The sequence below is a fragment of the Ruegeria sp. I1 genome, from assembly GCF_056532675.1.
In genome coordinates, this window is sequence record NZ_JBQFNM010000005.1 from 1 (window position 1) to 54,624 (window position 54,624).

Below are 54,624 nucleotides of genomic sequence, written 5' to 3' on the forward strand. Positions count from 1 at the left end.
CCGCGCCGACGCGTTGATGGGGCTGAAGGTCAACCCGATGAACATGATCGCCGACCTGCATGGCAGCAAAGACTACCGCGCACATCTGGTCGCCGTCATGACAAAACGCGCCGTCCAAGCTTGTTTGTAGAAAACCAATAGACACAGCAAAGCCCCGGTGAAAACCGGGGCTTTTTCATGTGCGGCGTAGTCTGGGCAATTTTTTCGGCTGCCAATAAGCGCCTGAGTCTTCACGGGCTTTCTCATAGGCCTCGACTCGATGAAGGGCATCTTGACCACCCGCTGCAAACAAATGGCTCAGCAGGCATTCCAGCACCGCCATGGCCCCAGAAAAGCTAGAGAAATGGTGCATTGAGCGTGTGCTGATCTGCAAGCTGATATCGGGGCGCACTCCCGGTGCGATCACATCACTATCTGAAATCAGGATGATCCGGATGCCCTTGCCAGCGGCAAAGCGCATGGTGCGGATGGTTTCGGCTGAATAGGGCCTGACCGTAATGGCCAGCAGGCAATCGCCGCTGCCCGCATCCAGCAGATCATCTGCAGCAGAGCCCATATGCCGGGGAACCAGCTGCAATCCGGGATGGGCCATGCGACCTGCATAATGAAAGTAATAGGCCAGAGCATAGCTGGCCCGTGTTGCTGTGACAAAGCACCGTTGCGTGTTCAGAATGAGATCTGTTGCGGCCTTGACCCGTTCAGGTTCTACAAGGCGTAGGGATCGGGCGACCACGTTCAACTCATTGCGGGCAAAATCGGCTTGGGCCGCGCTGAACGGCCCATCGGACGATTGAAGCGATAACCAATCCTGGTGCAGGCGATCCTCTCCATCCGTGACCAGGGCTTGCCGAAACGGGTGGCGGAATGCGTCGTAGCCGTCATAGCCCATCCGTTGAGCAAGGCGGACAAGAACGTTAGAACTGACGCCGATCTTCCGGGCCGTTGTGCGGATCGGATCAAGGCCGAAATCGCCGGGATGATCGATCACATATTTCGCAGCCGCCTGCAGTTGTGGCGGCATGTGATCAATGTCGTGCCGGAGTGTTCTGATCAAATGGCTATACGTATCGGTCATTGGACAAAGAAAACATATGTTTTCGATATTGCCAATTGAAAACAAGCTGGATCAGAGTAGGTCGAGCTGAGGCAATTGCGGAGGGTCCGGTGGCCACAACCCCTTATATTCTAGTCGCGCCGAATGGTGCCCGGCGTGGACCTGAGGATCACGCCAAGCTGCCGGTTACGTTGGAGCAAACCATAGCGACCGCACGGGCATGTCATATGACGGGGGCGGATGGTCTGCACCTTCACATTCGGGACGCGGATGGGCGTCATTCGCTGGATGCAGCGCGATATCTTGAGGCGGTCGCAGAGCTGAACAGGCAGCTCCCTAAGATGGATGTTCAGATCACGACTGAGGCGGCTGGTCTCTATGATGTTGAGGCGCAGTTTGAGTGTTTGCGCCGTGTGCAACCGAAATGGGCCTCCATCTCGGTACGAGAAATCGCCCGGCAGCCGGATCTGGCCGAACGCGTCTATGGGCTGTGTCATGATCAGGGCACACGGGTGCAACATATTCTGTATGACGCCGACGACGCGGCGCTGCTGAAGACATGGCAGAAGACTGGCGTTGTGCGAGACGGGCAGGTGGATCGCCTGCTGGTGCTGGGGCGGTACACAGTCAATCAAATCTCCTCAACCGAAGATATCGCATCCTTCCCTCAGGATACTTCGCCGTGGATGGTGTGCGCATTTGGGCCGCTGGAGCATGCGTGCCTGGCTGAGGCGGCACGACAGGGCGGTGATCTACGGGTTGGATTTGAAAACAGCCTGACAAATTCGGAAGGCCAGCCCTGGCCTGATAATGCAGCCTCGGTCACAGCACTCATCGCTTTGCTTAAAGGAACTTCCCAATGAGCCACGTGTTTCCACGCCATACAAAATCCACCTTGCCCGTCGCGGTTGCTGGAGACGGGTGTTACCTGATCGACGCAGACGGCAAGCGCTATCTGGATTGTGGGGATGCGGCCGTGTCCTGCTTAGGCCATTCCAACCCGGCGGTTATTAAGGCCGTGCAGCAGCAAGTGGAACAGATCGCCTTTGCGCATAGCGGGTTTATGACTTCGGAACCGGCTGAAAAGCTGGCGGATTTGCTGATCAAACACGCCCCGGGTGATTTGGAGCGGGTTTACTTTGTATCGGGTGGGTCCGAGGCCACCGAAGCTGCGATCAAACTGGCACGGCAGTACTATCTAGAGATCGGGCAGCCCGAACGCCGCCATGTGATTGCCCGCAAGCAGAGCTACCACGGCAACACGTTGGGCGCCTTGTCGGCGGGGGGCAATGAATGGCGCCGGGCGCAGTTTGCACCCATGTTGATCGGTATGTCCCATATCGCGGCCTGTTACGAATATGCTGAAAGACCCGACAATGAGAGTAGCTTTGATTATGGTCAGCGCGTCGCCAATGAGCTTGAGGCCGAAATTTTGCGCCTTGGCCCGGATACGGTGATGGCGTTCATGGCAGAGCCGGTGGTGGGTGCGACCTTGGGGGCGGTTCCAGCCGTTGAGGGGTATTTCCAGCGGATTCGGGAGATTTGCGATCAATATGGCGTGCTTTTGATTTTGGATGAGGTCATGTGCGGAATGGGGCGAACCGGCCATCTGTTCGCCTGCGATCATGATCAGGTTAGCCCGGATATATTGTGCATTGCCAAAGGGTTGGGGGCCGGATATCAACCGATCGGTGCGATGTTGTGTACCGGTAAAATCTATGATGCCATTCGGGACGGTTCAGGCTTTTTTCAGCATGGCCACACTTATATCGGCCATCCCGTCGCCACCGCAGCCGCCTTGGCTGTGGTTCAGGAATTGACCTCCAAAGACCTACCTACACGTGCCGGTGCGATGGGCGAGAAGCTGGAATCCGCGCTGAACGCGGCCATTGGTCAGCATCCTCATGTGGGGGATATACGCGGGAGAGGCCTGTTCTGGGGGCTGGAACTGGTGGCTGATCGCGCGACCAAAACCCCGTTTGACCCATCTTTGGGGCTAGCTGGGAAGGTTAAGAAAGCGGCGCTGGCCCAGGGTCTGATTTGTTATCCGATGTCGGGTACCCGCGATGGTAAAACCGGTGATCACATCCTGCTGGCACCACCTTTCATCATCGAAGAGGCCCAGATTGAAGAGTTGGTCACCAAGCTTTCGGCGGCGTTGGACGCGTCCTTCTGACAATTCTGTGAGGGGCCTTTCAGCCAGTGAAGACGCGTTTAAGGTCGACCTGAACTAAAGACGGTAAGGCTCTTGAAAATGCTCAGAGATATCTGGATCAGCTTCCAAAACCTTCCGGCCTGGGTTCAGATTTGGATGTCGGTGGTTCTTGTTCCGGCCAATCTGGTGCCGCTGGCGTTTCTGGATCAGCCCTATGGGATGTTGATTGCGGGGCTGGCCATTCTGGGGATGGCATTGAACCTGCCGATCATGATGGCAGAGCGTGGTATGTCGCGCGCCATGGCGCTTCCGCATCTGCTGTTCTGGACGCCGATGGTTTTGATCATCGTCTACGTTCTGAACACGCATACCGATCTTCTGCCGATCTACGCGCAGTTTTTGCTGGTGCTGCTGGTGATCGATCTTGTTTCGCTGGGCTTTGACCTGCGAGACGCGATTTTGTGGAACAAAGACCGCAAAAGCCAGTAATACGCGCGCAAAAAAGCCCCCTTGGCATCAAGGGGGCTTCTGCAACCGGTTTTATTTCTGTGGAAGCGGACCGATCATCATGATCATCTGACGGCCTTCCATCTTCGGCATGTTTTCGATCTTGCCGATTTCCTTAACGTCTTCTGCCACCCGTTCCAGAAGCTCACGGCCCAGGTTCTGGTGTGCCATCTCACGACCGCGGAAACGCAGTGTGACTTTGACCTTGTCGCCGTTTTCCAGAAACTTGAAAACATTGCGCATCTTGACGTCATAGTCATGGGTGTCGGTGTTGGGCCGGAATTTGACCTCTTTCACCTCGATGACTTTTTGCTTCTTACGGGCTTCGGCTTCGCGCTTTTGCGTTTCATATTTGAACTTGCCGAAGTCCATGATCTTGCAAACCGGCGGATTCGCATTTGGCGAAATCTCGACCAGGTCGAGACCAGCTTCGTCAGCAAGTTGCATGGCTTTGGCGGGATGAACCACCCCGACATTTTCGCCTTCAGCGCCAATCAGGCGAATTTCGGGGGCACGGATCTTGTCATTGACGCGCGGTCCAGTATCTCTCTGCGGCGGCGCGTTGTGGGGTCTGCGAGCTATGGGTTCATTCCTTTGATGATTGCAGAATTTCGAGCCCGGAATTTAGACCGGGAGGGGCCGCACTTCAAGCAGCATAAACGCCTGTTAGTCGGAAATTCCCGTGAATTATCGCGGGAATCGGCTGGTCGGGTCAGGAAAGGTCCGGCCAGCCGTGTCGATCAGCCGACAAATGCCTTTTCGATCACGAATTCCTTGGGTTCAGAGTTTGCGCCCTCGCGCAGGCCAAACCCTTCCAGGATTTCCTTGATATCCAGGTTAAAAGCCAATGAACCGCAGACCATCGCACGGTCGGTTTCCGGCTTGATGCCACCCTCGATTCCCAGATCGGCAAACACGGTGCCATCTTTCAGCAATTCGGTAATGCGGCCCATCTTAGGACTCTGTTCCCGCGTGGTGGTTGGGTAGTAGCGGATCTTGTCGGCAAAGCCTTCGCCGATCAGCTCGGCCAGCAATTCGTCTTGACGGATGCTTTCGATCAGCTGACGACCATATTCCAACTCGGCCACTTCGCGGCAGGTATGGGTGATGATGATCTCATCGTAGTCCTCATAGGTCTGCGGCTCGCGCAGCAGTGAGGCGAAGGGGGCAAAGCCGGTGCCGGTGGCAAAGAACCACAGGCGCTTGCCAGGCAGCAGGGCGTCATGGACCAATGTGCCAACAGGCTTGGGCCGCAGGATGATCTGGTCACCCGGTTTGATGTGCTGCAGCTTCGATGTCAGCGGGCCGTTCTGTACCTTGATCGAATAGAATTCCAGTTCTTCATCCCACGAAGGCGAAGCGATCGAATAGGCGCGCAACAAAGGCTTCTGACGACCGGTCTTGGGGTCCGGGTCGCCCATCAGGCCGATCATCACGAACTCGCCCGAGCGGAACCGCAGCGTTGCCGGGCGCGACACTTTGAACGAGAACAGGCTGTCGGTCCAATGCTTCACATCGGTCACGGTCTGCGCGTCGGGCAGAACGGGGGCCTTTACGGCGGTTGCTTCACTCACGGGTTTCATCTCTGTCATCGTTTCACTGCCGGTTTGTTAAACCGACATCTCCGTTTAATCTTTGATCCAGGTCAGGAAAAGGGGACAGATTGCCCCCGGTTCTGGTTGGCCGGTGATGGCGGGTTTAGCCGCGCAGGCGGGCCTGATAGTTGTTGTCTTGCCAATCGGCACGCGCCAGCCATTGATCTTCAGGTTGTCGGGCAGCCAGTGCGTTGTCGATTTCAACCTCGTCAAAGCCGCTGCGACGCGCCATGGCGTACTGGTCTGCAAGGACATGACCCTTTGCGCGCAAACGACCAGTAAAGCCTTTCAGGCGCAGAACACGAGCAATAGTGAAGCCGCGCCCATCCGCCGAGGATGGAAAGTCCACGCGTACCATCTTGGCGCCGCCCAGGCGATCAATCAGCTCATCCGGGTCGGTGTCCGAGGCCACATCCAGCGCCACAACGTCATTTGCGGCGTCTTCCAGTGTGACGAACCCGTCGGTCCAGTCATCGGGGGCAAAGCCCTCATCGTTTACGATTACGTTCATGTTGTCTCTCCGGCGCGCACCATCTTGCCATCGACAAAATGAATGCCGCATTCTTCCTTGCTCTGGTCGCGCCAGCGTCCGGCGCGGGGGTCTTCGCCTTCTTTGACCGGCGAGGTGCAGGGCGCACAGCCGATCGAAGGGTATCCTTTGGCCACCAGCGGATGCCGGGGCAGGTTGTTTTCTTCCATATAAGCCCGCACGTCTTCGGGCGCCCAATGGGCCAGGGGGTTCACCTTGATCCGGCCGGTTCCGTCTTCGACCTCGAAGAAATCGAGCGCGGCGCGGGTGCCGGACTGGAATCTCTTGCGCCCGGTAATCCAGCCGCAATACCCGGTCAATGCCTGTTGCAGCGGGAAGGTCTTGCGCAGGTTGCAGCACGCATCCGTATCCCGTAGGCGCAGCGCGCCATAGGGGTCTTCCCGCTGAATGTCCTGATCATCCGCGCGGACGATATGAACGTTTTTCAGGCCCAGACGCTCGCTGACCTCCTGCTGGTATTCCAGCGTTTCGGTGAACAGCATCTGCGTGTCCACAAACAGCACCGGGGTCATCTTGTCGACCACCGCCGCCATATGCAGCAACACCACCGATTCCGCCCCAAAGCTTGAGACCAGAGCAAGCTCGTCGATCTCTTCGATTGCGCCATGCATGACATCATGGGCGCTGTGGTGGCGGAACCGGTTGTTCAGCGCGTCAACCTTGTCGGTCAGTTCGCGCCTGTCTGCACCCAGTTCCGTCTGGATAAGGTCAAGCGGCATTCGCCTGAACCTCGGGGTAGAGGGCCGCCTTGAACGGAGCCATACCGACGCGGCGATATGTTTCCAGGAAGGTTTCTTCGGCGCTCTCACGCTGGTTCAGATAGGTGTCCACGATGCGTTCGACGGCTGGCACGATCTCGTCATAGGCAAAGCCTGGACCAGTGCGGTCGCCAACGGCGGCTGTTTCGGTCGCGTCACCGCCCAGAGTAATCTGGTAGTTTTCGACGCCTGCGCGATCCAGACCCAGAATGCCGATATGGCCCACATGGTGGTGACCACATGCGTTGATGCAGCCCGAGATCTTGATCTTCAGGTGACCGATATCATGCTCCAGCTTCAGCTCGTCAAACCGGGTCGCGATTTCCTGCGCAACCGGGATCGAGCGGGCCGTCGCCAGCGCGCAGTAATCCATGCCGGGGCAGGCGATGATGTCGCTGATCAGGCCGATATTGGCTGTGGCCAGGTCGTATTCCTTCAGCTTCGCATGGATCGCGGGCAGGTCCGATTTGTGGACATGCGGCAGGATCACGTTCTGCTCATGGCTAATGCGCAGTTCGTCATAGGCGAACTCCTCGGCCAGATCGGCCATCACGCGCATCTGCTCGGCAGTTGCATCGCCGGGCGTCTGGCCGTGCTTCTTAATCGAGATCGTCACGATCGCATGGTTCGCATCCTTGTGCGGCGCGATGTTGGTGTCGACCCACGAGCGGAAGACCGGATCGTTGGTATAGGCGCTTTCAAACGACGCAACCGAGCCCTGACGGAAATCAGGCGCTGCAAAGTGACCCTTGATCTCTTCCAGCAGGTTCATGTCGGCTCCCTTGAACTGCGGGCGAACCTGCAGGAAACGCTCGTTCACTTTGGCGCGGATGGCGTCGATGCCATGCTCATGCACGGTGATTTTGATGCGCGCTTTGTACTTGTTGTCGCGGCGGCCGATCTGGTTCCAGACGGAAACGGTGGCCTCAAGATAAGCCAGCAGGTCGTCAAAGGCGACAAATTCGGACAGTTCCTTGCCGATCATCGGCGTACGGCCCAGGCCGCCACCCACGATGACACGGGCACCCAAAACGCCATCGCGCTCGACCAGTTGCAGGCCGATGTCATGCGCTTTGATCACGGCGCGATCATTTTCGCTGCCGGTGATGGCGATCTTGAACTTGCGCGGCATGAACTGGAACTCGGGGTGGTCGGTGGACCACTGGCGCAGCAGTTCTGCATAGGGGCGCGGGTCGGCGATTTCATCCGCGGCGGCACCGGCGAAATGGTCGGCGGTCACGTTGCGGATCGTGTTGCCCGAGGTCTGGATGGCGTGCATGCCAACCTCGGCCAGCGCGTCCAGCATATCGGGCACGTCGTTCAGTTTCGGCCAGTTATACTGGATGTTCTGACGGGTGGTGAAATGGCCATAGCCCTTGTCCCACTTCTCGGCCAGCAGAGCCAGTTGGCGCATCTGCGCGCTGTTCAGCGTGCCATAGGGAATGGCGACGCGCAGCATGTAGGCGTGCAGCTGCAGATACAGGCCGTTCATCAGGCGCAGGGGTTTGAATTCATCTTCGGTCAGCGAGCCGTCAATACGACGCTCAACCTGCGCGCGGAACTGTTTGTTGCGCTCTGCCAGGAATGCTGTGTCGAACTCGGAGTAGCGATACATATCTAGCTGTCCTTAGTTGCAGCCCCGAAACCCGGGGCCTTGAAGGGGGGAGAGAAGGGCCGGAAATCAGGCCCGGGGCTGCGTTTCAGTTTCCTGCTTGCCATGGGCATAGTTCGAAGGTCCGGTACGGCGGAACTCCTCACGGAAATGGGTGGGTTCGGGGCCGTTGTCCCCTGCGACCGCATCGGCCAGGTAGGCGCCAACAATCTTGTTGGCCTGACGCGCCGCATCCAGCAGACGCACCTGCGCGTGGGCCTCATCGGTGATCAGCTCGGCCTCTGACAGCTCACGCGACCAGCGGTCATCCTCGGTCTGATAGATCACATCGCCTTCCAACAGGTCATTGGCGGTGACAACTTTGGGGGTAAAAGCGCGGGCCATCAGGCAAGCTCCTTATTGAATTCGGTCAGGGCCTCAGCTGCTTGACGCGGGGCAAGGCCATAGAATGTCAGCACCGGGCCATCCAGTTCGGCGGCGCTCAGGTCGGTGGGCAATTGATCCAGGTTAGTGGTCAGAACGCGCTGATCCGGGCGCGAGGCGTTTTCGACCAATGTGATCGGGGTCGCGCGATCCGCGCCATGCATGATCAGACGGCCCTGAATGAAACGCGCGGATTTTTTGCCCATATAGATCGCGGCAACCGAGCCATTGCGGGCAAGCGCAGACCAATCGTGATCGGCAAAGCCTTTCATGTCATGCCCGGTCAGAAAGCGAACCGAAGAATTACGACCGCGGCGGGTAAGACTTTGGCCAATTCCTGCAACAGCGGCAGACGCGGCTGTGATGCCCGGAACGATGCTCCAACGGATGCCAGCAGCATTGACGGCGTCGATTTCTTCATCCAGCCGCCCGAACACTGTGGGGTCACCGGATTTGAGGCGCACGACGCGGTTGCCTTTCAGCGCATAGTCGACCAGAAGCGCGTCGATATCTTCCTGTTTCCAGGAGGGTCCAAACCCGGCTTTTCCAACATCGACGAGAGTTGCCGTCTGACCGGCAAGCGCCAGAATCTCTGCGCTGATCAGTCGGTCATGCAGGACAACATCAGCGCGCATAAAGGCTTTGAGGGCCTTTTGCGTCAGCAGGTCCGGATCGCCGGGCCCGGCGCCGACAAATTCAACATATCCTGTTGTGCGTTCGAACTGCATCAGATCGTCCAGAGCGTGGTTTGACTTGCCCCTCAATATAGGAAATATTCCCATCAAAGCGCCATATTGGTGATCAAATAAGGACAAATGTTCTAATGATTGAAAATGGCGGGACGTAGGTTCTAGATTCGAAGGAAAACCGGAATGACGGTGCGGATAGACAGCACAGATCGGAAAATTTTGGCAGAGTTGCAGCGCGATGCCAGTCAGTCGCTGGATGAAATAGCGGCCAATGTAGGCAGTTCCAAGACGCCTGTTTGGAATCGAATCCGTAAACTAAAAAGTGCTGGCATTATTGGCCAGCAAACGGTTTTGCTGGATGCTGAGGCGTTGGGTTTTGAGGCAACATTCTTTGTTCTGATCCGGACCTCGGAGCATGAGGCAGACTGGCAGCGCAAGTTCCTGAAAGCGCTACGGGATCAGCCCGAAGTGCAAGAGGCGCACCGCCTAGCTGGGGATATCGATTACATCCTGAAGGTTCGGGTTAAAAATGCCCGTGCCTATGATCAGTTCTATCAATCCCTGATCGCTGAAGTGCGTGTGCACAACGTCACTGCGCTGTTGTCGATGGAAGAGATAAAATCAACAACAATGCTTCCCTTGAACGCATTGGCGGTCGATTAAGCTGCTAGGGGGCTCTGCCCCCGCCGCCCCTAACGGGGCGACTCCCCCGGGATACTTTGGGCCAGATGAAGTCTGGATCCCCTGTTCATCTGGCCAAAAAATATCCCCGCCGGAGGCATCGCGCGGCACGCGCGATTCAGTATTGAACCATCAGTTTTTCCAAGCCGTGGAAATGGTAGCTGTTTGAAAATTGCGGAGGTTCGGTCAATTGCAAATCGGGGCATTTGTCGAACAAGATTGGCAAGGCGATGCGCATTTCAAGCCGGGCGAGCGGCGCGCCGACGCAGAAGTGAAGACCGCCCCCAAAGCTGGAATTGGTTTGGACGGGCCGAGTTGGATCGAAGAGGGTTGGATCAGGCCAAACCGCGGGGTCTCGATTGGCCGCCCCGAGCAGCAATGCCAGCTGATCGCCGCGTTTGAATGGGTGACCGAAGACCTCGATGTCTTCATAGGCGTAGCGTGTGAACATATGTAGGGGCGGGTCGTAGCGCAGGATTTCTTCGACCGTGGAGTCTATGGCATCAGATGCGAGCGCAGTCGGGGCGGTTTGAGTTTGTAGTAGAGTTTTTACCCCATTGCCGAGCGAATGCACCGTTGCCTCATGCCCGGCGTTCAAAAGCAGGATACAGGTCGAGACCAGTTCATCCGTCGAGAGTTTCTCTCCTTCCTCCTCAGCTGCAATCAGGCGGGTGATCAGATCATCGCGCGGGTCCGAGCGTCGTTGATCGATGTAGCCCAGAAGGAAATTGGCAAACTCGCGCGAGGATTGCGCCGCCCGATGTTCTGTTTCGATCGTTCGGCTGGCCTGGTACATGGCGACCATGTCATGGGACCAGCGCAGAAGATCTGGGGCCATTGCCTCGGGTACACCGAGAAGGCGGCAGATTGTGATGACCGGAACTTGGGTGCAGTAAGCCTGCAGCAGGTCGAACGGCGTATCAGGAAAGTGATCGATCAGTTCATGGCAGAGCGTTTCGATGGAAGGCGCAAGGCTGGTAATAGCCCGAGAGGTAAAGGCGCGGGTAACCAAAGCGCGCAGGCGCGTGTGGCGGGGCGGTTCAGTTTCGAGCAGCGAATGCGCTTCGACCGCAAGCCACGGGGCCAGATGATCTGGCGCGGGTTGGGCGTGTTCGAGTGGAACTTCACGGCCAAATCGTCTGTCACGAAACAGCGCCTGCACAGCTTTGTGTGAGACTGCCGCGACAATCCGGTAGTCCTCCCAATAGAATAGATCGCCACAGGCGCGGGCCGTGTCGTAGAACGGGTACGGGTTTTGGACAAAAGCGACGTCGGTCGGGGATTGTGACAGGGTCTTCATGTCGCGCAGACTTGCCATCGGGCGTGGTGAATGCAAGACCCTATGTCATGCAGAGGCTTTGGGTAATTGCTGGATTCCTGTTGGCGGTTGGTTTGCTATCGACGGCTGTGTGGTCTTATGGGTATCGGCAGGCCCTGTCGCAGCTGAGTCAAAAGGCTGAGGCCGATCTTGAATTGGCGGCTGACCGGTTGAGTACGCAGATGCAGGTCTATCAAGAGCTTGCTGTCCTGATGGCGAACCATCCGACGCTGCAAGAGCTCAGTACCCCTGAGCAAGAACTGGCGGCACGTCTGATGCTGCTGGATGTGGCGGACAAGACGGCTGCAATCAACATGATTTATCTGGAACGGTCTGGCCTGGTTCTGGCATCCGCAAAGCCCGTGGGGCCGCGTAATATGGCCGAGCATCCAGCCTTCAAGCGTGCCCTGCAGGGGGCCATGGGCAGCGCGCATGGGGTTGAGCCGGACAGCGGAAACAGGATCTATTCCTATGCTGCGCCCAGTTTTGGCCCCGCCGGGCAGGTTGTCGGCGCCCTGATGGTTGTCGCGGATGTGCAGGATGTGGAACAGACCTGGCGCGGCAGTACCGAGGCGGTATTTTTTGTGGACAATGACGGAGTCGTCTTTATCTCAAACCGGTCCGATCTTTTGTTCTGGTCACGTGTCGAGGGGCAACGGGGGCTCACACCGCCCGATGGGACCCCGATTGATTTTGCCACGTCTTGGGTGGATGGGCATGAGTTGTGGTCGTTGAACTGGGGTCGTTACCTGCCTCGGCGGGCTTTGCATCTGACACTTGATCTGCCGGTGATCGACATGACGGCCGAGGTGCTGGTGGATGTGGCCCCGGCGCGGCGTTTGGCTGGGCTGCAGGCGGCGGCGGTTGCAGCCATCTGTCTGGCCTTTGGAGCCTTGCTGTTTCTTGCAACCGAGCGGCGGCGCACGCTGGCCGAGGCAAATGCGGTGCTGGAAGGCCGCGTGGCGAAACGAACGCGTGACCTGACCACGGCCAATACCGCTTTGCGGCGCGAAGTGGCAGAGCGGCAGGAGGCCGAAGCGGCACTGAAAAAGGCTCAGGCAGATTTGGTTCAGGCCGGCAAGCTCAGCGCTTTGGGTCAGATGTCGGCAGGCATCAGTCATGAGTTGAACCAACCGTTGATGGCAATCCAGCAATTTGCGGACAATGGCGCGGCTTATATGGAGCGCGGGCAGGGCGAAAAAGCCGGGAAAAACCTCGGGCGTATCTCAGAAATGGCGGCACGCATGGCGCGGATCATCAAGAACCTCAGGGCTTTTGCTCGTAATGAGAGCGAGCCTATGGGGAAGGTCGATCTGGTGCAGGTCATCCAGTCGGCAATCGAACTGACCGAGCCTCGCCTGCGAGAGGAGCAGGTGACACTAGACTGGTCGCCTCCCTCACATCCCGCGAACGCCTGGGGTGGAGAGGTCCGTCTGGCGCAGGTTTTTGTGAATCTGATCAACAACGCTATCGATGCCATGGACGGTCAGGTGGACAAACGGATCAGTATTCAGATCGATAACGGGGATCGTCTGGTTGTGTTCATCCGCGATACAGGCCCGGGGATCGAAGATCCGGACAAGCTGTTTGAACCCTTTTACACTACAAAATCTGTAGGCTCGTCCGAAGGTTTGGGGCTTGGGCTGTCGATCTCTTACGGATTGGTGCAAAGCTTTGGCGGCAATATCCGGGGTGCGAACGCGGAAGGTGGTGCTGTATTCAGCGTGGAACTGGAGCATTTTGCAGAGGGTAAGGTGGCATGACGCGCAAAGTGCTTTTGGTGGACGATGACGCGGCGGTGCGCGAGGCGTTGTCACAGACGCTGGAGCTGGCAGAATGTGAGCCTCTGTCCGTGGGATCGTTTGTGGCAGCCAAGGATCATATACGCGCCGATTTTCCGGGTGTGATCCTGTCAGATATTAGAATGCCGGGGCGGGATGGGTTTCATCTGTTGGCCTATGCGCATGAGATTGACCCAGACCTGCCGGTTGTCCTGCTGACAGGTGAAGGCGATATTCCGATGGCAGTAAAAGCCATGGGGCAGGGTGCTTTCGATTTTCTGGAGAAGCCCTGCGCCGCTGCTGATTTGCTGACCGTGCTCGAACGCGCATTTTCGGCACGCTGTGAAGTTCTGCGTGAGCGTGCGCTAAAAACCGAGTTGGAGCGTGGCGACCCAGCGGCACGGCTGCTGTTTGGTTTGTCCGCGCAGGCAGCGGCTTTGCGTGACCGGGTTCGCAATGTTGCAATGACCGGCGCCGAGGTTTTGGTGACCGGTCCACCGGGTAGCGGCATATCCAAGGTCGCGGAGGTGGTGCATCTGATGTCGCCCGTTGCCCAGGGATCGTTTGTGAAACGCCCAGCCTCGGGGCTGAGCGCTGATGATCTGGCGCAAAGTGCTGCTTCTGCTGTCGGCGGGTCGTTGTTTCTGGACGAGATATCGGCGCTGCCGGTGGCAACCCAATACGCCGCGCTTGAGCTGATGGAACAGGGCACTGAGACGCGGATTATCGCGGGAACAACGGCTGATCTGTCAGCGCTTTCAGACCAGGGTCAATTCAACGCCGATCTCTTCTATCGGTTGGATGTGATGCGGGTGCGTATTCCGTCACTGGCAGAACGGCCCGAGGACATTCCTGTCATCTTCCGCCACTATGTCGCGCAAGCGGCTGAACAGGCAGGCATTCCCGAGCCAGAGATCACCTCGGAACACCTTGCCTCGCTGATGGCGCGTGATTGGCCGGGCAATGCGCGGTCTCTGATGTCGGCAGCGATGCGTTTTGTTCTGGGGATGCCGGACGATGTGGCGCAAGCGGCTGAGCTTGGGCTCAGCGATCAGATGGCGCGGGTCGAACGATCGTTGCTGATCGCTGCGTTAGGGCGGCACAATGGCAAAGCCTCGGACGCGGCAAAGGCACTAAAACTGCCACGCAAGACGTTTTATGACAAACTCGCGCGGTACCAGATCAAACCGGAAGACTACCGAAGATAAGCAGATACTCCCGCCAGCTTAACCCGCATATCATGCGGGCAAGTTGTTGGGTCGGGCAGCCCGCTGGAGCGGGCTGCGGTCGGTGCGTTTGGGGATCAAACGCGATTCGTACCATTTGATTCGAATACCGTGCGAAAATCCGCACATACAAGAATTTTGATGTGCGGATTTTCGCACAAGCGAGTTGCCGTGTCTAAAGAAGTGGTTTGGAGTGAAGTGTAAAGCATTGTTATCCATAGTAAAAATAGAGGGCCGGCTATAATCGATCAAATCGTTGTGCCGTTAGAGTTGATTCGTTTGACTGCCGGGCATGCGGTGCCCGTGTGGCACCTATTGAACTGTTTTGAAGTCAGGGAGGAAGACAGATGAAATTTCTAGCAACCGCCGCAACGGCGATGGCGCTTACGGTAACCGCTACAGCAGGCATGGCGGCCTGTGATGACGGCGAGATTGTCGTCAAATTCGCGCATGTGACCAACACCGACAAACACCCCAAGGGCATCGCTGCCTCGCTGCTGGAGCAGCGCGTCAATGACGAGATGCAGGGCGTGATGTGCATGGAGGTCTATCCGAACTCCACCCTCTACAACGATGACAAAGTGCTTGAGGCGATGCTGCAGGGCGATGTGCAATTGGCCGCGCCATCGCTGTCGAAGTTCGAGAAATTCACCAAGCAGTTCCGCCTGTTTGACCTGCCGTTCATGTTCAAGAACATCGATGCTGTGGATGCGTTCCAGGCATCAGCAGATGGTCAGGCGATGAAAGACAGCATGCAGCGCCGTGGCCTGCAGGGGCTGGCCTTCTGGCACAATGGCATGAAGCAGATGTCGGCCAACAAGCCTTTGGTTGATCCGTCCGATGCAGATGGCCTGAAGTTCCGCGTACAATCTTCGGACGTTCTGGTTGCTCAGATGGAAGCCATTGGTGGCAGCCCACAGAAAATGGCCTTCTCGGAAGTCTATGGCGCGCTGCAGCAGGGCGTTGTGGACGGGCAGGAGAACACCTGGTCCAACATCTACGGCAAGAAGTTCTTTGAGGTGCAGGACGGCATCACCGAGACCAATCACGGCATCATCGACTATCTGGTCGTGACCTCGGTGGACTGGCTGGACAGCCTGGACCCGGAAGTGCGTGACCAATTCACGACAATTTTGGCTGAAGTGACCGAGCAGCGGAACAAAGAAGCCTTCGCAGTGAACGAAGCGGCCAAAGCCTCGATCACCGACGCAGGCGGCATCATCCGCGATCTGACACCTGAACAGCGTCAAGCCTGGGTCGATGCGATGAAGCCTGTTTGGGATCAATTCGCTGGTGACGTCGGTCAGGACAAGATCGACGCTGCTCAGGCGATCAACGCCGGGTTCTGATCCGGATCGGGCCACGCGTCGGGGGACTGGGGAGTATTCGACGCGCAGGCCGGGCGGGCTGTGAAAGCCCGCCCGCTATTACTCTCATCACAAAAAATTGCGGGGACAGAAAGATGTCTGGTGCGAAATCCGGCCCGACCGGGCTGGTCGACCATATCGAAGAAACCCTGATTGCATTGCTGCTGGGCCTGATGACGGCCGTGACGTTTGCCAATGTGATCGCTCGGTTCTTCTTTAATTCCAACATTCTATGGGCGCTGGAGCTGACAGTGTTCATGTTCGGCTGGCTGGTTCTGCTGGGCGCCTCTTATGCGGTAAAAAAGCACGCGCATCTGGGCGTTGATGCGATCCTGAACATGCTGGCCCCTGGACCGCGTCGCATATTGGCGCTGATTGCCGTCGCCTGTTGTCTGGTTTTCTCGCTTTTGCTGCTCAAAGGGGCCTATGACTACTGGGCAGTGTTCGCGGATTTGCCGCCCACATCAGGCCGCTGGTTTCCCACGGGTCTGAATTTTGATGCGCGCAGTCAAAGCTTTTACGAAGTTGACGATATCCCGATGATCGCTCCGCTGCGGTTTCTGGAGGGCCTGATCAACTACGGCGAATACTACGAAAAACTACCCAAGGTCGTTCCTTACTTCATCCTACCCCTTTCGATGCTGCTGCTGGTGATCCGCTTTGCGCAAGTCGCCGTTCAGATCTGGCGTGGTGAGACCGACCGCCTGGTCGCCAGTCACGAGGTCGAGGACGAGATCGAAGAGGTCCGGGCTCAGCAAGGAGAGCACAACTAATGGACGTCGTACTTCTCTTTTCAATGGTCATTGGCCTCCTGCTGATCGGTGTTCCGATTGCCGTGGCTTTGGGCCTCAGCTCGACCCTGTTCCTGCTGATCTATTCCGACAGTTCATTGGCTTCGGTCGCAGGAACACTGTTTGAGGCGTTCGAGGGGCACTTTACCCTTCTTGCGATCCCCTTCTTCATTCTGGCCTCGTCCTTCATGACGACGGGTGGCGTGGCGCGACGGATCATCCGGTTCTCGATTGCGTGCGTGGGGCATTTGCCGGGCGGTCTGGCAATCGCGGGTGTTTTCGCCTGTATGCTGTTTGCAGCACTGTCCGGGTCGTCCCCGGCGACCGTTGTGGCCATCGGCTCCATCGTGATCGCCGGGATGCGTCAGGTGGGTTATTCCAAGGAATTCGCCGCCGGTGTGATCTGTAACGCGGGCACTCTGGGCATTCTGATCCCGCCGTCGATTGTGATGGTGGTCTACGCCGCGGCCGTCGAGGTTTCGGTCGGGCGGATGTTCCTGGCGGGTGTTATTCCGGGCCTGATGGCCGGTCTGATGCTGATGATCACCATCTATGTCATGGCCAAGGTTAAGAACCTGCCGAAGGGCGATTGGAAGGGCTGGGGCGAAATCTTCGTCTCGGCGCGCGAGGCTGGTTGGGGCCTGTTCCTGATCGTAATCATCCTGGGCGGTATCTATGGTGGTATCTTCACACCAACCGAGGCCGCAGCCGTGGCCGCTGTCTACGCCTTCCTGATTGCCAGCTTTGTCTACAAGGATATGGGGCCGCTCAGCACGGAAGAAGGGACTGCGAATATCTCGCTGTTCAAGAAACCCCACGCGCTGATCACAGCGTTCTTCCATCCTGACACCAAGCACACGCTGTTCGAGGCTGGTAAGCTGACCGTCACGCTGCTGTTCGTCATCGCCAATGCGCTGATCCTGAAGCATGTTTTGACCGACGAACAGGTGCCACAGCACATTGCCGAGGCGATGTTGTCTGCTGGGCTGGGTCCTGTAACCTTCCTGATCGTGGTGAATGTGATTCTGCTGATCGGTGGTCAGTTCATGGAACCTTCAGGTCTGTTGGTGATCGTTGCACCTCTGGTGTTCCCGATTGCAATCGAACTGGGCATCGACCCGATCCATTTGGGCATCATCATGGTGGTGAACATGGAGATTGGGATGATCACACCGCCGGTTGGGCTGAACCTGTTCGTGACGTCCGGCGTTGCCGGCATGCCGATGATGGGTGTCGTGAAGGCTGCGCTGCCCTTCCTGGCGGTGCTGTTCGTCTTCCTAATCATGGTGACGTATATCCCGTGGATTTCGACCTTCCTGCCGAACTCGGTCATGGGGCCTGAAATCATAACGAACTAGCGTGTGGCTGGCCGGGCAGCAGATGTTGCCCGGCCAGACTTGAACGTCGGGACAGGGATACATATCTCTGTTTCAGAGGACGACCTCCCCACCACGGGCAGATCATGCGGGACGACTCGCTTTGATATGGGGTCACCTCATGGCATGGGTCATGCTTGTTTTTGCCGGAATACTAGAAATTGTTTGGGCGGGTGCGATGAAGCAATCCGCTGGTTTTACACGGCTGTGGCCGACCGTGATCATGGGCGTCTCTATGATCGGCTCGTTTGGACTACTGTCGCTGGCGATGCGAGACCTGCCGCTAGGCACCGCTTACACGATCTGGGTCGGTATTGGTGCGATTGGCGCGTTTGTGGTTGGCGTCACCGTGTTGGGTGAAGCGCTGACTCCTATGCGCTTGTTGGCCGCGGCCCTCATCATTGCGGGGATCGTAACTATGAAGCTGGCGTGATGGCGGCGTTGACGCCTGCATCTGTATTCGTCACGCTGCTTACAAAACACCGATCCGAGGAGGTTTGCTCGACATGATGACAGACACCGACATGCGCCTACTGCGCATTGCCTATGATGAGGCGAAAGCGGGGTTTGACGAAGGTGGCTGCCCCATCGGGTCGGTGTTAGCCCGGGGTGGAGAGGTTGTGTCCAGAGGGCGCAACCAACGGGTGCAGCGTGGTGACCCGATCGCCCATGGCGAAATGGATGCCTTGCGCAAAGCGGGGCGACAGAAGACCTATCGCGATACGGTCCTCTATACCTCTTTGTCACCCTGCATGATGTGTGCGGGCACCATCGTGCAATTCGGAATCCCACGCGTAGTGATCGGGGACACTCAGAACTTTGGCGGTAATGAAGCGTTTCTGCGTGAACGCGGCGTTGAGGTTGTCTTAGCCGAAGACCCAGAATGTATCGCCTTGATGAAGCGGTTTATCGCGGAGAAGCCCGAGCTTTGGGCGGAAGATATCGCTGAGTAACATCCGTCTCACGTCGCACACAATGCGTCGATAATACCCGAGAAATCATCTGCTTTCAGACTGGCGCCGCCCACCAGCGCACCATCCACATTCGAAACGCCAAATATCTCAGCTGCGTTCGACGGCTTGACTGAGCCACCGTAAAGCACGCGCACTGAACGGCCGACACCCTCGCCAAATCGGCGTTCAAGACGGGCACGAATGAAATCGTGTACGGCCCCAATCTCGTCCAGCGTTGGAACTTTGCCGGTGCCAATGGCCCAGATCGGTTCATAGGCGATGATCAGGTTCTCGCCAGTGGATTGATCGGGGATCGAGCCTGACATCTGACCGCCAATGATGTCCAGCGTGTTGGCCGCTTCGCGCTGTTCCAAGCTTTCACCGACGCAGATGACGGCTTGCAGCCCTGCGTCCATGACAGCACGGGCCTTTGCGCGGATATCTTCATTTTGCTCGCCATGGTCCACACGGCGTTCCGAATGGCCCAGGATCACCGCTGAGGCGCCCGCATCCCGCAGCATCTCGGCGCTGATGTCGCCGGTGTGTGCCCCCGTGCTTTCCGCGTGGCAATCCTGGCCACCAACGGCCACACCAGAACTTTCGACGGTTGTCGCAGCACGCTCTAGCAACGTGGCTGGCGGGCAGATCAAGATATCGACTTCGGGCGTTGGATAGCGCGCTGCCAATGCTTCAAGCTCGGCAAGGGCCGCGCCGGTTCCGTTCATTTTCCAGTTTCCCGCCGCCAGCTTGCGCCGCATATCCGTTTCTCCTGCTAGATCCGCGATTTGCCTTTCGGATAGCACCGTTGATCGGAGCTTACAATTCAGGTTGCAGTTCCGGCTGCACCTCGGCACGGTCCGCCGTGATTCGGTGAGGGCGCCATGATTGATAATCTTGATCTCGAAAAACTGGATAGCCGCGATAAGGACGAACTTGCCCGGCTTCAGCAAGCCATCGGGCAGGTGGGTTTTTTAACCATCGGGAATACCGGGCTGAGCGCTGAACGGGTGCAGCAGGTGATTTCGACTTACTTCGACTTCTTCCGGCTGCCTGAGCAGGATAAGAAACTGGTCGATATGGCTGCGACCGGGTCAAACCGGGGGTGGGGCGCGCCGAAATCCGAACAGGTGGATCCGAACGCCAACCCGGATTTCAAAGAGGTCTTTGATTGCGGCTATGAACTGCCTGAACTGAGCCCGTATCGCGCGCGCAAACTAAGCGTCTATGCGCCGAACCAGTGGCCCGAGGCACCGGAAAGCTTCGAGCAGACCATCCGTGCCTACTATGCGGATGCGTGTGGTGTAGCAATGCGGGTACTACGCGCCATCGCCGTGGCCCTGGGTCGAGATGCTGACAGTTTCGACACGGCCTTTGACACACCAATGGCTCTGCTGCGCGGGAATTATTATCCGCAGCGGCCTATCTGGGCGGGCGAGAAGGATTTCGGTATTGGGGCCCATACCGATTATGGCTGCCTGACCCTGCTGGCGACCGACGGAACCGCAGGCCTGGAAGTTCGTATGCCTGACGGGACCTGGGAAAAGGTGGAGGCCGCGCCGGGCACGTTCGTCATCAACTTTGGTGAAATGCTTGAGTTCTGGACCGCAGGCCGCGTCAAGGCGACCGAACACCGGGTGGTTGGCGGGGCTCATGAACGGATTTCGGTCCCGTTGTTTTTTAACCCGTCCTACGACACGAATGTTGCGCCGCCTGAGTCAGATCAGGTGATTTCGGCAGGTGAGCACTTAACGAAACGCTTCAACGAAACCTATGTGCATCTAAAGTCGGCCTAAGCCTCTGAAGAAAGGCTTTCGTCAAATTTGATTGACTCACCGCATCCGCAGGCGTCGACCACGTTCGGGTTTCTGAACTTGAAACCGGATTCTAGCAGCGAGACCTCATAGTCAATCTCGGTGCCGAACAGGAACATCTGCGCCATAGGGGCGATCATCACGCGTGCGCCGTCTTGCTCGACGACCTCATCATGGGGGTCGGCCTCATCCACATAGTCCATGGTGTATTCCATGCCAGCGCAGCCGCCCTTTTTGACGCCGATGCGCAAACCGGCATGCCCACCTGTTGTCATCAGGCGGGTGATCTGCTCTGCAGCTTTGGGCGTCATGGTCACGGCTTGTTTGCCGGGAGTGCCGAACATCTGTGTCTCCGTCGTCACGCGTTTGTTCTAATCTAGGCCCGACACGGGCCGGGCTCAAGAGAGCGCGCATTCAATTTCTGTTTCTGCTGCGGGTTGTCATCGGTGGCTGCGTCGCTTTAGCCTGCGAGCAGATAGTTTTGAAAGAGGTCAGATGCGATGACGGTGCAACACATAGCTAGAAAAAGCATATTGATGGGTTTGCTCTGCTTCGCTGTTGCGCAACCGTCGATGGCTGCCGATGACACAAAGCGGCATCCAGTTAACTGCGCGACTGCGCCCGGTGATTTACGCGCGATTGCAGCTGAGAAGCGACATGCTGAAGATCAGCAGGTCGAAAGTGTTGTTTCGATTCTGCCCGCTGGCGCTCTGCTGGGTCTGGTGACGGGAACTGAGAACAAACATCTTAAGATGTTAGCAGGCGACTATATCAAACAGCTTGATGCACGCGCGGCCGAGATCAGATCGACTTGTGGCATACCATAAGTATTTGTTAGACAATGAAAAAGACCGCTCTCGGGCAAGAGCGGTCCAAATTCGGGGCCGGGCGACGGGGGGCGGCGCATTGGTCACGGCCCAAGTGCATCACTGCGTTCAACCTGTGCGATTGTAGATGCGCCGTATATGTCCCGCAGCAATGTGACAACCGACACACAGCAAGGTAACGCAAAACCTAATGTTTTGTGACAATCCGCGTTCCGCAGACGGTTCAGGCTGAATTACATAAAGCCGAGTTCAAGCCGCGCTTCGTCGGACATCATGTCCATGCCCCAAGGGGGTTCCCATGTCAGTTCGACATCAACCTCTTTCACGCCAGCCACGGGTTCGATGGCTTCGACAATCCAGCCTGGCATTTCCCCGGCAACCGGGCATCCCGGGGCGGTCAGGGTCATGATGACTTTGACGGCATTATCTTCCTTGATGTCGATTGTGTAGATCAGGCCCAGGTCATAGATATTGACTGGAATTTCAGGGTCATAAACCGTTCGGCACGCATCCACCACTTGATCGTATAGAGGATGTTCGATTGTCGAGGGCGCAATCAAGGGTGCACCTTCAAACTGTTCGCTGGGATGGGTCATCATTGCCTCGGGTCAGTTGCCTGACTTTTTATATAGGGAATGGCCTGCCCAGCGTCCAGTCATGCCGTCCGGGCAATGCCAGAATGGTGTCAGTCATTGATATCGTGCTGGAATGTTTTCACTTGGCCATGCGGCAGTGCGAACATGCGGCGCAAAATCAGCCAAGCAATCAGCGACAGAACCGCAAAAATCAGCAACAGGATGGGCAGCGAAGGCGCGACTCCGGGGATGACCAGAATCAAACCTGTGATCGCGGCTCCGATCGCAAAGCCCAAAAAGATGAACCCGGGCAGAACCAGTTCCAATATGCCGAGCGCCAGGGCGCCCGCCAACCAGATCCACCATGTCAACCAAAAGGGATCAGCCATTACTTTGCTCCTTTCAGCATCTTAAACGCATCTCCAAATGCTTCCAAGGCGTTGGCCGGAACAACGATAGTCTGTTTGCCCGAACCATTGCCCAATGCGTTGAGCGATTCCACCTGTTTCAGGGCAACTTGGTACTGGGCGGCCTCAATCCCGTTGTCCTGAATGGCCTTGGCTACAACACCGGTAGCATAGGCTTCGGCATCGGCCTGAATGCGGCGCGCTTTGGCCGATTGCTCGGCGGCATAAAGTTCAGCATCTGCCTGTAGCTCTACTGCTCGTTTCTGACCTTCTGCCTCGGTCACCTGCGCACGGCGCGCACGTTCGGCGTTCAACTGCTGCAACATCGCGTCCCGCGTTGCTTGGTCAAGGTTCACGTCCAGAATTTCTGCACGCGTCACCTCAATCCCCCAGTCATCCACGGCAGTTTCAACGCTTTCCTGAATGCGGTTTATCAGTTGGGCTCGGTTCGATTGAACCTCATCCAGATCCATTTTACCGATCTCGGCGCGAACGATACCGGCAACCGTGGTGGCAATCGCGCCGTCCACATCGCGGATACGGTAGACAGTCTTTTCAGGCTCCAGAATCCGGTAGAAAACCGAGGTGTCGATCTGCACCAACACGTTGTCCTTGGTAATCGCGTCCTGCGTTGCATTTGGCAGCTGACGTTCCAGGATCGAGATCTTGTGGCGTGCAACATCCAGAAACGGAACAATAAAGTTGATGCCGGGCCCCAGCACCGAGTGCAAACGCCCGAACCGTTCGACTACGTATTTCTCAGATTGCGGCACGATTTTAATGCCCTTGAGAATAACGATGACGACCAGAACGGCGCCAAGCAGGTAGATAATGTTCGATGAAAGCAATCCGATGATCTGCTCTTCTGTCATATCTGTCCTCATTTATTGTGTACTATAGTATACATTTGGGGATTGAGTCGCCCGATTTCAACTCAGGTATGGCGTGAATGCGGTTGGATGCAAATAGTGTCGCGACTGGGCGAAGACGACAGTGATCGCTTTGCATCTGCATGTGACTGCGGTATCGGGGCGGAATGAAACTGATAATTGATACAGACCCCGGCATCGATGACGCGATGGCCATCGCTTACGCTGCTGCGGCACCCGAGATTGACCTGATCGGTTTGACAACGGTTTTTGGCAATACACATGTCCACCAATCCAGCCGGAACGCCCGGTTTCTGGTCGACAAATTGGGTTTGCATATCCCCGTTGCCCAAGGCGCGAGTGCGGCTCATGGCAAAGACGATCACAGCCCATCCGAGCATGTGCACGGGCCAGAAGGCTTTGGTGATCTGACCGATATCCCCGAGATCGGGCAGAACCACGACCTGACAGCGGCTGAGTTTCTGGTCGAAATGGCGCACGAACATGCTGGTGAACTGGTGATCTGTGCCATCGGTCCGCTCACCAATATCGCCGATGCGATGGCACTGGACCCGGCGTTTTCAAAGAATCTTGGGCGGTTGGTGATCATGGGCGGCGCGGTCTATTGCCCCGGAAACATCACTCCGCATGCCGAAGCCAATATCTATCACGATGCGCAGGCCGCCGATGCGGTTTTTGCCGCGCCGCCCGAAACGGTTCTGGTGGGTTTGGATGTAACGCTGAAAACGCTGTATCAAAACGCCGATTTTGAGGCGCTGTCGCAGAAATCATCCGATATAGGGGTGTTCCTGCGCGACATCTCCAAGTTCTATTTGCAGTTCTACAAGGAGATCGGCGGCCTGGATGGCTGTGGCCTGCATGACTCGACCGCTGTGATCGCCTGTACCCATGACCATATGTTCGATTTGGTTCAAACAGGGGTGCAGGTGACTACCGAAGGAGATGCGTTGGGCGCGACAATACCGCAGGATGGCCGCCCGCCCGTGACCGTATGTCGAGATGTGGATGGGGCAGGGGTGGTTGACCTCTTCACGGCCCGCGTCGCTTCGCTGCCCTGACGGGTTGCAATGCATCAGCGGATCGGGCAAAGCCTGCCCGGTTCCGCGATCTGAGATGATGATATGACCCAGCCGTTTTCATTTGACCTCAAAGCCACCGATGGCAAGGCCCGCACAGGTGTTATCAACACGCCCCGTGGTGAGGTGCGCACGCCAGCGTTTATGCCGGTCGGAACGGCGGCGACGGTCAAGGCGATGATGCCGGAAAGCGTGCGCGCAACCGGGGCGGATATCCTGCTGGGAAACACCTATCACCTGATGCTGCGTCCCACAGCTGAGCGGATCGATAGGCTAGGTGGTCTGCACAAGTTCATGAACTGGGACCGGCCCATTCTGACGGATTCGGGCGGGTTTCAGGTTATGTCTCTGGCCGGGTTGCGCAAACTGACCGAGAAGGGCGTGACCTTCAAATCCCATGTGGATGGGTCGAAACACGAACTAACGCCGGAACGGTCGATGGAGATCCAACGCCTGCTGGGCTCGGATATTGTGATGTGTTTCGACGAATGCCCTTCGCTGCCCGCTGATCGGGATCGGATCGCCGAGTCGATGCGGCTGTCGATGCGGTGGGCCGAGCGGTCTCGGGAAGCGTTTGGCGACCGCCCGGGCCATGCGCTGTTCGGCATCATGCAGGGCGGGTTGGAACAGGACCTGCGCGAAGAAAGCGCCGAGGCGCTGAAGGCGATTGGTTTTGAAGGCTACGCCATTGGTGGTTTGGCTGTCGGTGAGGGGCAGGAAGCGATGTTCGACTGCCTCAACTACGCGCCCGACTTCCTGCCCACGGACAAGCCGCGCTATCTGATGGGCGTGGGCAAGCCCGACGATATCGTGGGTGCCGTTGCGCGCGGCGTCGACATGATGGATTGCGTATTGCCATCACGCTCAGGGCGCACAGGGCAGGCGTTTACGAGACGTGGTGTCGTCAACATCAAAAACGCCCGCCACGCTGATGATCCGCGCCCGCTGGACGAGGAATGCTCGTGCCCGGCCTGTTCGAACTATTCGCGCGCTTATTTGCATCATGTGTTCCGGTCGAATGAGATGATTTCGGGCATGCTGCTGACTTGGCACAATTTGCATTACTTCCAGGACATCATGCAGGGCATGCGGGATGCGATCGCTGCCGGAACTTTCGACGCGTGGCAGGCTGAGTTTCATGCTACGCGCGCGCAAGGTGATATCGAGCCGCTATAGCCGTCCCGTTCGGGTGACAATAGCGTGGTTTTCAGGTGGTCTAAGACCACTTCAAGCAACGCTATTTTTAGTTCGTGACCCGGAGAGTTTTTATGTTTCGCCTTTTTCTCGGTGCAGCCGTTTTCTGCGCGACACCTGCTATTTCAGATGTCTGGACCTTTGAAACCCCATCCGAAAATATTCAATGTTCGGTGGGCGAAGGCGCTGAGTCTTCTGATATCCAGTGCACGATAATCGAAAAGTCCGGCCAGCCCGCATTGCCGCGGCCTTCGGACTGCCAATCCGACTGGGGCCATGATTTCTTGATGTTCAATACCGGCCCTGTGGAAATGCTGTGCCAGCCGCTGAATCGAAACCGCGACGGGTTTGAACGTGCGGAATATGGGGTCACGGGCCAGTTTGGTGGATTTACCTGCAGTTCCTCTCGGAAAGGTCTGGAATGCCGCAATCAGGACGGCCACGGATTTTTCCTGTCCCGCGCCGTGCAGCGTGTGTTCTGAATTTTGGCTGCGTATTTTGCATGCGTAGGGCTCTAATTTCGGTGGATATCTCGGTCGGGCGCCTTGCAGTCCGGAAAGCCTCGGGTCATGCTGAGAACTGAGACATGATGGTGAGGTTGAAATAGGGCCCATACAGCCCCACCTTTAACCATCCAAGACAGGAGACGGCCAGCGGTTGCCTCAAGCAGGGACCAGAGCCGTCTTGCCAACGATAAGGATAGAGCATGCAAGAGCCTCTGAATTCCTCATACCCCGTCCTGCCGCTGCGCGATATTGTGGTGTTCCCGCATATGATCGTGCCGCTGTTCGTGGGCCGAGACAAATCGGTCCGCGCGCTGGAAGAGGTGATGCAGGATGATAAGCAAATTCTGTTGTCCAGCCAGATCGACCCCGGTGTCGATGATCCGGAAGTGGACGGCATCTATCAGGCCGGTGTTTTGGCCAATGTGCTGCAGCTGCTGAAACTGCCCGATGGCACCGTGAAGGTGCTGGTCGAAGGGCAGGCGCGCGTGCAGATTACGGAATTCCTTGAAAACGATCAGTTTTTCGAGGCCCGTGCCGAGTATCTGACCGAGATTCCTGGCGATGTGACCACCACGCAGGCGCTGCTGCGCACTGTGGCGGATGAATTTGAGCGCTATGCAAAAGTGCGCAAGAATATCCCTGAAGAGGCCCTGACCGCAGTCGGTGAAACCACCGAGCCTGCCAAGCTTGCCGACCTTGTGTCGGGTCATCTGGGCATTGAGGTTGAACAAAAGCAAGAACTGCTGGAGACGCTCTCGGTCAGTGAGCGGCTTGAGAAGGTCTATGGTCTGATGCAGGGCGAAATGTCGGTGCTTCAGGTCGAGAAAAAGATCAAGACCCGCGTCAAATCCCAGATGGAGAAGACGCAGCGCGAGTATTATCTGAATGAGCAGATGAAGGCCATTCAGAAGGAGCTTGGCGATGGCGAGGACGGCTCGAACGAAGTTGCCGAGCTGGAAGAGAAAATCGCCGAGACCAAGCTGTCGAAAGAAGCGCGCGAAAAGGCCGAAGGCGAGCTGAAGAAGCTGCGCAACATGAGCCCGATGTCGGCTGAGGCCACCGTCGTGCGCAACTACCTGGACTGGATCCTGTCGCTGCCGTGGGGCACCAAATCCCGCGTCAAAAAGGATCTGGGCCGCGCGCAGGACATTCTGGATGCTGATCACTACGGGCTTGAGAAGGTCAAGGAACGGATCGTTGAGTATCTGGCGGTTCAGCAGCGTTCGAAAAAGCTGAAAGGCCCGATCCTGTGCCTTGTTGGCCCTCCGGGAGTGGGTAAAACCTCGCTGGGTAAATCGGTCGCCAAAGCCACGGGGCGCGAGTTCATTCGTATCTCGCTGGGCGGCGTGCGCGACGAATCCGAGATTCGGGGTCACCGTCGGACATATATTGGCTCGATGCCCGGCAAGATCATCCAAGCGCTGAAAAAGGCCAAAACCACGAACCCGCTGATCTTGCTCGATGAAATCGACAAGATGGGGCAGGACTTCCGTGGCGACCCGGCCTCGGCAATGCTTGAGGTTTTGGACCCGGAACAGAACAACACGTTCATGGATCACTACCTTGAGGTGGAATATGACCTGTCCAACGTGATGTTCCTGACCACGTCGAACAGCTACAACATGCCTGGGCCTCTGCTGGACCGGATGGAGATCATCCCACTGGCCGGTTACACCGAAGAGGAAAAATCCGAGATCGCCAAGCAGCACCTGATTGGCAAGCAGGTCAAAAACCATGGTCTCAAGGCCAAAGAGTTTGAACTGACCGATGAGGCGCTGCAATCGATCATCCGCACCTACACCCGCGAGGCGGGTGTGCGGAACCTTGAACGCGAGATCGCCAAAGTGGCGCGAAAGTCGCTGACCAAGATCATCAAGAAAGAAGCAGATACCGTGACGGTGACGCCAGACAATCTGGATGATTTCCTAGGTGTGCCGAAGTTCCGCTATGGTCTGGCCGAACAGGACGATCAGATTGGTGTCGTGACCGGTCTGGCTTGGACCTCGGTAGGGGGCGACCTGCTGCATATCGAGGCGTTGAAACTGCCCGGCAAGGGGCGGATGAAAACCACCGGTAAGCTGGGCGATGTGATGAAGGAATCCATCGACGCGGCGTCGTCTTACGTGCGGTCGATCTCGCCGAAGATCGGGGTGAGGCCACCGCAATTCGATAAGCTGGACATCCACGTCCACGTACCGGATGGGGCAACGCCCAAGGATGGCCCATCGGCGGGTCTGGCGATGGTCACGTCGATTGTCTCGGTCCTGACCGGTATTCCGGTGCGCAAGGACATCGCAATGACGGGCGAGGTCTCGCTGCGCGGGAACGCGATGCCGATCGGTGGTTTGAAGGAAAAACTGCTGGCAGCGCTGCGTGGTGGCATCAAAACGGTTCTGATCCCGGAAGAGAATGAAAAGGATCTGGCCGACATCCCAGACAATGTGAAGGACGGGCTGGAGATCATCCCGGTCAAACATGTCTCGGAGGTGCTGAAACAGGCGCTGGTGCGTGATCCTGAACCCATTGATTGGGACGAGGCCGCTGAGGAAGCAGCCGCTGCCGCTGCCAAAGCTGCGGAAAGTGCGGGTCCTTCAGCGACTGCGCACTGAGCTTTCAAGCAGAATTCAAAGAGGCGGGCCATTAGGTCCGCCTTTTTCGTTTTTTTGGAAGCGGTTTAGCGAGCAAATCCGCTGCGGGGTTTAAACAAGTCTTCAAAGGTAAGATGGTGGGTGATAAGAGATTTGAACTCCTGACATCTTCGATGTGAACGAAGCGCTCTACCACTGAGCTAATCACCCATAGCGCGTGCTGTTATCGTGTCCTGATGGCCCGCGCAAGCCCGCGCGGCCCGGAAAACGCTGTGTGACACACGAAAATGGGGCCTTTGATTTTGGCGGCCTGGAAAAATCAGGCTTCTGTCAAAAAACTTCAAAACGCCGCTTGACGATGTCGGGGCAGGGCCATAATACACCCCAACGTTCCATCGGGAACGGGCAGTGGGCGGTTGTAGCTCAGTTGGTTAGAGTACCGGCCTGTCACGCCGGGGGTCGCGGGTTCGAGCCCCGTCAACCGCGCCATCACTGCCAGCCTTTGATCCGGGCAAACGGATCGGACATAGACCCAAAATGCGCGGTTGTAGCTCAGTTGGTTAGAGTACCGGCCTGTCACGCCGGGGGTCGCGGGTTCGAGCCCCGTCAACCGCGCCATTTTCCTTCGATCATGTCATGTCATCAAAACGCAGGCCGCGCCCTGCGCGTTTGCATTGCATCCTGTCAGGATGTGTCGGCAATAATCCAAAAGTTCCACCTTTGTTCTAACTTTTCTGTTGGAGACTCAGCGCCGCTCGCCTATTTCTAGGACACTTATGTGGTTGGGGGCCTGAATGGCTGAGCTGAAGAACATCGAAGTGCGCGGTGCGCGCGAACATAACCTCAAGGGGATCGACGTCGATATCCCTCGGGATCAGCTGGTGGTGATCACCGGCCTGTCCGGTTCGGGCAAGTCCTCACTGGCCTTTGATACGATCTATGCCGAGGGTCAGCGCCGGTATGTCGAAAGCCTGTCCGCCTATGCGCGTCAGTTCCTGGATATGATGGAAAAGCCGGATGTGGACCACATCAGTGGTCTTTCGCCAGCAATCTCGATTGAGCAGAAGACCACGTCGAAAAACCCACGTTCGACCGTGGGGACCGTGACCGAGATTTACGACTATCTACGTCTGCTGTTCGCACGGGCAGGGACGCCCTATAGCCCTGCAACCGGCCTGCCAATCGAGGCTCAGCAGGTGCAGGATATGGTCGACCGGATCATGACGATGGAGGAGGGGACGCGGGGGTACCTGCTGGCCCCCATCGTGCGGGATCGGAAAGGCGAATATAAGAAAGAGTTTCTTGAACTGCGCAAGCAGGGGTTCCAGCGTGTGAAGGTCGACGGTGACTTTTACGAGCTGGACGAACCACCCACGTTGGACAAGAAATTCCGTCACGATATCGACGTGGTGGTCGACCGTCTGGTGGTCCGCAAAGGGATGGAGACCCGGCTGGCTGACAGTCTGCGCACTGCTTTGGACCTGGCGGATGGCATTGCCGTTCTGGAAACGGCACCGCGTGAAGGTGACCCAGAGCGTATCACGTTCAGCGAGAATTTTGCCTGCCCGGTTAGTGGCTTCACTATCCCCGAGATCGAACCCCGGTTGTTTTCCTTCAACGCGCCGTTTGGCGCTTGCCCGGATTGTGACGGCTTGGGGGTGGAGCTGTTTTTTGACGAACGGCTGGTTGTGCCGGACCAGACATTGAAACTGTATGATGGGGCCTTGGCCCCGTGGCGCAAGGGTAAGTCTCCGTACTTTCTGCAAACTATCGAGGCCATCGCACGGCATTATGAGTTCGACAAGAACACCCCCTGGAAAGATTTACCTAAGAAGGTGCAACAGGTGTTCCTGCGAGGATCGGGGGATGAGGAGATTCAGTTCCGCTATGATGAAGGCGGGCGGGTTTATCAGGTCACCCGTAGTTTTGAGGGCGTGATCCCGAATATGAAGCGCCGCTATCGCGAGACCGACAGTGCATGGATTCGCGAAGAGTTCGAGCGGTATCAGAACAATCGTCCCTGTGGCACCTGTGAAGGCTATCGCCTGCGCCCCGAAGCGCTGGCCGTGAAGATCGCCGGTCTGCACGTGGGGCAGGTTGTTGAGATGTCAATCCGAGAGGCGCTGGCCTGGGTTGAGGATTCACCAAACCATCTTTCCGCCCAAAAGAATGAGATCGCGCGGGCTATTTTGAAGGAAATCCGCGAACGGCTGGGGTTCTTGAATAACGTCGGTTTGGAATACCTTACGCTGTCACGTTCAAGTGGCACTTTGTCCGGTGGTGAAAGCCAGCGTATCCGGTTGGCCAGCCAGATCGGCTCGGGCCTGACCGGCGTTTTGTATGTGCTGGATGAACCCTCTATCGGGTTGCACCAGCGCGATAATGATCGGTTGCTGGGGACGCTCAAGAACCTGCGGGATCAGGGCAATACCGTGATTGTGGTCGAGCATGACGAAGAAGCCATCCGCGAGGCGGATTACGTCTTCGACATCGGCCCCGGTGCCGGTGTGCACGGCGGGCAGGTTGTCAGCAAAGGTACTCCGGGCGAAATTGCGGCAGATGCGGCCTCGGTCACCGGGCAATATCTGGCCGGAACGCGCGAGATTGCGGTCCCGACTGAGCGGCGCAAAGGCAACGGCAAGAAACTGACCGTTGTGAAAGCGACGGGCAATAACCTCAAGAATGTGACCGCAGATTTTCCACTGGGCAAGTTTGTCTGTGTCACGGGCGTGTCCGGCGGGGGGAAGTCGACGCTGACGATTGAGACATTGTTCAAAACCGCCTCGATGCGGTTGAACGGCGCGCGGCAAACTCCGGCGCCGTGCGAGACGATCAAAGGGTTGGAGCATCTGGACAAGGTTATCGACATTGACCAGCGACCGATTGGGCGTACGCCGCGGTCCAATCCAGCGACCTACACCGGGGCGTTCACCCCGATCCGTGACTGGTTCGCCGGACTGCCTGAGGCGAAGGCCCGCGGGTACAAGCCAGGGCGGTTCAGCTTCAACGTCAAAGGGGGGCGGTGTGAGGCCTGCCAGGGCGACGGCGTCATCAAGATCGAGATGCACTTTCTGCCTGATGTCTATGTCACCTGCGAAACCTGCAAAGGCGCACGGTACAACCGCGAGACGCTGGAGATAAAGTTCAAAGGCAAATCCATCGCTGATGTGCTGGATATGACCGTCGAGGATGCGCAGGAGTTCTTCAAGGCGGTGCCATCGATCCGGGACAAGATGGACGCTCTGGCGCGCGTGGGGCTGGGTTACATCAAGGTTGGTCAGCAAGCCACGACCTTGTCGGGGGGCGAGGCACAGCGGGTGAAGCTGTCAAAAGAACTCAGCAAACGCTCGACCGGGCGGACGCTGTATATTCTGGATGAACCGACGACAGGTCTACATTTCGAGGATGTGCGTAAGCTACTGGAAGTGCTGCATGAATTGGTTGATCAAGGGAACACCGTTGTCGTGATCGAACACAATCTGGACGTTGTGAAAACCGCAGACCACATCATTGATATCGGCCCTGAAGGCGGCGATGGGGGTGGTGAGATCGTGGCGACCGGTACGCCGGAAGACGTGGCCGAGGTGAAACGCAGCCATACAGGGCGGTATCTGAAGCCTATGCTGTCTGGGACACGTGTGGCGGCCGAATAGGGCGCGCGTTTCTTTGAGAGGGAAGGCAGCGAGGCTCTGCCTCGCGCTCCGGGATATTTTTGGCCAGATGAAGAATGGATCGCAGCAGTTAGCTGCGACCTCGTTTTTCAAATCGCGGTAGCATGGCTGAGAAATCCTGGCCAAGGCCGTTTTCTGCTTCGACAAATTGCTCGTAAAGGGCGGTGGCGGCCTGGCCCATTGGGGTATCCGCATCGGCGCTGTCGGCGGCTTGCTGACTGAGGCGCAGGTCTTTCAACATCAGCTCGGCAGCAAAGCCGGGTTGGTAGTTGTTATCGGCAGGACTGGTCGGGCCGACGCCGGGGGCTGGGCAATAGGCATTCATGGTCCAGCTGTAGCCGGATGAGGTGCTGACCACGTCGAACATCTTTTGACGGTCCAGTCCCAATTTGTCGGCCAAGGCAAAGGCTTCGCAGGTGGCGATCATGGTAACGCCAAGGATCATGTTGTTGCAAATCTTGGCTGCCTGTCCGGCCCCGGCCTCGCCGCAATGCACCGCCTTTTGACCCATTATGTCGAATAGAGGGGCGGCTTTGGCAAAGGCGTCATTGGTTCCGCCTGCCATGAAAGTAAGCGTACCGGCTGAGGCGCCGCCGATCCCGCCTGAAACGGGCGCATCGACCGATAGCAAGCCAGCGCTACCGGCTTGATCAGCCACAGCGCGCGCGCTGTCGACATCAACGGTGGAGCAATCGATCAGAGCAGCGCCAGATAGCATATGGGGGATGATTTGATCGGCAACAGCCCGCAGGATGGTGCCGTTTGGTAGCATCGTTATGACAGCATCGGCTCCAGACACGGCATCGGCGGCGGTTTCTGCCTTTGCCACACCATCGACACTGACCCCGGCGGTATCGAACCCGCGCACCTGATAGCCTGCTTTGGCCAGATTGGCCGCCATGGGCGCGCCCATGTTGCCCAGCCCGATGAACCCGATTTGCATGTCTTATTCCTCCTCGAAAGTCAGGGCGTCCTTGCCCAAGGGCTGCAACATCTTTGAAACCGCGACCGCAGGCACGATCATATCCGCGTATTGCCAGCGGGGGTTGCGATCCTTGTCGATGATCTGCGCCCGAATGCCTTCCAGAAGATCACCGTGCTGCATGGCGCGGAAGGTGAAGCGGTATTCCATTTCCAGCGCCCGATGCATGGTCAGCGCAGCCCCGCGCAGGCGGTGCAGCATCTCGACCGTGCAGGCGGTTGACAGCGGCGCGTTGCGCTCGAGCTTGGCAAGCGCTTTCGCCGCGAACTCTGATCCGTTTCCACGCAGGTTGGTGAGGATATCGCCAAGTGTTTCACCGCCAAAGCTGTCATCGATTTCGGATTGCAGATCGGCAAGGTCGCCGTTGGGCGGCGTTACCGCGTGTTCTGCGATCAAATCGGTATTGCCGGAGGCTTCCAGCATTTCGATCAGGTCTGCCCACTGATCCTGTGGGATGAAGTGATCGGCGAAGCCTGCAAGGATCGCATCGGCAGGCCCCATGCGATGGCCTGTGGTGCCCAGGAACTCTCCCAACCGGCCAGGGGCGAGAGCCAGCATCAGGGTGCCGCCAACGTCAGGAACCAGCCCGATAGAACATTCCGGCATTGCGATCTGGGAACTTTCGCCAACAATCCGGTGGCTGCCATGGCAGCCAATGCCGACGCCGCCGCCCATGGTGAACCCTTGCAGGAAGCTGACGACAGGCTTGGGATATTCAAAGATCAATGCGTTCAGACGGTATTCATCGCGCCAAAACGTCTGGCCATAGGTGAAATCGCCCTGTGTTCCTGTCTTGTAAAGTTCTGCAATGTCACCCCCGGCGCAAAAGGCTTTGTCACCCTGGGCATCGAAAATGATCAGATCAACCGCGTCATCCTCACGCCAGTTGCGCAGAGCAGTATCAATGGCCATGCACATGTCATAGGTCATGGCGTTCAGCGCCTTGGGACGGGTCAGGGTGATACGCCCAGCGCGCCCGGTTGTGCGGATGTCGATATCGGACATGGACCCTTTAGCCTTGTGCAATCATCTGACGCGCAACGATCACGCGCATGATCTCATTCGTGCCTTCCAATATCTGGTGCACCCGCAGATCGCGCACAAGCTTTTCGATGCCGTAGTCAGCCAGGTAGCCGTAGCCGCCATGAAGTTGCAGACATTGATCCACGACCTTCGACCCGGTCTCGGTCACGAATTTCTTGGCCATGGCGCAGAATTTAGTTGCATCGGGCGCGCCCTGATCCAGTTTCCAGGCGGCTTGGCGCAGAAAGGTGCGTGCGGCCTGCAGTTCAATCTCCATATCCGCAAGGCGGAATTGCAGGGCCTGAAACTGATCGATGGATTTTCCAAAGGCCTTGCGTTCTGACATGTATTGCAAGGTCATGTCCAACCCGGCCTGTGCCGCGCCCAGGGAACATGAGGCGATGTTCAGACGACCACCGTCCAAGCCCATCATGGCATATTTAAACCCGTCGCCTTCGATCCCGACCAGATTGCCCGACGGGATTTTGCAGTCGTCGAACTGAACCTGCGCGGTGGGCTGGCTTTTCCAACCCATCTTCTGTTCCAGCGCGCCAAAGCTTAGGCCCGGTGTGCCATCCTCGACATAGACGGTTGAGATACCCTTGGGGCCGTCCTGACCGGTACGCACCATGCAGACATAGGCGTCCGAATACCCTCCACCGGAGATGAAGGCCTTGGAACCGTTCACCGTGTAGCCCTCATTCGTGCGTTCTGCGCGGGTCTTCAGTGCAGCTGCGTCCGAGCCGGAGCCCGGTTCGGTCAGGCAGTAGCTGAGGACTGTGTTCAGGCTCAGGACCTCGGGCATGATGCGGGACTTCAAATCGTCGCCGGCAAAGCTGTCCAGCATCTTGGCGCACATATTGTGGATCGAGAGGAACGCAGCAACCGAGGGGCAGGCCATAGACAAAGCCTCGAACACCAGCGTGGCGTCCAATCGGGTCAGGCCCGAGCCTCCGCTATCCTCGGACACATAGAGCGCACCAAACCCTAGCTCGCCGATCTGGGGCCACAGCTCTTTTGGGATGGTGCCGTCACTTTCCCATTGCCGTGCGAATGGGGCGATGTTTTCCTGCCCAAACCCATAGGCCATATCGAAAATCGCGGTCTGTTCCTCGGTCAGCCCGAAATCCATTGCTACCCTCCCGTCGGCATTGAATTGAACGGTTGTTTATTTCTCAATCGTTACAGAAATTTTTCAAGGTCGGCAATTGCAGGCGGCGCGCGTTTTTCAGTGCTGGTACGGGGTCACAGATCCGCGTGGAATTCCTCGATCAGATGCCGCACAACCGCTTGGCCCGGGTCGTCTCCCTTGGCGACAGCCTCAGCATGAATGCGGCGCTGGCGGGTGGCCGAGGTTCCGGTTTCGGCGATCTGGCGCAAGCGGGCAAGTTCGGTCATAGTGCCCAAGGCCTCGGCATCCTCAGCCAGCATGCCCATCAGTTCGCCGATGAGTTCGGCCATGGGTTTGACCGAACGATCTCCAAAATCAATCAAGCCTTCGCCGACTCCGTAGCGTTGTGCGCGCCAACGGTTTTCGCCGATCAGAAAGCGATCATATTGGCGCCAGCGCAGGTTTCGCGCTTTTAAGCGGCACAACATCCGGGTTAGGGCCTGGACTAAAGCGGCTAAAGATAAGGTGTGTTCCAGACGCGGTTGAACATCCATAATTCGCGTCTCAAGTGTGGGAAAGCGATGTGAAGGGCGCAGATCCCACCAGATTTTGGAGGTGTCCTCGATTACGCCGAGCTCTACCAGAACTCCGGTTGTCCGCTCATATTCCGACCAGCCGCTGAAATCCGGCGGCAGGCCGGTGCGGGGCAGGTTGTCAAAGACGGTCAGCCGGTACGAGGACAAACCGGTATCTTCGCCATTCCAGAATGGCGACGAGGTTGAAAGCGCCAGAAGATGTGGCAGGAAATAACACAGCTGAGGCATTAGATCGGCCCGCAATGCCTGATCCTCGACCCCGACATGCACGTGCATCCCGCAGATCAGCATGCGCCGCGCCACGCCGCCCAGTGCGTGCTGAAGGGCATCATAGCGCTCTTTCCGCGTGTGATGCTGGTCTTTCCAATTGGCGAAAGGATGACAGGAAACGGCGATTGGGCTGAGATTGTAATGCGCCGCGTGTTTCGAAACACAGCTGCGCAAGCGCTTGAGATCCTCACGCGCGCTTTTGATCGTGCTATGAGGTCGGGTTCCTACTTCGATCTGGCATTGCAGGAATTCTGGGCTAACCTGACCTTCGAAATCGGTCTGGCAGGCCTCCATCAGGGCGGCGGGTGCCTCGGTCAGTTGCAGGCTGTCGCGGTCGACCAGCAGATACTCTTCTTCGATGCCCAGCGTGAAATCCTGCTGCATGGGCGGACCTCTCTTTATCGTGTTGATCCAGTGAATACGGAAATTGGCCTTTTGCCAAGGGTTTGGCGTTCTGCCGCTTGCAGAGGTCGGTCCTGCACAGGTAAGGAGCGGTAACTGCCCCCTCAGATCGGAGCCCGCCGCGTGAAACCCAGAAAATTCCCCCGGATCAACGCCGCGTTGGACCGTTTTGGCGTCAAGCTGATCGATAAGCTCACCGAGCGGGAGGAGCGTGCGCGGCTCGAAACCTTTGAGCAGGCAGGAGGGCTGACGCGCCCGGCCTATGCCCTGTCACCGGGGATGGCGGGGTTTGATATCGAGCCGCTGAAACAAGAGTTCGCGCAGCATCATGACGCTCTGGCCGCGCTGAAAGACCCCGCGCGCAACAAAACCGGCTATCGCATTGGCAATGGCTATTACGACAGTCCGGATGCGGATGCGCTGTATCTGATGATCCGTCGGTTCCAGCCAAATCGGGTGATCGAGATCGGGTGCGGGAACTCAACCCGTGTGACGCGGCAAGCGATCATCGATGGCGGTTTGGACACAACGATAACGGCCATTGATCCGTATCCTCGTGCCGATATCGCTCATGTGGTTGATGCGTTCGAACAAAAACGGCTGGAGGATGTGGACCCGGCGCTGTTCGACCAGCTTGAGGCAGGCGATGTCCTATTTATCGACTCCAGCCATGTCGTGCGGATGTCCAACGACGTGGCGCACCTGTTCTGCCGGATCATTCCTGCGCTGAAACCCGGTGTTGTGATCCATGTGCACGATGTTTTTTTGCCCTATGAGTATCCCAAGCGCTTCTTCTATGATTGTCCGGGCTGGGGCGAGCAGTACATGCTGCACGCAATGCTGCAATCAGGCGCGTTTTCAATGCTTTGGCCGGGGTATTACCTGCAACAGGATCGTCCCGATGCGGTCGAGGCACTGCCGTTTCTGGCCGATGGTAGGGCGCAGAGCATTTGGGTTCAGATCAAGGAACGGTGATCGCAAAGTGATCCGGCTTGGAACAAGGCCCGTACCCCTTTCCATAACAAGCTGGAGAGGAGAAGACAGCCATGTTTCGTCGTACGTTTATGGGCGCTGCCGCCGCAATCGCACTTGCCATGCCGCTAAAGGCCCAAGCTGCTGACATTGTCGACACCGCCGTTTCGGCCGGATCGTTCAGCACTTTGGTTGCAGCCGTTCAGGCCGCCGGACTGGTCGATACGCTGAAGGGGGATGGCCCGTTCACTGTATTCGCACCAACCGATGAAGCATTTGCTGCGCTGCCCGAAGGCACCGTTGAAAGCCTTCTGTTGCCCGAAAACAAGGATCAACTGGTCGCGATTCTGACCTATCACGTGGTTCCGGCCAAAGTCATGTCGGGCGATATCGCAGGCAAGCGCGCGAAGGTTCTGACCGTGCAGGGCGACCGCCTGAGCGTGAATGCCAGAAACGGCGTCAAGGTCAACGGCGCCGAGGTGATCCAGGCAGATATTGAGGCCAGCAACGGTGTGATCCACGTGATCGACGAAGTGATGCTGCCGGAGTAATCGCCACCACTCACGAAAAAGCCCCGGTCCTGATGGCCGGGGCTTTGCTGATTCTTGGGTATCGCGTTTCAGACCAGACGCACCTGCGTGCCGACCTGCACCAGCGGATACAGTTCTTCAACATGCTGGTTGTAAAGACCAATGCAGCCGGACGAGCTCTGACGTCCGATCTTGCGCGTGTCATGCGTGCCGTGCACCAGATAGGCGGGCCAGCCCAGATACATCGCGCGGGTGCCCAGTGGATTGCCGGGATCACCGCCATCCATTCGTACAGGCAGCGAAGGATCGCGTTCCCGCATTGATGCGGTCGGGGTCCAGCTGGGGTTTTCGGCTTTGCGCACCACTTTAGTATAACCGCGCTTTGTCAGTTCTTCGCTCATCGGAACGGAGCTTGGGTACAGCTTATAGGTCCCGTCAGGCCCCCAGTAATGCACAGCGCGGCTGGTGATATCCGCCAGTAAGCATCCAGAGCCCAATTCGTCAAAGTGATCCTGCCAATTCTGCTGTGAGAATGAGGATACATTGCGGCGCACCGGGGGTTGCGTGCTGATCGGGTCTTCCGCCTGCGGAAAAGCATCCAGGCTTTGGGCGCGCAGCAAAGCGGGCGTCGCCAGGACGGACGCTGCGCCCAACAGGGCAGAGCGGCGGGTCATACGGGAATTGGACAATTCGGCCTCCGAATATTCAAACTGCTCGATCAACAAATCGCGTATAAGATATTTCCGCAGGGCTTTGAATTCCAGCCCAAGCGGCCTGAATTTATCGTGAGGGCACAGGGCTATCTCAAAACCTCGGCAAGTCTTTGCACAAAAAAAACCGGCCCTGATGAGGCCGGTTTCTTGTTTTCGGGATAAACTTTAAAGGCTTAGTCCATGGCCTTGAAGTTAAACTCGCCACCTTCCTTGATTCCCGACGGCCAGCGCGCGGTCACGGTTTTGGTGCGGGTATAGAACTTGAAGCTGTCCGGGCCGTGCTGGTTCAGGTCACCAAACATGGATTTCTTCCAGCCGCCGAAGGTGTGATAGGCCAGTGGAACAGGGATCGGCACGTTGATGCCAACCATCCCGATATTGATCCGGCTGGCAAAATCACGGGCGGTGTCACCATCACGGGTGAAGATCGCTGTCCCATTGCCGTATTCGTGATCCATGGCCAGGCCAATCGCCTCTTCGTAGGAACCGGCGCGGACGGTCGACAGAACCGGGCCAAAGATCTCTTGTTTGTAGATGTCCATGTCGGGCCTCACGTGGTCAAACAGGTGCGGGCCGACAAAGAAGCCATCTTCATAGCCCTGCAGGCTGAAATCACGATTGTCGACAACCAGCTTCGCGCCTTGCTCAACGCCCGAGTTGATCAGGCCGAGGATACGCTCTTTTGCCGCACCGGTTACAACTGGGCCCATATCGACGTCGTCACCCGCAGTGTAAGGGCCAACTTTCAGCTTTTCGACACGCGGGATCAGCTTTTCGATCAGGCGATCCGCGGTTTCTTCGCCAACGGGGACGGCGACTGAAATTGCCATGCAGCGCTCGCCTGCCGCACCAAAACCAGCGCCGACCAGCGCGTCTGCCGCCTGATCCAGGTCAGCGTCTGGCATGACGATCATATGGTTCTTGGCGCCGCCAAAACACTGCGCACGTTTGCCGTTGGCGGTTGCGCGGCTGTAAATGTACTGCGCGATCGGGGTCGAGCCCACAAAGCTGACGCCTTGAATGATTTCGCTGTCGAGGATGGTATCGACGGCTTCCTTGTCGCCATTGACCACCTGGAATACACCTGCGGGCAAGCCAGCCTCGATGAACAGTTCGGCCAGCATCAGAGGGACAGAAGGGTCACGCTCGGACGGTTTAAGAACCACGGCATTGCCACAGGCCAAGGCGGGACCTACGTGCCACAGAGGCATCATTGCCGGGAAGTTGAACGGCATGATTGAGCCGACAACGCCCAGAGGTTGACGCATCGAATACATGTCAATGCCGGGGCCTGCGCTGTCGGTAAACTCACCCTTCAGCATCTGAGGCGCGCCAATGCAGTATTCAATCACTTCCAGACCACGCTGCAGATCGCCCTTTGCATCCGGAATGGTCTTGCCGTGCTCGCGGCTGAGCGCTTCGGCCAGCTTGTCCATGTCTCGGTTCATCAGGCCGACCATAGCCATCATGACACGTGCGCGTTTCTGCGGGTTGGTCGCGCCCCATGCTGGTTGCGCTGCGGCGGCGGCCTCAATCGCCGCCGTGGTTTCGGCCGCACTGGCCATCGGGCATTTGTATTGAACTTCGCCCGTTGCAGGATTGAAGACATCGTCAAACCGGCCCGAAGTACCGGCAACATACGCGCCATTCAGGAAATGGGTCAGGTCTTGCATCGAAAACTCCTCTGAATCTGTTGCGCGCAGAATAGGCTTGCAGAAATGACCTGAACAGGGGCAATAATTCAAAAGCGCTTTGCAAAAATGCAAAAAGGTAGATCATGAACCCAAATTGGGATGATATGAGGATTTTTCTGGCCGTTGCACGCGAGGAAAGCCTGTCATCAGCTGGCCGTATTCTGAAAATTGATCCCGCAACGGTTGGGCGCCGCATCGCGCGGCTTGAGGCCAGTCTGGATGCACCATTGTTTACCAAATCCCAGCAAGGCTACATGTTAACGACTGCAGGGGAACGTTTGCTGGATCATGCACAACAGGCCGAAGAGGCGATGCGCGCCGCCACCGGGGCCGTGGTCGGATCCTCCAAATCGCTCAGCGGACAAATTCGGATCGGTGCACCGGATGGATCAGCCAATTATCTGTTGCCTCAGGTCTGTGCACAAATCAGCGATGCGAATCCTGACCTGGATATTCAAATCCTTGCATTGCCCAGGATTATCAACCTTTCCCGGCGCGAGGCGGATATGGCTGTCACGGTCAGCGCGCCGACAGCTGGGAAATTGCTGGTTCAGAAAATCTGTGACTATCAGCTGCACATGGTGGCCGCGCAGGACTATTTGGATCGTCACAACGCGATCCAATCGGTTGCTGACCTGCAGGGCCATCGCCTGATCGGGTACATACCGGACATGATCTTTGACCGGGAACTGGACTATCTCAATGACATAGGTATCGACCGCGTTGCGCTGGCGTCGAACTCGGTCTCTGTTCAGTTGCGGCAGGTGTCACTGGGAACCGGTGTGTGCGTCGCACATGATTTCACGTTGCCGTTCCACCCGAACTTGCGGCAAATCCTAAAGGATCAGGTGAGTTTGACGCGCAGTTTCCACCTGGTTCGGCATCAGGGCGATCAGCGGAATGAGCGTTTGAATCGGTTCGCCGAGGCCCTGACCCAGGGCATTCGAGAAGAGGTCGCCCGGCTAGAAGCTGCCACAGCAGCTTGACAGGTTGCCCTGATCGCGCAACGCTTTGGAACAGATTATTATTCCGGAGGTGTTCTATATGCTCGTTCAGGCCATTCTGAAGTCTAAAGCCACGGAAGGTGTCGTTACCGTCAAACCCTCGGCCACGGTTTCTGACGCGTCGAAAATTCTGGCAGAAAAACGGATCGGTACCGTCGTCGTTTCGGAAGATGGTGGTCAGACGGCGGCGGGTATCCTGTCTGAAAGAGATATCGTCCGGGAACTGGCTGCCAGCGGCAGCGGATGTCTGAACGAACCCGTCAGTTCGTACATGACCAAGGAACTTGTGACGACGACGCGACAGGCAACGGTGCAGGACATCATGTCCCGTATGACCGAAGGCCGCTTTCGCCATATGCCGGTGGTCGAGGATGGCAAGCTGATCGGGATTGTCACGCTGGGCGATGTGGTCAAGGCACAGCTTGCAGAACTGGCCATGGAGAAAGATGCATTGCAAGGGATGATCATGGGCCACTAACGGGAGAGGGGTGCTTCAAGCCCTTGCACCTGCGGCAAAGTTATGTTTGCTAGCGCAGAAATTTTATTGCGCGGGAGAGCCTGATGCGGGTTGGATTATATCCAGGAACTTTTGATCCGATAACCTTGGGTCATATTGATATCATCCGTCGGGCCGCTGCGCTGGTGGACAAATTGGTGATCGGTGTCGCGATCAACCGTGACAAAGGACCGTTGTTCACCTTGGAAGAACGTGTGGCCATGATCGAGGCGGAATGCGCCCAGTTGACCCAGCAGACCGGGACCGAGATTGTTGCGCATCCGTTTGAGAATCTGCTGATCGATTGTGCTCGCGATGTCGATGCACAGATCATCGTGCGAGGGCTGCGGGCCGTTGCGGATTTTGAATATGAATTCCAGATGGTTGGTATGAACCGGGCGCTGGATGATACGATTGAAACCGTCTTCCTGATGGCCGAAGCGCGGCACCAAGCGATTGCCTCAAAACTGGTGAAGGAAATCGCGCGGTTGAACGGGGACGTGTCGAAATTCGTCACGCCCCGCGTGAATGACGCTCTGAAAGACCGTTTAGGATAGCGCGCCCATTGCGGCGGCGGTGTCCAGCATACGGTTTGAAAAGCCCCATTCATTGTCATACCAGGCCAGCACGCGGACCAAAGTGCCGTCCGTGACTTTGGTTTCATCCAGCGACACGGTCGAGCTGTGGGCATCGTGGTTGAAATCGATCGAGACCAGCGGGCGAGATTCCGCAGCCAGGACGCCGGGGATCTTTGCTGCTGCCTCGACGAACAGGGCATTCACTTCTTCTTCGGTGGTTGGACGTGACACTTCGGCCACCAAATCAACGACCGAGACATTCGGCGTGGGGACCCGGATCGCCTGACCGGTCAGTTTGCCTGCAAGCTGCGGTAGCACCAGACCGACAGCCGAAGCCGCACCGGTGGTGGTCGGGATCATCGATAGGGCAGCAGCGCGTGACAGGTAAGGGTCTTTACCCGCGTTATCATGAACGGGTTGACTGGCCGTGTAGGCGTGTACAGTGGTCATATTGCCATGCACAATGCCCAGCCCCGCATCCAGTGCCGCAGCGACCGGAGACAGGCAGTTGGTGGTGCAGGATGCGTTCGAGACGATCGTGTCTGCTGCCGTCAACTCGTGATCATTCACGCCGAAGACGACGGTTTTGACACCCCCATCACCGCGTGCGGGGGCCGAAATCAGTACTTTCTTCGATCCGTTCTTCAGGTGACGTTCTGCCGCCTCACGGGTACGGAAGACGCCGGTGCATTCCAGAACCACATCTACGTCAGACCATTCCAGTGCTTCGGGATCGCGCTCGCTGGTCAGGCGGATCGGACCTGCTCCAACATCCAGGCCTGCTTCGGTTAGCGTGACTTTGTTTGGATAGCGGCCATGCACACTGTCAAACTCAAACATATGCGCGTTCATTTCCGGTTTTCCCAGATCGTTGATTGCTACGATCTGCACATCTGTGCGGCCTGTTTCGATCAAGGCCCGCAGAACACCGCGCCCGATCCGTCCAAAGCCGTTGATTGCCAGTTTGAGTGTCATGTCACGCTCCGTTCGTCAGCTGGCCCCGATATGAGGCTTGGTTAGCGCTAACAATGGCAGATTGGCACGAATGTCAAGCAAAACCTAGATCAACGCCAGAAGGCGAGCCAGTCCAGAAACGCGTAAAGCTTTTTGCTTAGAAACACCAAATGTTCCGGGCCGAACAGTGCATAGTCCAGAATCACCACGCCAAGGATCAGAAGCCCAAGCCATATAGCGAGTTGATTTGTCATTCTTTCCCCGAACGAAAAAGGCCCGCCCAGATAACCTGAGCAGGCCCGAAGGTACAAGCGATGTGCAAAGGGTCAGTTAAGACGACCCATTGCAACCGCCACATCGGCCATGCGCACGGAAAAGCCCCATTCGTTGTCATACCAGGCCAGCACACGCACCATGCGGTTGTCGACCACACGAGTTTGATCCGGTGCAAAAATTGAGCTTTCTTCGGTATGGTTGAAATCGGTCGAAACCAGCGGAGCGGGCTCAAAGCCCAGAACGCGTTGCATCGGGCCTTTGGCGGCTTCTTCGACGATGGCGTTGACCTCTTCGACAGTGACATCGCGCGAGGCGCGGAAGCTCAGATCTACCGCCGAAACATTCGGGGTAGGCACGCGGATCGCCGAGCCATCAAGACGGCCCCTCAGATTGGGGAGAACTTCCCCCAAAGCTGCAGCGGCACCGGTCGAGGTCGGGATCATCGACATGGCGGCTGCACGCGCGCGGTACAGGTCGCTGTGGCGGCGGTCCAGCGTTGGCTGGTCGCCTGTATAAGCGTGGATCGTGGTCATGATGCCATGTTCGATGCCAACACCTTCGTCCAGCACCTTGGCAAGCGGAGCAAGGCAGTTGGTGGTGCAAGAGCCGTTCGAGACCATGTTGTCATTGGCGGTCAGAGTGTTGTGGTTCACGCCGAACACGATGGTCTTGTTGACGTTCTTGCCGGGCGCAGACAACAGAACCTTTTGTGCGCCACGTTCAAGATGCGTTTTTGCTTTGGTGCCATCGTTGAACTTGCCGGTGCATTCCAGAACGACATCGCAGCCTTCCCAGTCCAGCTCGTTCATGTCGTAGGTCGAGAACATGTGCATCGGGCCACGGCCAAGATCCATGGTGTTTCCGTCAATCGAGACGTCGCGGGGAAAACGGCCGTGGATACTGTCATATTTCAGCAGATGCGCCGAGGTTTCCAGCGGGCCGGTGGCGTTGACTTTGATCACCTCGATATCATTGCGCCCAGAGGCGGCGATATGCGACAGGGTACAGCGACCGATACGGCCAAAACCATTAATCCCGACCTTGATGGTCATAACATGTCTCCAGAATGCGCTTGCGTTGTTGGCCATATAGCGGTGAAACCTGAGTCTCAAAAGGGCAAAAATGGCATATTTTGAAGGTGTTAGCGCAAACCTGACCCGATTGCGCTAACGCTTGCGCTAGCTGTTGGATCAGGTAGGGTCCGAAACGCGACAGGTGACAGGAAAGGAAGCGCGATGAGCGGTCTGTTGGCCCTTTTGGACGATGTTGCGGGGATCGCCAAAGTTGCGGCTGCTTCGGTTGACGATGTTGTCGCCGCTGCGGGCAAGGCTGGGGCCAAGACGGCGGGTGTGATCATCGACGATGCGGCAGTAACCCCGAAATACGTTCAGGGTTTTGCGCCCGCGCGCGAATTGCCGATCATCTGGCGCATTGCTCGGGGGTCCTTTTTTAACAAACTGATATTGTTGCTGCCCGTTGCATTGTTGTTGGCCAATTTTGCACCATGGCTGATCACGCCGTTGCTGATGATCGGCGGCTCATACTTATGTTTCGAAGGGGCCGAAAAGATATTCCACGTGCTGTTTCCCCATGGCAGCCACGTCATCGACGAGGATATGAAAAACCGCGACCCAGGCCATTTGGAAGAACAGAAGGTCAAAGGCGCGATCAAGACGGATTTCATCCTGTCCGCCGAGATCATGACCATTGCATTGGCAGCGATTGAGGCCCCGAACCTGTGGATGCAGGCGGCAACCCTGGCCGTTGTTGGGATCGGGGTGACCGTGGCCGTCTATGGTTCGGTCGCGCTGATCGTGAAAATGGATGACGTGGGGCTGTTCCTGGCTGGCAACGCGCCCACGCCGATTGGGCGTGGTATCGGGCGCGGATTGGTCAAGGCCATGCCTGTAGTGATGAAGCTGTTGTCGATCATCGGCACCGCCGCCATGCTATGGGTTGGTGGGTCGATTGTGATTCACGGGCTTGAAGTGTTGGGCTATGGCTGGCTGGGTCACCACATTCATGATTGGGCCTATGCGCTGGGACATATGGCATCCGAGCAATGGGTCGGAGCAGTCGAGTGGATTTCCAAAGCAACAATGGATGGTATTTTCGGTCTGGTCTATGGGCTGGCGCTGATCCCGGTGGCAACCAGGATCGTTGCACCGTTGATGGGGATGGTTTCAGGATCTAGCAAACAGCACTGAAAATCCTGTTTGTGACGTTGGGTCGTTGTGGCCGCACGCCGAACGGCAGGTAGGCTGTGACCTGAAACACAAGAACTGGAACTCAAATGTCGTCTCATACGCTAACCGAGGTTCTTGAAAGCCGAACGCCGCAGGGCGATGACCTAAGCTATCCCGTGTCATCCAACTGGATGCAGGGCCGGACTACTTTCGGAGGATTCTCTTCTGCGCTGATGCTGGATGCGGTTCGCGCGCAGCATAAGGATTTGCCGCCCTTGCGCTCGGCTTTGGTGAATTTCACCGCACCGATTGGGACTTCGCCAATCATCAGCACTGAGGTGTTGCGGCAGGGGCGGAATGTGACCATCATCAATGCCCGCGCTCAGATCGACGGGAAAGTCGCAGCCATGGCGACGTTCTCCTTTGGTCATCCTCAGGATAGCCATGTCGCGTTTGACCGCCCGGCTAAACCTGCGGAAGAACCTGAAGACACGGGGCCTTATTTCCCGCCAGATTTGCCCAGACCTCCTATCCCGTTCCTTCAAAACTTCGATGTCCGGCTGGTTGAAGGCGCATTGCCGTTCTCGGGTGCTGAGAAAGGATATCTGCGTCTTTGGGCGCGACACAATGATCCGCGCATGTGGGATCGGATGGAAGGGTTAATTTCGGTTGCCGATCTGCCGCCACCTGCAATCTATCCAACGCTAAAGAAACCGGGTCCAAACTCGTCAATGAATTGGATTTTCAATGTGTTGGACGAGGATATTCAAACGCGTGACGGGTGGTTCTTGCTGGAGCATCAACTGACCGCCGGGCGCGATGGCTACAGCTCACAGGTCATGCGGGTCTGGAACACCGAGGGTGATCTGCTGGTCGACGGAATGCAGTCTGTGATTATCTTCGTCTAACAAAAAAGCCCCGGTGCGGACCGGGGCTTTTGACGTTTTCAGGCAGGGATCAGCCCAGCAGGTCTTTGACCTTCGCAACTGTCGCCTCGGCCGTGATGCCGAAATGCTTGTACAACTCACCCGCAGGGGCCGATGCGCCAAAGCTGGACATGCCAATGAAGCCCGCCTTGGCTTCGCGGCCACGTTCGCCCAGCAGCCAGCGATCCCAACCACCGGCACGTACGGCGGCTTCGATACCGACGCGGACGGCACCGGCAGGCAATACGCGCTTGCGGTAGGCTTCATCTTGCTCAGCGAACAGTTCCATGCAGGGCATGGAGACGACGCGTGTGCCGATACCTTCGGCCTCAAGCATCGCTTTGGCTTCCATCGCTAGCGAAACCTCGGACCCGGTGGCGATCAGAATGGCCTGACGTTTGTCTTCGGCTTCGGCCAGAACGTAAGCGCCTTGGGCGGTCAGGTTCTTGGCTTTGTGATCCTTGCGCACGGTCGGCACGCCCTGACGGGTCAGCGACAGGACAGAAGGGCTGTCCTTGAAGGTCAGCGCCAGTTCCCAGGCTTCAGCGGTCTCAACGGTGTCGGCGGGGCGGAACACATAGGTGTTCGGCGTCGCGCGGCTGATCGCCAGATGCTCGACCGGCTGGTGGGTCGGGCCGTCTTCACCCAGACCGATCGAGTCATGGGTCATCACGAAGACTGACGGGATTTTCATCAGCGCGGCCAGACGCATGGATGGGCGCGCATAGTCGGTGAAGGCCATGAAGGTCCCGCCATAGGGGCGGATGCCGCCATGCAGCGCCATGCCGTTCATCGCAGCGGCCATACCGTGTTCGCGGATACCGTAATGGATGTAACGACCCTTGCGGTTTTCGGGAAGGAATACACCCATGTCAGCCGATTTGGTGTTGTTCGAGCCGGTCAGGTCGGCCGAGCCGCCAACGGTCTCGGTCATGATCGGGTTCACAACGTTCAGAACCTTTTCAGACGAGGCACGAGTGGCCAGTTTCGGTTGGCCTTCCGACATTTGTTTCTTGAACGAACGGATGGCCCCGGCCAGCTTTTTGGGCGCTTCAAACGCATAGGCGCGGTTGAATTCGGCCTGCTTGCGTTCGGAAAGCTGCGCGAAACGCTCTTCCCAAGCGGTACGCTCGGTGGCCCCACGAGCACCAATGGCTTCCCATGCAGATTTCACATTGGCCGGGATTTCGAACGCATCATGCGGCCAGTCATAGGCTGCCTTTGCCGCCTTTAGCTGATCCTGATCCGTCAGTGCACCGTGACCTTTTGAGGTATCCTGCGCCGCGTGACCCAGTGCGATATGGCTTTCGCACGCGATCATCGTCGGCTTTTTCGACGTTTTTGCCTTGGTGATGGCCGCGTCAATCGCCTCGGGGTCGTGCCCGTCAATCTCAATCACCTGCCAGCCCGAAGCGGCAAAGCGTTTCACCTGATCGGTGCGGTCGGCGATATCGACGGTGCCATCGATGGTGATGTTGTTGTTGTCCCAGAAGACGATCAGCTTGCCCAGTTCGTGGCGACCGGCCAGAGTGATCGCCTCTTGGCTGACGCCTTCCATCAGGCAGCCGTCGCCTGCGATGACATAGGTATAGTGATCGACGACCTTCTTGCCGTAGTGGGCGCGCTGGATTTCCTCGGCAATGGCAAAACCCACAGCGTTCGAAATGCCCTGACCCAGCGGGCCGGTGGTGGTTTCGACACCGTTGATCAGAAAGTTTTCCGGGTGGCCCGCAGTTTTGGCACCCAACTGGCGGAAATTCTTGATCTCATCCAATGTCACATCCGCGTGGCCGGTGAGATAGAGCAGCGAATAGACCAGCATTGAGCCGTGACCGGCGGACAGGATGAACCGGTCGCGGTCGGGCCAGCCGGGGTTTGCGGCGTCGAATTTCAGGTGCTTTTCGAACAGCACGGTCGCAACATCGGCCATGCCCATTGGCATACCGGAATGGCCGGAATTTGCGGCGGCGACGGCATCAAGGGTCAGGGTGCGGATGGCCGCAGCTTTGTCCCAGTGTTCGGGGTTGGCATTGCGCAGCGCAGTCAGGTCCACGGGCGTTGTTCCTTCGGATTACAAGCAGATTGCGCGCTCAATAACATCCACCCCTCAAAGTGCAAGCAGAACTGGGTTTTGCACAAGGTTTATGCTTCAACAGCGCGGTCCAAGTTGTTGAAACCAAACAGTGGGTATTTTCCGTCGCATTCCGTTAGACTAGGCGCAGGCGGGGGGTGAAGTTGATTCGGATCACCCTGTAACAGAACGAACCTTGATAAAGAGGTGACAGGGGCATGAGCCAGATCGAGGAATTACAGCATCGCATCATCGCCGCGATGGAGCGTATCGGCGCAGGTGTCGACGCCATGCAGCACGCGGCCCCCGGCAGCGAACCGGCCGATGATAGCCTGAAAACCGCGCTTGATGAGGAGCGCGTTGCCAATGCCCAGTTGCAGGAGCGGCTGAAGTCCCTGAAAGAACGTCATGATCAGGAAATGGACGGTCTGCGCGCTGAGTTGGATCAGGCGCAGGCTTCGTCTGGTGACAACGCAGAGGTTGAGGGGCTGCGCGAACAGCTAGCGGAAGCATCGACCAAGCTTGCAAGCGTTGAGGCAGCCCGGTTGGAACTGGCCGAGGCCAAAGAGGCGCTGGAGAATTCGGAAGAACTTGATGCATTGAAGACTGAGAATGCGCAGCTTCGATCCGAAATGGATATGCTTGCCGACACAGCGCCGGTTCAAGCAGAATTGGATGAGTTGCGTGGGCTCGTAGAGCAATCCAAGCAGATTGAGGCGGAAAACAGCCGGTTGCGGTCGGAACTTGCCGATACCGAACGGCTGGAAGACCTGAGCGCCGAGCTTGATATGCTGCGTGCCGAACGGGCCAGCCATGGGGCGGCGATGTCGCGCCTGGACAGCGATTTGCAGCGGATGCGCAAGGCGAACGCGACGCTTCAAAGTGCGATTGATGAGCTTCGAGCGGCGGCAGAGCAGGGGCAGCCCGTTGCCGAACTGCTTGATCAGGTCACCGCCGCCGAATTGGAGGCTACTCGCGCGAAACAGGCCTCGGATGCATCCGAGGCGCATGCCATTCTGGCCCGACTTGAGCCCCTGCTCAGCAAAGCGGAATTGGCAGAAGGTGAGGTAGAATAATGCCCGAAGTGATCATTCATATCGGCGGACGTGGTTTCGAAGTGTCTTGCCAGGACGGGGAAGAGGCGTTTCTGCACACTGCCGCCAAGATGCTGGATGACGAAGCGCAGGTTCTGTCAGATCAGATTGGCCGGATGCCCGAGGCGCGGATGCTGTTGATGGCGGGCTTGATGCTGGCCGACAAAACCGCCGCGACGGATGACAAGGTCAAAGTTTTGGAACGCAAATTGACCGAGGTTGAGGCCGAGTTGAACACGCTGCGCGCGGCACCTGCGCCAGAACCGGAACGGGTTGAGGTGGCCGTGGTGCCCCCGTCGGTCACTGACACATTGGCTGAACTGGCCGCACGGGCCGAGGCTTTGGCCTCGGTGATCGAGGAGAAGAAAACCCAATGACCTTCATGCGTTCTTTGGCCTGTTCTGCCATTCTAACACTGTCTGCGTCACTTGCATCGGCAGAGATCGACATTCTGACCGTGAGTTTCACCTGTGAGAATGGCGTACCGCTGCCGGTGACCTATTTTAACGCGGCGGACGGGTCGGGCGCAGCGGCGACGATTTTGGACAACACCCTTGTCTCGATGCGTCAGGTAGAAAGCGGTTCGGGCATTCGGTATGAATCCGTGGACACCAACGGAACCTATATTCTGCGCTCAAAAGGGTGGGATGCCAGCGTAAGCTACGCGGCGGCCTCAGGTGCCGCCGACGAGCAGGTCATCTATCAGAATTGCTCCAGCCGCTAAGGCCAGGTCAGGCGTTCGCTTCGCGGATTTTGTCTGCAGCGTCTTTGTTGTAGCCAACACCGTTTTCGTCAAACAGCGTGTCCAGCTCACCGGACAGGGTCATCTCGGTGATGATATCGCAGCCACCGACAAATTCGCCTTTGACATAAAGCTGCGGCACGGTCGGCCAGTCAGAGTAATCTTTGATGCCCTGGCGTACCGTCTCATCGGCCAGAACGTTCACATCGGCATAGTCCACACCCATGTAGTTCAGCACACCTGCCACACGGGATGAGAAACCGCACTGAGGCATCTCTTTGGTGCCTTTCATATACAGCACAACGTCATTGGCTTTGACGGTTTCGTCGATCTGGGTTTTCACATCGGTCATTTCGCGTTTCCTTTGCTCTTCGGCATCATCGCTTTGGCGTAGTCTTGTGGGTCTTTGGGTACGCGGTACTGAGTGGAGTGTCCGCCTCCTGACCCGCCTGAGTCATAATTTGCATGAATGGTGCGATATCCGATTCCCGGAAGGGAACCTCGCTTCGATTTGGGCTCATTCTTGGAACGGCTCCATGCCAAAAGCGCTGTTATCGAGATAACGACAAAACCGCCCAATATGATGCCCAACCCAAGGTCCATCTCTGCCTTTAAACTACCAAGATTCTAGTCGCGTCCATTGATACGCTCCAATCGTTCATTTTCAGCCTGTATTTTGTTCACGAGGTCGATATCTGTCGCCTCCATACCAAGGGGGGGCTTGCCATCCTGTTTGGGAACGCGCCAGCGTACAATAGCAGCGAGCAGGTCCCAGAACGTCGTCTTCACTCAGGCACCTTGGTGGTCAAAGCCAGTGCGTGCAGCTCCCCATCCGGGCCGTCCATCTTGCCTTTCAATGCCGCGTAAACGGCCCGTTGCTGTTGCACCCGGTTTTTGCCCCGAAAACTTTCATCCACGACCATGGCGGACATATGCACGCCATCGCTGCCGCCAACCTGAATTTCCGCATTCGGAAAGCTCTCGCGCAGCAGGGTTTCAATTTCGTGGGCGCTCATCGGCATGTAGGTTACTCCTGAAAGTCTTTCCCAAGATGTAGAGCGATGGGCGGGGGCGTGCAAGATGGCACGGATCGCCCAAGACGCTAAATCCTGCGCCACGAAAGCGCAGGAGTGCATTAGGCTGGTTCGCGTTGCTCGCGTGTGATCAGGCGACGGCCGCCTCAAAGCTGCTGCGGAATGTGTCCTGCAAATCGACCAATGGTGCATCAGAGCTGCCGATCTTCACAGTGTCTCCCGTGAAGCGGCCAACCGAGACCAGCGGAACACCGGCCTGCCCGGCGGCGATCATCAGCGCCTCTGCCTGATCAAAGTTGCAGGCCACCAGATAGCGGGCCTGATCTTCGCCGAACAGGAATTCGGTGGGGGCCTCATCAAGATGAACGCCAACGCCAGCGGCCTCGGCCAGTTCGAAGGCTGCCAGTGCAAGGCCACCATCACCCAGATCGGTGCAGGCTTTGATCATATCGCGGTTGGCGCGAATGAAATCGCCGTTGCGCTTTTCTGCATCCAGATCGACATGAGGCGCGTCGCCATCTTCGCGGTTGAACACTTCAGCCAGCAAGGCGGATTGGCCCAGATGGCCTAGGGTTTCGCCAATCACCAGTGCCACATGGCCCTCACGAACCTCGTTGCCGATGATTTCATCGCTGTGGCTGAGCAGGCCAACCGCACCAATGGTCGGGGTGGGCAGGATCGCCTGTCCATCGGTCTCATTGTACAGCGAGACATTGCCCGACACGATCGGCATATCCAGCGCGCCAACGGCTGCACCGATGCCCTGAATGGCACCGACGAACTGGCCCATGATCTCGGGCTTTTCGGGGTTGCCGAAATTTAGGTTGTCGGTGGTGGCCAGCGGTTTGGCCCCGACAGCGGTCAGGTTGCGATAGGCTTCGGCCACCGCTTGCTTGCCGCCCTCTATCGGGTTGGCGCGGACATAGCGTGGCGTCACGTCGCTAGTGAAGGCCAGTACCTTGTCGGTGCCGTGGACACGCACCATGCCCGCGCCCAGCCCGGGTGTGCGGGCGCTGTCGGCCATGACCATGGTGTCATATTGCTCATAAACCCATTGCTTGCTTGCGTAATTGGGCGAGGCGAGCAGGGCGCGCAGCCCGTCGATGGGGTCGATCTGAGGGACTTCGGCCAGGTCTTCGGCCTCGGGTGTCGCAACCCACGGACGGTCATATTCCGGCGCGGTTGAGGAGAGTTTCGACAGAACCAGATCGGCTTTGACCTCACCGTTATGCATGATCAGAAATCGGTCTTCGGCAATGGTTTCGCCAACGATGGCGAAATCCAGATCCCATTTTTCAAAAACGGCGCGGGCTTCGGCCTCAAGCTCGGGCTTGAGGACCATCAGCATGCGTTCCTGAGATTCCGACAGCATCATCTCGTACGCCGTCATGTTCTCTTCGCGCTGGGGGACGTTTTCCAGATCCAGACGCACGCCCAGACCGCCCTTGTCGCCCATTTCCACGGCAGAACAGGTCAGACCCGCCGCGCCCATATCCTGGATCGAGATCACGGCACCGGTTTGCATCAGCTCCAGCGTCGCCTCCATCAGGCGCTTTTCGGTGAAAGGGTCGCCGACCTGAACGGTGGGGCGTTTTTCTTCGATGGTGTCGTCGAATTCGGCCGAGGCCATGGTCGCGCCGCCAACGCCATCGCGACCGGTTTTCGCGCCCAGATAGACGACGGGCATGCGGACGCCTGAGGCGGCCGAGTAGAAAATCTTGTCGCTGTCGGCCAGACCGGCGGCAAATGCGTTCACAAGGCAATTGCCGTTATAGGCCGGGTGGAAGCGAACCTCGCCACCCACGCAGGGCACGCCGAAGCAGTTGCCGTAGCCGCCAATGCCTTCGACTACGCCGTTGACCAGCTGGCGGGTCTTGTGATGGCCGGGCTCGCCAAAGGACAGAGCGTTCATCGAGGCAATCGGGCGCGCGCCCATGGTAAAGACGTCGCGCAGAATGCCGCCAACGCCGGTCGCCGCGCCCTGATAGGGTTCGATATATGACGGGTGGTTATGGCTCTCCATTTTGAAGACCACCGCCTGACCATCACCAATATCAACCACACCAGCATTTTCGCCCGGTCCGCAAATGACCTGAGGGCCCTCGGTAGGAAGGGTGCGCAGCCATTTCTTGGACGATTTGTAGGAGCAATGCTCGTTCCACATGGCAGAAAAGATGCCCAGCTCGGTGAAGGTTGGCTCACGCCCGATGATCTCTAGGATCATGTCGTATTCCTCGGGCTTAAGCCCGTGTGCGGCAATCAAATCCGGTGTGATGGCTGGCTCTTGCATCCTGTATCCGTCCCCGAGATGGCAATGTCTGGCGCCTTTTAGGGGAAGCAGCCGCCGGGGGGAAGAGGAAAGGCGGCTCTGTCAATTGAGACAGGATTTTGAGTGTGTATGCGATGTCTGAAGAAAACAGGGGCCGCCTCATGGCGACCCCGAGTTTGATCTTTGGATCACAGAATGATCTGCAGCTTATTTGGGCTGATCTTTCTGTTGCTGGGCCTGCTGAGCAACAGCTCCTGCCGCTGCGCCAATAGCAGCCTTTTGCTCGCCAGACAGGTCATCATTGTCATCCAGCCCGGGGA

General features: G+C 57.5%; 57 protein-coding genes, 3 tRNA genes and 1 pseudogene (1 of these 61 only partly in view). 31 read left to right on the top strand and 30 right to left on the bottom strand.

The window, feature by feature from the left end:
- Window positions 1–130, top strand: a pseudogene (locus tag ACR0DH_RS10530) (FAD binding domain-containing protein); the annotation flags it as partial.
- A gap of 45 nt (window positions 131–175) precedes the next feature.
- Here ACR0DH_RS10530 and ACR0DH_RS10535 read toward each other — a convergent pair.
- The gene (locus ACR0DH_RS10535) at window positions 176–1,021 is read right to left on the bottom strand and encodes a MurR/RpiR family transcriptional regulator (protein WP_480549443.1); all 846 of its coding nucleotides are present in this window, start codon (window positions 1,019–1,021) and stop codon (window positions 176–178) included.
- A 143-nt stretch (window positions 1,022–1,164) separates the two neighbouring features.
- Here ACR0DH_RS10535 and ACR0DH_RS10540 point away from each other — a divergent pair, with 143 nt between their 5' ends.
- The 3 genes from ACR0DH_RS10540 (at window position 1,165) to ACR0DH_RS10550 (ending at window position 3,698) form a co-directional block, all read left to right on the top strand.
- Window positions 1,165–1,917: a beta-keto acid cleavage family enzyme gene (locus ACR0DH_RS10540; protein ID WP_480549441.1), complete on the top strand. Its 753-nt coding sequence runs from the start codon at window positions 1,165–1,167 to the stop codon at window positions 1,915–1,917.
- Window positions 1,914–3,230, top strand: coding sequence for an aspartate aminotransferase family protein (locus ACR0DH_RS10545; protein WP_480549439.1), 1,317 nt, complete (start codon window positions 1,914–1,916; stop codon window positions 3,228–3,230). The genes ACR0DH_RS10540 and ACR0DH_RS10545 overlap by 4 nt, the downstream gene beginning before the upstream one ends.
- A 78-nt stretch (window positions 3,231–3,308) precedes the next feature.
- The gene (locus ACR0DH_RS10550; protein WP_480549437.1) at window positions 3,309–3,698 is read left to right on the top strand and encodes a hypothetical protein; all 390 of its coding nucleotides are present in this window, start codon (window positions 3,309–3,311) and stop codon (window positions 3,696–3,698) included.
- Window positions 3,699–3,749: 51 nt separating this feature from the next.
- On the opposite strand, the gene infC is transcribed toward ACR0DH_RS10550, so the two are convergent.
- From infC to cobA, 7 genes are all read right to left on the bottom strand, one after another.
- Window positions 3,750–4,340 (bottom strand): translation initiation factor IF-3, encoded by a 591-nt coding sequence (infC, locus tag ACR0DH_RS10555; RefSeq protein ID WP_425328970.1) that lies wholly within the window; start codon window positions 4,338–4,340, stop codon window positions 3,750–3,752.
- A 116-nt stretch (window positions 4,341–4,456) separates the two neighbouring features.
- Window positions 4,457–5,308: a ferredoxin--NADP reductase gene (locus ACR0DH_RS10560; RefSeq protein WP_170537027.1), complete on the bottom strand. Its 852-nt coding sequence runs from the start codon at window positions 5,306–5,308 to the stop codon at window positions 4,457–4,459.
- A gap of 106 nt (window positions 5,309–5,414) precedes the next feature.
- Entirely contained in the window at window positions 5,415–5,822 is a 408-nt protein-coding gene (locus ACR0DH_RS10565; protein WP_480541713.1) for a DUF934 domain-containing protein, read from the bottom strand.
- Entirely contained in the window at window positions 5,819–6,580 is a 762-nt protein-coding gene (locus ACR0DH_RS10570) for a phosphoadenylyl-sulfate reductase (RefSeq protein ID WP_480549435.1), read from the bottom strand. The genes ACR0DH_RS10565 and ACR0DH_RS10570 overlap by 4 nt, the downstream gene beginning before the upstream one ends.
- A complete protein-coding gene (locus ACR0DH_RS10575; protein WP_480549433.1) occupies window positions 6,570–8,234 on the bottom strand; it encodes a nitrite/sulfite reductase in 1,665 nt (554 codons plus the stop codon). Before ACR0DH_RS10575 ends, ACR0DH_RS10570 begins: the two co-directional genes overlap by 11 nt.
- A 66-nt stretch (window positions 8,235–8,300) precedes the next feature.
- Window positions 8,301–8,615 (bottom strand): DUF2849 domain-containing protein, encoded by a 315-nt coding sequence (locus tag ACR0DH_RS10580; protein ID WP_170537020.1) that lies wholly within the window; start codon window positions 8,613–8,615, stop codon window positions 8,301–8,303.
- Window positions 8,615–9,436 carry a uroporphyrinogen-III C-methyltransferase gene (cobA, locus tag ACR0DH_RS10585; protein WP_480549431.1) on the bottom strand — a complete coding sequence of 274 codons (822 nt, stop codon included), beginning with the start codon at window positions 9,434–9,436 and terminating at the stop codon, window positions 8,615–8,617. Before cobA ends, ACR0DH_RS10580 begins: the two co-directional genes overlap by 1 nt.
- Before the next feature lie 90 nt (window positions 9,437–9,526).
- Between cobA and ACR0DH_RS10590 the strand changes: the two genes are divergently transcribed.
- Complete coding sequence (locus tag ACR0DH_RS10590; RefSeq protein ID WP_480541706.1) at window positions 9,527–10,006, top strand: Lrp/AsnC family transcriptional regulator; 480 nt, start codon at window positions 9,527–9,529, stop codon at window positions 10,004–10,006.
- 136 nt (window positions 10,007–10,142) lie between these two features.
- Here the strand turns inward: ACR0DH_RS10590 and ACR0DH_RS10595 are convergent, their stop codons facing one another.
- Window positions 10,143–11,324 (bottom strand): cytochrome P450, encoded by a 1,182-nt coding sequence (locus ACR0DH_RS10595; protein ID WP_480549453.1) that lies wholly within the window; start codon window positions 11,322–11,324, stop codon window positions 10,143–10,145.
- A gap of 47 nt (window positions 11,325–11,371) precedes the next feature.
- Here ACR0DH_RS10595 and ACR0DH_RS10600 point away from each other — a divergent pair, with 47 nt between their 5' ends.
- The 7 genes from ACR0DH_RS10600 to ACR0DH_RS10630 all read left to right on the top strand — a co-directional run bounded on the left by ACR0DH_RS10600 (window position 11,372) and on the right by ACR0DH_RS10630 (window position 18,836).
- On the top strand, window positions 11,372–13,105 hold the full coding sequence (locus tag ACR0DH_RS10600; protein WP_480549430.1) for a sensor histidine kinase: 1,734 nt from the start codon (window positions 11,372–11,374) through the stop codon (window positions 13,103–13,105).
- On the top strand, window positions 13,102–14,331 hold the full coding sequence (locus tag ACR0DH_RS10605) for a sigma-54-dependent transcriptional regulator (protein WP_480549428.1): 1,230 nt from the start codon (window positions 13,102–13,104) through the stop codon (window positions 14,329–14,331). The genes ACR0DH_RS10600 and ACR0DH_RS10605 overlap by 4 nt, the downstream gene beginning before the upstream one ends.
- 365 nt (window positions 14,332–14,696) lie before the next feature.
- Window positions 14,697–15,698 carry a DctP family TRAP transporter solute-binding subunit gene (locus ACR0DH_RS10610; protein WP_480549426.1) on the top strand — a complete coding sequence of 334 codons (1,002 nt, stop codon included), beginning with the start codon at window positions 14,697–14,699 and terminating at the stop codon, window positions 15,696–15,698.
- A gap of 113 nt (window positions 15,699–15,811) precedes the next feature.
- Window positions 15,812–16,489, top strand: a complete 678-nt coding sequence (locus ACR0DH_RS10615; RefSeq protein ID WP_480549424.1) for a TRAP transporter small permease — start codon at window positions 15,812–15,814, stop codon at window positions 16,487–16,489.
- A complete protein-coding gene (locus ACR0DH_RS10620; protein ID WP_170537003.1) occupies window positions 16,489–17,865 on the top strand; it encodes a TRAP transporter large permease in 1,377 nt (458 codons plus the stop codon). Before ACR0DH_RS10615 ends, ACR0DH_RS10620 begins: the two co-directional genes overlap by 1 nt.
- A gap of 139 nt (window positions 17,866–18,004) precedes the next feature.
- Window positions 18,005–18,316 (top strand): DMT family transporter, encoded by a 312-nt coding sequence (locus tag ACR0DH_RS10625; RefSeq protein ID WP_480549421.1) that lies wholly within the window; start codon window positions 18,005–18,007, stop codon window positions 18,314–18,316.
- A 73-nt stretch (window positions 18,317–18,389) separates the two neighbouring features.
- On the top strand, window positions 18,390–18,836 hold the full coding sequence (locus ACR0DH_RS10630; protein ID WP_480549420.1) for a nucleoside deaminase: 447 nt from the start codon (window positions 18,390–18,392) through the stop codon (window positions 18,834–18,836).
- Window positions 18,837–18,844: 8 nt separating this feature from the next.
- Here the strand turns inward: ACR0DH_RS10630 and tpiA are convergent, their stop codons facing one another.
- Window positions 18,845–19,594: a triose-phosphate isomerase gene (gene tpiA, locus ACR0DH_RS10635; protein ID WP_480549418.1), complete on the bottom strand. Its 750-nt coding sequence runs from the start codon at window positions 19,592–19,594 to the stop codon at window positions 18,845–18,847.
- A 123-nt stretch (window positions 19,595–19,717) separates the two neighbouring features.
- On the opposite strand from tpiA, the gene ACR0DH_RS10640 reads away from it, so the two are divergent.
- The gene (locus tag ACR0DH_RS10640) at window positions 19,718–20,629 is read left to right on the top strand and encodes an isopenicillin N synthase family dioxygenase (RefSeq protein ID WP_480549416.1); all 912 of its coding nucleotides are present in this window, start codon (window positions 19,718–19,720) and stop codon (window positions 20,627–20,629) included.
- On the opposite strand, the gene ACR0DH_RS10645 is transcribed toward ACR0DH_RS10640, so the two are convergent.
- A complete protein-coding gene (locus ACR0DH_RS10645) occupies window positions 20,626–20,991 on the bottom strand; it encodes a HesB/IscA family protein (RefSeq protein WP_480549414.1) in 366 nt (121 codons plus the stop codon). The two genes, ACR0DH_RS10640 and ACR0DH_RS10645, sit on opposite strands and share 4 nt — an antisense overlap.
- A 228-nt stretch (window positions 20,992–21,219) precedes the next feature.
- Between ACR0DH_RS10645 and ACR0DH_RS10650 the strand changes: the two genes are divergently transcribed.
- Complete coding sequence (locus ACR0DH_RS10650; protein WP_480541687.1) at window positions 21,220–21,474, top strand: hypothetical protein; 255 nt, start codon at window positions 21,220–21,222, stop codon at window positions 21,472–21,474.
- Window positions 21,475–21,707: 233 nt separating this feature from the next.
- Here the strand turns inward: ACR0DH_RS10650 and ACR0DH_RS10655 are convergent, their stop codons facing one another.
- The 3 genes from ACR0DH_RS10655 to ACR0DH_RS10665 all read right to left on the bottom strand — a co-directional run bounded on the left by ACR0DH_RS10655 (window position 21,708) and on the right by ACR0DH_RS10665 (window position 23,328).
- Window positions 21,708–22,070 carry an SUF system Fe-S cluster assembly protein gene (locus tag ACR0DH_RS10655; RefSeq protein WP_170536990.1) on the bottom strand — a complete coding sequence of 121 codons (363 nt, stop codon included), beginning with the start codon at window positions 22,068–22,070 and terminating at the stop codon, window positions 21,708–21,710.
- Window positions 22,071–22,159: 89 nt separating this feature from the next.
- Entirely contained in the window at window positions 22,160–22,438 is a 279-nt protein-coding gene (locus ACR0DH_RS10660) for an NfeD family protein (protein ID WP_353007303.1), read from the bottom strand.
- On the bottom strand, window positions 22,438–23,328 hold the full coding sequence (locus tag ACR0DH_RS10665) for an SPFH domain-containing protein (RefSeq protein WP_480541682.1): 891 nt from the start codon (window positions 23,326–23,328) through the stop codon (window positions 22,438–22,440). The genes ACR0DH_RS10660 and ACR0DH_RS10665 overlap by 1 nt, the downstream gene beginning before the upstream one ends.
- Before the next feature lie 164 nt (window positions 23,329–23,492).
- Here ACR0DH_RS10665 and ACR0DH_RS10670 point away from each other — a divergent pair, with 164 nt between their 5' ends.
- From ACR0DH_RS10670 to lon, 4 genes are all read left to right on the top strand, one after another.
- Window positions 23,493–24,404 carry a nucleoside hydrolase gene (locus tag ACR0DH_RS10670; protein ID WP_480549412.1) on the top strand — a complete coding sequence of 304 codons (912 nt, stop codon included), beginning with the start codon at window positions 23,493–23,495 and terminating at the stop codon, window positions 24,402–24,404.
- 63 nt (window positions 24,405–24,467) lie between these two features.
- Window positions 24,468–25,598 carry a tRNA guanosine(34) transglycosylase Tgt gene (gene tgt / locus ACR0DH_RS10675; protein ID WP_480549410.1) on the top strand — a complete coding sequence of 377 codons (1,131 nt, stop codon included), beginning with the start codon at window positions 24,468–24,470 and terminating at the stop codon, window positions 25,596–25,598.
- Window positions 25,599–25,690: 92 nt separating this feature from the next.
- Window positions 25,691–26,098, top strand: coding sequence for a DUF6636 domain-containing protein (locus ACR0DH_RS10680; RefSeq protein ID WP_480541675.1), 408 nt, complete (start codon window positions 25,691–25,693; stop codon window positions 26,096–26,098).
- Window positions 26,099–26,322: 224 nt separating this feature from the next.
- The gene (gene lon, locus ACR0DH_RS10685) at window positions 26,323–28,731 is read left to right on the top strand and encodes an endopeptidase La (protein ID WP_480549408.1); all 2,409 of its coding nucleotides are present in this window, start codon (window positions 26,323–26,325) and stop codon (window positions 28,729–28,731) included.
- Window positions 28,732–28,845: 114 nt separating this feature from the next.
- Here the strand turns inward: lon and ACR0DH_RS10690 are convergent.
- Window positions 28,846–28,920, bottom strand: a tRNA-Val gene (locus ACR0DH_RS10690).
- A gap of 202 nt (window positions 28,921–29,122) precedes the next feature.
- Here ACR0DH_RS10690 and ACR0DH_RS10695 point away from each other — a divergent pair.
- The 3 genes from ACR0DH_RS10695 (at window position 29,123) to uvrA (ending at window position 32,363) form a co-directional block, all read left to right on the top strand.
- Window positions 29,123–29,199 (top strand) — tRNA-Asp (locus ACR0DH_RS10695).
- 52 nt (window positions 29,200–29,251) lie between these two features.
- Window positions 29,252–29,328: transfer RNA gene (locus tag ACR0DH_RS10700), tRNA-Asp, on the top strand.
- 176 nt (window positions 29,329–29,504) lie between these two features.
- Window positions 29,505–32,363 carry an excinuclease ABC subunit UvrA gene (gene uvrA / locus ACR0DH_RS10705; protein ID WP_480549406.1) on the top strand — a complete coding sequence of 953 codons (2,859 nt, stop codon included), beginning with the start codon at window positions 29,505–29,507 and terminating at the stop codon, window positions 32,361–32,363.
- Window positions 32,364–32,451: 88 nt separating this feature from the next.
- On the opposite strand, the gene mmsB is transcribed toward uvrA, so the two are convergent.
- The 4 genes from mmsB to ACR0DH_RS10725 form a co-directional block, all read right to left on the bottom strand.
- Entirely contained in the window at window positions 32,452–33,324 is an 873-nt protein-coding gene (gene mmsB / locus ACR0DH_RS10710) for a 3-hydroxyisobutyrate dehydrogenase (protein WP_480549404.1), read from the bottom strand.
- Between the two features lie 3 nt (window positions 33,325–33,327).
- Window positions 33,328–34,368: an enoyl-CoA hydratase/isomerase family protein gene (locus ACR0DH_RS10715; protein ID WP_480549403.1), complete on the bottom strand. Its 1,041-nt coding sequence runs from the start codon at window positions 34,366–34,368 to the stop codon at window positions 33,328–33,330.
- A gap of 7 nt (window positions 34,369–34,375) precedes the next feature.
- A complete protein-coding gene (locus tag ACR0DH_RS10720) occupies window positions 34,376–35,518 on the bottom strand; it encodes an acyl-CoA dehydrogenase family protein (RefSeq protein ID WP_480549401.1) in 1,143 nt (380 codons plus the stop codon).
- Window positions 35,519–35,631: 113 nt separating this feature from the next.
- Window positions 35,632–36,747 (bottom strand): carboxylate-amine ligase, encoded by a 1,116-nt coding sequence (locus ACR0DH_RS10725; protein ID WP_480549399.1) that lies wholly within the window; start codon window positions 36,745–36,747, stop codon window positions 35,632–35,634.
- Between the two features lie 141 nt (window positions 36,748–36,888).
- Between ACR0DH_RS10725 and ACR0DH_RS10730 the strand changes: the two genes are divergently transcribed.
- Window positions 36,889–37,740: a class I SAM-dependent methyltransferase gene (locus ACR0DH_RS10730; RefSeq protein WP_480549397.1), complete on the top strand. Its 852-nt coding sequence runs from the start codon at window positions 36,889–36,891 to the stop codon at window positions 37,738–37,740.
- Window positions 37,741–37,811: 71 nt separating this feature from the next.
- Window positions 37,812–38,288: a fasciclin domain-containing protein gene (locus tag ACR0DH_RS10735; RefSeq protein ID WP_480549395.1), complete on the top strand. Its 477-nt coding sequence runs from the start codon at window positions 37,812–37,814 to the stop codon at window positions 38,286–38,288.
- A gap of 68 nt (window positions 38,289–38,356) precedes the next feature.
- Here the strand turns inward: ACR0DH_RS10735 and ACR0DH_RS10740 are convergent, their stop codons facing one another.
- Window positions 38,357–38,941, bottom strand: coding sequence for a L,D-transpeptidase (locus ACR0DH_RS10740; RefSeq protein WP_480541763.1), 585 nt, complete (start codon window positions 38,939–38,941; stop codon window positions 38,357–38,359).
- Between the two features lie 212 nt (window positions 38,942–39,153).
- Window positions 39,154–40,653 (bottom strand): CoA-acylating methylmalonate-semialdehyde dehydrogenase, encoded by a 1,500-nt coding sequence (locus ACR0DH_RS10745; protein WP_480549394.1) that lies wholly within the window; start codon window positions 40,651–40,653, stop codon window positions 39,154–39,156.
- A 104-nt stretch (window positions 40,654–40,757) separates the two neighbouring features.
- Between ACR0DH_RS10745 and ACR0DH_RS10750 the strand changes: the two genes are divergently transcribed.
- The 3 genes from ACR0DH_RS10750 (at window position 40,758) to coaD (ending at window position 42,731) form a co-directional block, all read left to right on the top strand.
- A complete protein-coding gene (locus ACR0DH_RS10750) occupies window positions 40,758–41,660 on the top strand; it encodes a LysR family transcriptional regulator (RefSeq protein ID WP_480549392.1) in 903 nt (300 codons plus the stop codon).
- 58 nt (window positions 41,661–41,718) lie between these two features.
- On the top strand, window positions 41,719–42,156 hold the full coding sequence (locus tag ACR0DH_RS10755; RefSeq protein ID WP_480549390.1) for a CBS domain-containing protein: 438 nt from the start codon (window positions 41,719–41,721) through the stop codon (window positions 42,154–42,156).
- 83 nt (window positions 42,157–42,239) lie between these two features.
- Window positions 42,240–42,731 (top strand): pantetheine-phosphate adenylyltransferase, encoded by a 492-nt coding sequence (gene coaD / locus ACR0DH_RS10760; protein WP_480549388.1) that lies wholly within the window; start codon window positions 42,240–42,242, stop codon window positions 42,729–42,731.
- Here coaD and gap (ACR0DH_RS10765) read toward each other — a convergent pair.
- From gap (ACR0DH_RS10765) to gap (ACR0DH_RS10775), 3 genes are all read right to left on the bottom strand, one after another.
- Complete coding sequence (gap, locus tag ACR0DH_RS10765) at window positions 42,723–43,727, bottom strand: type I glyceraldehyde-3-phosphate dehydrogenase (protein ID WP_480549386.1); 1,005 nt, start codon at window positions 43,725–43,727, stop codon at window positions 42,723–42,725. The genes coaD and gap (ACR0DH_RS10765) overlap by 9 nt on opposite strands.
- A gap of 89 nt (window positions 43,728–43,816) precedes the next feature.
- Window positions 43,817–43,960 carry a hypothetical protein gene (locus ACR0DH_RS10770; RefSeq protein WP_480549384.1) on the bottom strand — a complete coding sequence of 48 codons (144 nt, stop codon included), beginning with the start codon at window positions 43,958–43,960 and terminating at the stop codon, window positions 43,817–43,819.
- Window positions 43,961–44,032: 72 nt separating this feature from the next.
- Window positions 44,033–45,034 carry a type I glyceraldehyde-3-phosphate dehydrogenase gene (gap, locus tag ACR0DH_RS10775; protein ID WP_480549382.1) on the bottom strand — a complete coding sequence of 334 codons (1,002 nt, stop codon included), beginning with the start codon at window positions 45,032–45,034 and terminating at the stop codon, window positions 44,033–44,035.
- A 183-nt stretch (window positions 45,035–45,217) separates the two neighbouring features.
- On the opposite strand from gap (ACR0DH_RS10775), the gene ACR0DH_RS10780 reads away from it, so the two are divergent.
- Together ACR0DH_RS10780 and ACR0DH_RS10785 are read left to right on the top strand one after the other, a co-directional pair.
- Window positions 45,218–46,189, top strand: coding sequence for a DUF808 domain-containing protein (locus tag ACR0DH_RS10780; RefSeq protein ID WP_480549380.1), 972 nt, complete (start codon window positions 45,218–45,220; stop codon window positions 46,187–46,189).
- Between the two features lie 86 nt (window positions 46,190–46,275).
- On the top strand, window positions 46,276–47,076 hold the full coding sequence (locus ACR0DH_RS10785; protein ID WP_480549378.1) for a thioesterase family protein: 801 nt from the start codon (window positions 46,276–46,278) through the stop codon (window positions 47,074–47,076).
- Window positions 47,077–47,125: 49 nt separating this feature from the next.
- On the opposite strand, the gene tkt is transcribed toward ACR0DH_RS10785, so the two are convergent.
- Window positions 47,126–49,147: a transketolase gene (tkt, locus tag ACR0DH_RS10790; RefSeq protein WP_480549376.1), complete on the bottom strand. Its 2,022-nt coding sequence runs from the start codon at window positions 49,145–49,147 to the stop codon at window positions 47,126–47,128.
- A gap of 236 nt (window positions 49,148–49,383) precedes the next feature.
- Between tkt and ACR0DH_RS10795 the strand changes: the two genes are divergently transcribed.
- Genes ACR0DH_RS10795 through ACR0DH_RS10805 form a run of 3 tightly spaced genes read left to right on the top strand, consistent with a single transcriptional unit; the run spans window position 49,384 to window position 50,983 of the window.
- The gene (locus tag ACR0DH_RS10795) at window positions 49,384–50,241 is read left to right on the top strand and encodes a hypothetical protein (RefSeq protein ID WP_480549374.1); all 858 of its coding nucleotides are present in this window, start codon (window positions 49,384–49,386) and stop codon (window positions 50,239–50,241) included.
- Entirely contained in the window at window positions 50,241–50,636 is a 396-nt protein-coding gene (locus ACR0DH_RS10800; RefSeq protein WP_480549372.1) for a cell division protein ZapA, read from the top strand. Before ACR0DH_RS10795 ends, ACR0DH_RS10800 begins: the two co-directional genes overlap by 1 nt.
- Window positions 50,633–50,983: an MliC family protein gene (locus tag ACR0DH_RS10805; protein WP_480549370.1), complete on the top strand. Its 351-nt coding sequence runs from the start codon at window positions 50,633–50,635 to the stop codon at window positions 50,981–50,983. The genes ACR0DH_RS10800 and ACR0DH_RS10805 overlap by 4 nt, the downstream gene beginning before the upstream one ends.
- A 7-nt stretch (window positions 50,984–50,990) precedes the next feature.
- On the opposite strand, the gene grxD is transcribed toward ACR0DH_RS10805, so the two are convergent.
- The 5 genes from grxD to ACR0DH_RS10830 form a co-directional block, all read right to left on the bottom strand.
- Window positions 50,991–51,353 carry a Grx4 family monothiol glutaredoxin gene (gene grxD, locus ACR0DH_RS10810; protein WP_480549368.1) on the bottom strand — a complete coding sequence of 121 codons (363 nt, stop codon included), beginning with the start codon at window positions 51,351–51,353 and terminating at the stop codon, window positions 50,991–50,993.
- 275 nt (window positions 51,354–51,628) lie between these two features.
- Window positions 51,629–51,790, bottom strand: coding sequence for a hypothetical protein (locus ACR0DH_RS10815; protein ID WP_480549366.1), 162 nt, complete (start codon window positions 51,788–51,790; stop codon window positions 51,629–51,631).
- Window positions 51,787–52,023: a BolA/IbaG family iron-sulfur metabolism protein gene (locus ACR0DH_RS10820; protein WP_039530494.1), complete on the bottom strand. Its 237-nt coding sequence runs from the start codon at window positions 52,021–52,023 to the stop codon at window positions 51,787–51,789. The genes ACR0DH_RS10815 and ACR0DH_RS10820 overlap by 4 nt, the downstream gene beginning before the upstream one ends.
- Before the next feature lie 142 nt (window positions 52,024–52,165).
- Window positions 52,166–54,325, bottom strand: coding sequence for a phosphoribosylformylglycinamidine synthase subunit PurL (purL, locus tag ACR0DH_RS10825; RefSeq protein WP_480549364.1), 2,160 nt, complete (start codon window positions 54,323–54,325; stop codon window positions 52,166–52,168).
- A gap of 186 nt (window positions 54,326–54,511) precedes the next feature.
- Window positions 54,512–54,624 carry the 3' portion of a mechanosensitive ion channel family protein gene (locus tag ACR0DH_RS10830; RefSeq protein ID WP_480549362.1) on the bottom strand. It continues 2,155 nt past the right edge of the window, so 113 of the gene's 2,268 nt are visible here — the last part of the coding sequence; its start codon lies off the right edge, out of view; the stop codon is at window positions 54,512–54,514.

What these genes read in the sequence shown, in the direction of transcription:
- ACR0DH_RS10535 (WP_480549443.1), bottom strand. Translation starts at nt 1,021, where the DNA reads ATGCCGCCACAACTGCAGGCGGCTGCGAAATATGTGATCGATCATCCC.
- ACR0DH_RS10545 (WP_480549439.1), top strand. Translation starts at nt 1,914, where the DNA reads ATGAGCCACGTGTTTCCACGCCATACAAAATCCACCTTGCCCGTCGCG.
- ACR0DH_RS10550 (WP_480549437.1), top strand. Translation starts at nt 3,309, where the DNA reads ATGCTCAGAGATATCTGGATCAGCTTCCAAAACCTTCCGGCCTGGGTT.
- ACR0DH_RS10560 (WP_170537027.1), bottom strand. Translation starts at nt 5,308, where the DNA reads ATGACAGAGATGAAACCCGTGAGTGAAGCAACCGCCGTAAAGGCCCCC.
- ACR0DH_RS10565 (WP_480541713.1), bottom strand. Translation starts at nt 5,822, where the DNA reads ATGAACGTAATCGTAAACGATGAGGGCTTTGCCCCCGATGACTGGACC.
- ACR0DH_RS10570 (WP_480549435.1), bottom strand. Translation starts at nt 6,580, where the DNA reads ATGCCGCTTGACCTTATCCAGACGGAACTGGGTGCAGACAGGCGCGAA.
- ACR0DH_RS10575 (WP_480549433.1), bottom strand. Translation starts at nt 8,234, where the DNA reads ATGTATCGCTACTCCGAGTTCGACACAGCATTCCTGGCAGAGCGCAAC.
- ACR0DH_RS10580 (WP_170537020.1), bottom strand. Translation starts at nt 8,615, where the DNA reads ATGGCCCGCGCTTTTACCCCCAAAGTTGTCACCGCCAATGACCTGTTG.
- cobA (WP_480549431.1), bottom strand. Translation starts at nt 9,436, where the DNA reads ATGGGAATATTTCCTATATTGAGGGGCAAGTCAAACCACGCTCTGGAC.
- ACR0DH_RS10590 (WP_480541706.1), top strand. Translation starts at nt 9,527, where the DNA reads ATGACGGTGCGGATAGACAGCACAGATCGGAAAATTTTGGCAGAGTTG.
- ACR0DH_RS10595 (WP_480549453.1), bottom strand. Translation starts at nt 11,324, where the DNA reads ATGAAGACCCTGTCACAATCCCCGACCGACGTCGCTTTTGTCCAAAAC.
- ACR0DH_RS10600 (WP_480549430.1), top strand. Translation starts at nt 11,372, where the DNA reads ATGCAGAGGCTTTGGGTAATTGCTGGATTCCTGTTGGCGGTTGGTTTG.
- ACR0DH_RS10605 (WP_480549428.1), top strand. Translation starts at nt 13,102, where the DNA reads ATGACGCGCAAAGTGCTTTTGGTGGACGATGACGCGGCGGTGCGCGAG.
- ACR0DH_RS10610 (WP_480549426.1), top strand. Translation starts at nt 14,697, where the DNA reads ATGAAATTTCTAGCAACCGCCGCAACGGCGATGGCGCTTACGGTAACC.
- ACR0DH_RS10615 (WP_480549424.1), top strand. Translation starts at nt 15,812, where the DNA reads ATGTCTGGTGCGAAATCCGGCCCGACCGGGCTGGTCGACCATATCGAA.
- ACR0DH_RS10620 (WP_170537003.1), top strand. Translation starts at nt 16,489, where the DNA reads ATGGACGTCGTACTTCTCTTTTCAATGGTCATTGGCCTCCTGCTGATC.
- ACR0DH_RS10625 (WP_480549421.1), top strand. Translation starts at nt 18,005, where the DNA reads ATGGCATGGGTCATGCTTGTTTTTGCCGGAATACTAGAAATTGTTTGG.
- ACR0DH_RS10630 (WP_480549420.1), top strand. Translation starts at nt 18,390, where the DNA reads ATGATGACAGACACCGACATGCGCCTACTGCGCATTGCCTATGATGAG.
- tpiA (WP_480549418.1), bottom strand. Translation starts at nt 19,594, where the DNA reads ATGCGGCGCAAGCTGGCGGCGGGAAACTGGAAAATGAACGGAACCGGC.
- ACR0DH_RS10640 (WP_480549416.1), top strand. Translation starts at nt 19,718, where the DNA reads ATGATTGATAATCTTGATCTCGAAAAACTGGATAGCCGCGATAAGGAC.
- ACR0DH_RS10645 (WP_480549414.1), bottom strand. Translation starts at nt 20,991, where the DNA reads ATGTTCGGCACTCCCGGCAAACAAGCCGTGACCATGACGCCCAAAGCT.
- ACR0DH_RS10650 (WP_480541687.1), top strand. Translation starts at nt 21,220, where the DNA reads ATGGCTGCCGATGACACAAAGCGGCATCCAGTTAACTGCGCGACTGCG.
- ACR0DH_RS10655 (WP_170536990.1), bottom strand. Translation starts at nt 22,070, where the DNA reads ATGACCCATCCCAGCGAACAGTTTGAAGGTGCACCCTTGATTGCGCCC.
- ACR0DH_RS10660 (WP_353007303.1), bottom strand. Translation starts at nt 22,438, where the DNA reads ATGGCTGATCCCTTTTGGTTGACATGGTGGATCTGGTTGGCGGGCGCC.
- ACR0DH_RS10665 (WP_480541682.1), bottom strand. Translation starts at nt 23,328, where the DNA reads ATGACAGAAGAGCAGATCATCGGATTGCTTTCATCGAACATTATCTAC.
- ACR0DH_RS10670 (WP_480549412.1), top strand. Translation starts at nt 23,493, where the DNA reads ATGAAACTGATAATTGATACAGACCCCGGCATCGATGACGCGATGGCC.
- tgt (WP_480549410.1), top strand. Translation starts at nt 24,468, where the DNA reads ATGACCCAGCCGTTTTCATTTGACCTCAAAGCCACCGATGGCAAGGCC.
- ACR0DH_RS10680 (WP_480541675.1), top strand. Translation starts at nt 25,691, where the DNA reads ATGTTTCGCCTTTTTCTCGGTGCAGCCGTTTTCTGCGCGACACCTGCT.
- lon (WP_480549408.1), top strand. Translation starts at nt 26,323, where the DNA reads ATGCAAGAGCCTCTGAATTCCTCATACCCCGTCCTGCCGCTGCGCGAT.
- uvrA (WP_480549406.1), top strand. Translation starts at nt 29,505, where the DNA reads ATGGCTGAGCTGAAGAACATCGAAGTGCGCGGTGCGCGCGAACATAAC.
- mmsB (WP_480549404.1), bottom strand. Translation starts at nt 33,324, where the DNA reads ATGCAAATCGGGTTCATCGGGCTGGGCAACATGGGCGCGCCCATGGCG.
- ACR0DH_RS10715 (WP_480549403.1), bottom strand. Translation starts at nt 34,368, where the DNA reads ATGTCCGATATCGACATCCGCACAACCGGGCGCGCTGGGCGTATCACC.
- ACR0DH_RS10720 (WP_480549401.1), bottom strand. Translation starts at nt 35,518, where the DNA reads ATGGATTTCGGGCTGACCGAGGAACAGACCGCGATTTTCGATATGGCC.
- ACR0DH_RS10725 (WP_480549399.1), bottom strand. Translation starts at nt 36,747, where the DNA reads ATGCAGCAGGATTTCACGCTGGGCATCGAAGAAGAGTATCTGCTGGTC.
- ACR0DH_RS10735 (WP_480549395.1), top strand. Translation starts at nt 37,812, where the DNA reads ATGTTTCGTCGTACGTTTATGGGCGCTGCCGCCGCAATCGCACTTGCC.
- ACR0DH_RS10740 (WP_480541763.1), bottom strand. Translation starts at nt 38,941, where the DNA reads ATGACCCGCCGCTCTGCCCTGTTGGGCGCAGCGTCCGTCCTGGCGACG.
- ACR0DH_RS10745 (WP_480549394.1), bottom strand. Translation starts at nt 40,653, where the DNA reads ATGCAAGACCTGACCCATTTCCTGAATGGCGCGTATGTTGCCGGTACT.
- ACR0DH_RS10750 (WP_480549392.1), top strand. Translation starts at nt 40,758, where the DNA reads ATGAACCCAAATTGGGATGATATGAGGATTTTTCTGGCCGTTGCACGC.
- ACR0DH_RS10755 (WP_480549390.1), top strand. Translation starts at nt 41,719, where the DNA reads ATGCTCGTTCAGGCCATTCTGAAGTCTAAAGCCACGGAAGGTGTCGTT.
- coaD (WP_480549388.1), top strand. Translation starts at nt 42,240, where the DNA reads ATGCGGGTTGGATTATATCCAGGAACTTTTGATCCGATAACCTTGGGT.
- gap (WP_480549386.1), bottom strand. Translation starts at nt 43,727, where the DNA reads ATGACACTCAAACTGGCAATCAACGGCTTTGGACGGATCGGGCGCGGT.
- ACR0DH_RS10770 (WP_480549384.1), bottom strand. Translation starts at nt 43,960, where the DNA reads ATGACAAATCAACTCGCTATATGGCTTGGGCTTCTGATCCTTGGCGTG.
- gap (WP_480549382.1), bottom strand. Translation starts at nt 45,034, where the DNA reads ATGACCATCAAGGTCGGGATTAATGGTTTTGGCCGTATCGGTCGCTGT.
- ACR0DH_RS10780 (WP_480549380.1), top strand. Translation starts at nt 45,218, where the DNA reads ATGAGCGGTCTGTTGGCCCTTTTGGACGATGTTGCGGGGATCGCCAAA.
- ACR0DH_RS10785 (WP_480549378.1), top strand. Translation starts at nt 46,276, where the DNA reads ATGTCGTCTCATACGCTAACCGAGGTTCTTGAAAGCCGAACGCCGCAG.
- ACR0DH_RS10795 (WP_480549374.1), top strand. Translation starts at nt 49,384, where the DNA reads ATGAGCCAGATCGAGGAATTACAGCATCGCATCATCGCCGCGATGGAG.
- ACR0DH_RS10800 (WP_480549372.1), top strand. Translation starts at nt 50,241, where the DNA reads ATGCCCGAAGTGATCATTCATATCGGCGGACGTGGTTTCGAAGTGTCT.
- ACR0DH_RS10805 (WP_480549370.1), top strand. Translation starts at nt 50,633, where the DNA reads ATGACCTTCATGCGTTCTTTGGCCTGTTCTGCCATTCTAACACTGTCT.
- grxD (WP_480549368.1), bottom strand. Translation starts at nt 51,353, where the DNA reads ATGACCGATGTGAAAACCCAGATCGACGAAACCGTCAAAGCCAATGAC.
- ACR0DH_RS10820 (WP_039530494.1), bottom strand. Translation starts at nt 52,023, where the DNA reads ATGCCGATGAGCGCCCACGAAATTGAAACCCTGCTGCGCGAGAGCTTT.
- purL (WP_480549364.1), bottom strand. Translation starts at nt 54,325, where the DNA reads ATGCAAGAGCCAGCCATCACACCGGATTTGATTGCCGCACACGGGCTT.